The sequence below is a fragment of the Aeromonas sp. 600948 genome, from assembly GCF_049174875.1.
Taxonomy (GTDB): domain Bacteria; phylum Pseudomonadota; class Gammaproteobacteria; order Enterobacterales; family Aeromonadaceae; genus Aeromonas; species Aeromonas veronii_A.
In genome coordinates, this window is the sequence record NZ_JAAKTY010000001.1 from 1 (window position 1) to 57,671 (window position 57,671).

A 57,671-nucleotide genomic window follows, 5' to 3' on the forward strand; every position below is an offset into this window, starting at 1 on the left:
GGAAAAGGCGTAAATATCAAAGTGTGTTTGTATGAGGCCCTGGGGCGCCCCATGCAACACGTAATTGGGACATAGCCAAGAAAAAGCCCGTCACGTTGGTGACGGGCTTTTACTGTTGGTACCCCGAGATGCCGTTGCCGGTTTGGGCCCTTGAACCGTCGGTTCAAGGCGGGGATCGGATCTGACCGCAGGCTTCTCGGTCGTGCCGAGCATGCGCAATAGCCAGAAGGCAGATCCCCTGTTTGGTATGAATATCGGCTCGGGGACTTGAACCGGCTGACAAACATCCCAGGGAATTTTAAAACGGTTTGCGATTAGGGCTGTTGCCCCTCTTCGCTGGCATCACCATATTGTCCGTGCTCGATCAGGGCCGCTTCGATGGTGCGCTGCAGCATCTTGATCCGCTTGTCCATGGTCTCAGAGTATTGGTGGTTCTTCTCTTTTTCAAGGCAGAGCTCATGACAGAAATTGAGCGCCGCCATGATAGCCAATTGCTCGTTGCTGGAGACTTTGGAGCGTTGACGCAGGTCGATCAACTTGTCGGTCAGCTGCTCGGCGGCCTGGCGCAGGGCATCCTGCTGTCCCAAGGGACAGGATACCTTGTAGGGACGTCCCAAAATGACGATTTCTACGGCCTCTGTGCTCATGCCTTCCTCAATACGGCGGAGCTGATTTCCGCCTTTATCCACGTGGACAACTGGGCGGGACTATATAGCGCAGATGCATAAGTTTCAAGGCCTTGCTGGCTCTGCAAGAGGGAGAATGCTAGGATCCTGACCATTAATTCTGCAAATTTGACTGAACTTTGAGCGGATCCTCGATGAGCAAAACGAACCCCCTTAAATATGCGGCAGTGGCCGACATCATGGAACAACATGAGCTGATGGCCAGCGCAGTAGAGGCCCATGGTGTGATCTGCGGTCTGGTGTGCGGCGGTGTGGCACTGGACGACAAGAGTTGGGTGCCCCATTTCAACGATCTGGTGAACGACGGTTTCGGCCTGCCGGCCCCGGTGCGCCAGGTGATGACCGATCTTTATCACAATGTGGTCGAGAGCTTGATGGCCCAGAAGGGCGTCGAGCTGCTGCTGCCAAGTGATGATGCTCCCCTCGACGAGCGCATCGATTCGCTGGTGGACTGGTCACAGGCGTTTCTGGCCGGTTTCGGCGTGGTGCAGCAGGAGTTGTCGCGCGCGTCGGAAGAGTTGCAGGAGATGATCCAGGATATCGCCAGCATCACTCAGGTCTCTGCCGAGTTCGATCAGGAAGATGACGAGAACGAAGCCTCCTTCCTGGTGCTCTACGAACACGTCAAACTGGGGGTCATGATGGCCTTCGAAGAGTTTGGCAAGCGCCCCGATACCCCGAGCGCGCCGCCGACCCTGCATTGAGGTGCGGGTCAACGCGACCCTTACTGAATCTGCAAGAGCGCCTGATGGCGCTCTTTTTTATTCCCTTGTGGTGGCTAACCCTGTGAGGCGCAACCGGTTTTTTGCCGGTGACCTCGCATTCGGCCAGCGGCTTTGTGATAGCATGAGGCAACCTTTTTCACTTCTTCCTCTCTGCTTATGTCTCAATCTGATGTGCGACAGGTCGATGTCACCCTGGTCGGCGGTGGAATGAGCGGTGCCGTGCTGGCCCTCTCGCTGGCAGCCCTGCTTCGATCCGATGGCTCCCCCCTCGAGATCCTGCTGCTGGAGGCAAGCGTCCCCGAACAGCACACCCATTCAGGGTTCGACGCCCGCGCCATTGCGCTCTCGGCCGGTACCTGTGATGCGCTGTTGCGACGCGGACTCTGGCCGCTATTTGCCCCCCATTGCGCTCCCATTACCCAGATTCATGTCTCGGATCGGGGCCACTTCGGTCAGGCTCGCCTGTCGGCCGCTGAATACGGTCTGCCCGCGCTGGGCCAGGTGATCGAGCTGGCAGCTGCCGGTCATGAGCTGCAACGGGCGATGGCGGCCTCTCCCAATATCCGGGTCTGCTGTCCGGCTCGGGTGAGTGAGATTGCGCCCGATGAGGAGAAGGTGACCCTCATCCTCGAGAGCGGTGAACAGATTGAGACCTGCCTGCTGGTGGCGGCAGACGGCGGCAACTCCTTTGTGCGTCAGCACTTCAAGTTGCCGGTGACCCGCCACGACTTTGAGCAGCACGCCATCATCGCCACGGTCAAAACGGCGCAAGACCCTGAGGGACGCGCCTTCGAGCGTTTTACCGAAGGGGGGCCGCTGGCCCTGTTGCCGATGCAGGATGGGCTCTCCTCGCTGGTATGGAGCGTCGGGCAGCATGAGGTGGATGAGCTGATGGCCCTCGATGAGGAGGCGTTTCTTGCCCGTCTGCAGCAGGCCTTTGGCTGGCGGCTCGGTCGCTTCGAGCGATGTGGCGTGCGTAATGTCTATCCGCTCATTCTGACCGCCTGCGACTACCCGCTGGCCCAGCGCACCGTGCTGGTCGGTAATGCCGCCCACGCGCTGCACCCGATTGCCGGACAGGGCTTCAACCTCGGGATGCGGGATCTGGACCTGCTTACCGGCGCCGTAGCCAAGGCGTTGGCAGAGGGGGAGGATATCGGTAGCTTCAAGGTGCTGAGCGGCTACTGGCAGCAGCGTCAGCGCGATCAGGCGCAGACTGTCTGGCTCACCTCCTCGCTGGCCCAGCTCTTCTCCAATGGTCACGACCCGCTGGTGGCGGGGCGCAATCTGGCGCTCACCCTAATGTGGCGATTCCCGTGCCTCAAGGCGCCGCTTGCCTCGCGCACCCTGGGCTTTGTCGCCGATGTGTGCGGCAACTAGCCAGCACTTGTTGAGTGGAACCTGTTGACCGGAAGATGGTGACCGCCATTCGTTGATCAAAACCTATTGAATAAAGAGGTGATGCCTGCGGGCGTCCCCTCGCTGGCCAGCCGGTCAGCCCTGAAAGGATGAGATGATGCAGATGCAAAATGTGGATGTGGTGATTGTCGGTGGCGGCATGGTAGGGCTTGGGCTCGCTGCGGCCTTGAAACATAGCGCCCTCAAGGTGCTGGTGGTGGAGGGACAACTGCCCGATCCGCAGCTGGGGGAGGTGGCCGATAATCGGGTCAGTGCCCTGAGTCTGGCCAGCCAGCAGATCCTGCGCCATGTCGGCGCCTGGGACGGCATTGAAGCGCGCCGCCTGCAGACCTACGACAAGATGGCGGTGTGGGAGCAGGACAGTTTCGGCCATATCGACTTCGATGCCGCCAGCCTGCGTCAGGCCAACCTCGGCCACATCGTCGAGAATCGGGTGATCCAGCTGGCGCTGCTTGAGGCGATTGAAGGTGCCAGCAATATCCAGCTGCTGACCCCCGCCAGAGCCAAGAGCCTGCAGAGCGGCCCGGCGGGCGCCTTGCTGCTCCTTGAAGATGGTCAGGCCATCTCTGCCAAACTGGTAGTTGCCGCCGATGGCGCCCACTCCTGGGTACGCCGTCAGGCTGATATCCCGCTCACCAGTTGGGATTATGGCCACCACGCCCTGGTGGCGACGGTGCGCTGCGCCGAACCCCATGAAGCGGTTGCTCGCCAGATCTTCACCCCGGATGGCCCGCTCGCCTTTTTGCCGCTGTGGAAGGAGAACCTCTGCTCCATCGTCTGGTCGCTGCCTGCGGCTCGTGCCGAGGTGCTCTGCGCCTGTGACGACGAGCAGTTCAACCGCCAGCTCACCACCGCCTTCGATGCCCGGCTCGGTCTGTGCAAGGTGGAGGGGCCGCGCAGCGCGATTCCTCTTACCGCCCGCTATGCCCGCGATTTTGCTCGCGAGCGGTTGGTGCTGGTGGGAGATGCTGCCCACACCATCCACCCGCTGGCGGGGCAGGGGGTCAACCTTGGCCTGCTGGATGCTGCCGCGCTGGCGGAGCAGATCTTGCAAAATCATGCCGCGGGCGAGGATATCGGCCTGCTCGCCAACCTGCGCAGTTACGAGCGCTGGCGCAAGAGCGAGGCGGCTCGCATGCTGGCGGCGATGGAAGGGCTCAAGCGGTTGTTCAGCGGGGCCAACCCGCTCAAGAAGCTGGTGCGGGGCGTGGGATTGCGCGCGGCCAATCTGCTGACGCCCTTCAAGGAGGGGGTGATCCGCGCTGCCATGGGGCTGGAGGGAGAGTTGCCCGCATTGGCCCGTCCTGACTGGGCTGTTGCTGCGACCAAGGGCAGTGCCATGCAGGCCAAGGGTGAAAAAAACTAATATTACTCGCCGTTTTTGACAACAAAAGTAATCCGACAAGGCTGATGACCCGTTTTGGGTGTCAGCCTTTAATTTTGCTCTGGAGCGAAACGTTTTTCTGCAAATTGTGACGAAACGGTAAAAATCAAAATTTAATCTCGCATGAGTCGGCTTATGGCTGTTTTTATCACTGCATTTATCTTAGTGTCTGGAGTCAGTTTTACGGGAGGGGATTAGTTTTTTTTGAGCGGCACGCTCGCCTGCTTGTCATATAATCCGCTCCGTTCAAGGAATCCCTCTTGCCTGGCAAGGGCAGGAGCGAGCACACACTTTTGGATCCGGTCGCTTTTTGTTGCACGCAGTGCAGTCAGAGCGGTGGCGCGGGTCGCAAGGGTGGTCGCCAAAGCGAAAAGGCTTTTTGCTAAGGAAAGAATGCGATGATCCAGACTACTGTACTGCATCCCAAACACCTGGAAGCCGGCGCCAAGATGGTGGACTTCCACGGTTGGGAAATGCCCATCAACTACGGCTCCCAGCTGGAAGAGCACCACGCGGTGCGCAGCGATGCCGGTATGTTCGATGTCTCCCACATGACCATCGTCGATTTGACCGGCGAACGGGTCAAAGCCTTTCTGCAACACCTGCTGGCCAACGACGTGGCCAAACTCACTGTCCCCGGCAAGGCCCTCTACAGCGGCATGCTCAATCCGGAAGGCGGCGTGATCGATGACCTCATCACCTATTACCTGACCGATACCTTCTACCGGCTGGTGGTCAACTCCGCTACCCGCGAGAAGGATCTGGCCTGGATCCGCCATCACGCCATCGATTTCGATATCACAGTGACCGAGCGTCCCGAGCTGGCGATGATTGCGGTGCAGGGCCCCAACGCCAAGGTCAAGGCTGCTGCTGTGCTGAGCGCCGCTCAGCGTACCGCCGTGGTGGGGATGAAACCCTTCTTCGGCGTGCAGGCTGGCGATCTCTTTATCGCCACTACCGGCTACACCGGCGAAGATGGTTATGAAATCGTGGTGCCGCAAGAGAAAGCCTGCGAGCTGTGGCAAGCGCTGCTGGATAACGGCGTGGCCCCGTGTGGTCTCGGTGCTCGCGATACCCTGCGCCTCGAGGCGGGGATGAACCTCTACGGTCAGGATATGGACGAGTCAATCTCTCCACTCGCCGCCAACATGGCCTGGACCATCGCCTGGGAGCCGAGCGATCGCAACTTCATCGGCCGCGACGTGCTGGAAGCGCAGAAAGCGGCGGGCAATCAGCCCAAGCTGGTGGGTCTGGTGATGGAAGAGAAAGGGGTGCTGCGTGCCGGCATGCCGGTTACCTTCACCGCGGCAAACGGTGAGAAGCGGGAAGGTGTGATCACCTCCGGCTCTTTCTCCCCCACCCTGGGCTACAGTATTGCCCTGGCGCGGGTGCCCCGCGATATCGGTGAGCTGGCCGAGGTGGAGATCCGCAAGAAGCTGGTCACCGTGAAGGTCACCAAGCCCGCTTTCGTCCGTAACGGCCAGAAGCTGGTTTAATACCGTTTTGGGGGAGGGCAGTGCCTCCCCCATCCCTTTTCATATTCGTTTTTAAACGCGACTCAAAGATCAAAGGAAGCACAAATGAGCCATATCCCGAGCGAACTGAAATATGCCACTTCCCACGAGTGGATCCGTGTTGAAGCCAACGGCGAGGCCGTGGTCGGTATCACCGAGCACGCCCAGGAGCTGCTGGGTGACATGGTGTTTGTCGAGCTGCCGGAAGTGGGCAAGCAGGTCAGTGCCGGTGACGACTGCGCCGTGGCCGAGTCGGTCAAGGCGGCCTCCGATATCTACAGCCCGGTGAGCGGCGAGATCATCGCCGTCAACGAAGAGCTGGAAGGGAGCCCCGAGCTGGTCAACTCCGACCCCTACAGCGCTGGCTGGCTGTTCCGCATCAAGCTCGATGACGAGAGCGAGCTGGCCAACCTGCTGGATGCCGAAGGCTACCAGAACGTGGTGGACGAAGAGTAATGCCCCCGGGCCCTGCCAACACAGCAGGGCCCCTTTGTATGACCGCCAGCCGGGCAAGCACCGGCCGGTGGAAGGGTGAAGTCGTCCGCGCCTGCCGTTTGCCAGCCTAGGAGCCTAGGGGTAAACAGGCCGGTTCGCAACTAGGCGATCCCCTCTCGATGCTGCCGCAGCATCCGGTGCCGCCCCCTGTCTGCGGGACCCAGAACATGAGTGGAGTCGGTATCAACCGACGATCAGGAACATCAGGTCTTGGTTATCAGGATGTCATGCCAGGACTTATTTATCAGGAAATAGGGAAATGACCCAGTCACTGTTTGAACTCGAGCAAAAAACCGATTTCATCCGCCGTCACATCGGGCCGGGTGAGGAAGATCTGCGCGCCCTGCTGGCCGTGGTGGGCGCCGAGAGCCTGGATGATCTGATTGAGCAGACTGTCCCCGCCGCCATTCGCCGGCCGGGTCCGCTCGGCATTGGCGCCTCCATGACCGAGGTGGAAGCGCTGGCCAAGCTCAAGGGCTATGCGGCTCAGAACAAGGTCGCCAAGAGCTACATCGGCATGGGCTATCACGATACCCACGTGCCCCACGTCATCTTGCGCAACGTGCTGGAAAACCCGGGCTGGTATACCGCCTACACCCCGTACCAGCCCGAGCTGGCGCAGGGCCGTCTCGAAGCCCTACTCAACTTCCAGCAGCTGACCCTGGACTTGACCGGCATGGATCTGGCCAGTGCCTCCCTGCTGGATGAGGCAACCGCCGCCGCCGAGGCGATGGCGCTGGCCAAGCGGATGGCCAAGTCCAAAGCCAACCTCTTCTTCGTGGCCGACGACGTGCACCCGCAGGTGATCGACGTGGTCAAGGAGCGAGCGGTTCACTTCGGTTTTGACGTGGCCGTCGGCCCGGCCGCACAGGCCTGCGCCGAAGAGGTGTTCGGCGCCCTGTTCCAGTACCCCACCACCACGGGTGAAGTGAAAGACTTGCGGGCCCTGATTGCTGCCGTACAAGCCCAGAAAGGGCTGGCCTGTGTCAGCGCCGACCTGCTCTCCCTGCTGCTGCTCAAATCCCCGGGCGAGCTGGGTGCCGACGTGGTGCTGGGCTCGGCCCAGCGCTTCGGCGTACCCATGGGCTACGGTGGCCCGCACGCCGCCTTCTTCGCCACTCGCGATGCCTACAAGCGCTCCATGCCGGGCCGCATCATCGGTGTCTCCAAGGATGCCCGCGGCAAGGCCGCGCTGCGCATGGCGATGCAGACCCGTGAGCAGCATATCCGCCGCGAGAAGGCCAACTCCAACATCTGTACCGCTCAGGTGCTGCTGGCCAACATGGCGAGCTTCTACGCCGTCTACCACGGCCCGGTGGGACTGAAAACCATCGCCTCCCGCGTGCACCGTCTGACCACCATTCTGGCGCTCGGCCTCAAGGCCAAGGGCGTGTCCCTCAAGCATGCCAGTTGGTTCGATACCCTGACCGTGCAGACTGCCGACAAGGCTGCGTTGATCGCCAAGGCCGAGGGGCTCGGCATCAACCTGCGTGCGGATCTGGACGGCGCGGTGGGCGTGTCCCTCTCTGAAACCACCACCCGTGGCGATGTGGCCGAGCTGTTTGAACTGTTCCTGGGCACAGGCCACGGCCTGGACATCGAGGCCCTCGACCAGGCGGCCCAGGCCCATCACGCCATCCCGCAGGATCTGCTGCGCACCGACGCCGTGCTGACCCACGAGGTGTTCAACAAGTACCACTCCGAGACCGAGATGCTGCGCTACATCCACCGTCTCGAAGCCAAGGATCTGGCCCTCAACTACGCCATGATCTCCCTGGGCTCCTGCACCATGAAGCTCAACGCCACCGCCGAGATGATCCCGGTGACCTGGCCCGAGTTTGGCAAGCTGCACCCGTTCGCCCCGCTGGCCCAGGCCAAAGGCTATCAGCTGCTGCTGGCCGACCTTGAAAACTGGCTGGTGAAGGTGACCGGTTACGATGCGGTCTGCATGCAGCCCAACTCCGGTGCCCAGGGCGAATACGCCGGCCTGCTCGCCATCAAGAAGTACCACGAGTCCCGCGGCGAGGGGCATCGCGACATCTGCCTCATTCCGGCGTCCGCGCACGGTACCAACCCGGCCTCCGCCCAGATGGCGGGCCTGCGGGTCATCGTCACCGCCTGTGACAAGTCGGGCAACGTGGATCTGGACGACTTGCGCGCCAAGGCCGCCGAGGCGGGTGATCAGCTCTCCTGTCTGATGGTGACCTACCCCTCCACCCACGGGGTGTACGAGGAGACCATCAAGGAGGTGTGCGACATCGTTCACCAGCACGGTGGTCAGGTCTATCTGGACGGCGCCAACATGAACGCCCAGGTGGGCCTCACTGCTCCGGGCTTTATCGGGGCGGACGTATCCCACCTCAACCTGCACAAGACCTTCGCCATTCCTCACGGCGGTGGCGGCCCGGGCATGGGCCCCATCGGCGTGAAGAAACACCTGGCGCCGTTCGTGGCCGGTCACGCCGTGGTCAAGACCGACAAGGAGAGCCGCAACAACGGCGCCGTGTCGGCGGCACCGTTCGGCTCGGCCAGCATCCTGCCCATCAGCTGGATGTACATCGCCATGCTGGGGGACGAGGGGCTGAAGAAATCCACTCAGGTGGCCATCCTCAACGCCAACTACCTGGCCAAGAAGCTGGGTGAATCCTTCCCCGTGCTCTACTCCGGGCGCAACGGTCGGGTGGCTCACGAGTGCATCCTGGATATCCGCCCGCTCAAAGAAGCCTCTGGCATCAGCGAGATGGACGTGGCCAAGCGGTTGATGGACTACGGCTTCCACGCGCCGACCATGAGCTTCCCGGTAGCGGGTACCCTGATGGTCGAGCCGACCGAGTCAGAGTCCAAGCGCGAGCTGGACCGTTTCGTCGAGGCGATGACTTCCATCCGCGCCGAGATTGCCAAGGTGCAGGACGGGCAGTGGAGTCTCACCGACAACCCGCTGGTCCATGCCCCGCACACCCAGGATGACGTGATGGACGCTGAGTGGTCCCGTGGCTACAGCCGCGCCGAGGCGGTGTTCCCGTCGGAGGCCGTGCGCGCCGCCAAGCTGTGGCCGTCGGTCAACCGTATCGACGACGTCTACGGCGATCGCAACCTGTTCTGCTCCTGCATTCCGACCGAGGATTACGCCAAGTAAGTAGCGTCCAGGAGCAACAGTTAAGCCGTATAAACAACAGGGCCACCCAGACGGGTGGCCCTTCGTTTACATGGACTTTATCTGCATGCTGCTATCCGAATGTCCGGCTTAGGTCCTTGAGCTGGCTCGCTTTGCTCTGCAAGTTGGCACTGGTTTTACTGACCTGATCGATTTTGAGGCTGTTATCGTGAGAAAGTGAGGATATCTGATTGATATTACGACAGATCTCCTCGATCACCGCTTGCTGCTGGGTCGCTGCAGCGGAAACTTGATTGGAAAAATCAGAGACCTTGTCTATTTCGATCACGACCTGATTCAGGTTGCCGGTGCTTGCCCGAGTGGTTGCGAGGCAATCATTGGTTCTGGTCACATTGAGATGCATCATCTCTTTCCATCCCCCGAGGGTTTGCTGGATATGACCAATGCTGCTCTGGATCTGCTCTGTTGCTCTATGGGTTCTGGTCGACAGGCTGCGTACCTCGTCAGCCACCACTGCAAAGCCGCGTCCCTGATCGCCCGCCCGCGCTGCTTCAATGGAGGCATTGAGTGCCAGCAGGTTGGTTTGATCCGCAATCCCGCGAATTTCACTCATGATGCTGCCGATCCGTTCGGACTCGCTCGCCAGCTCGACGGCTGACTGGAAGGCCTGCTCTGCCTGGGTAGCCAGTGCCGACATCTCTTCTCCCGCATCGGAAAGCTGATTGCTGGTGGTGATGCAATGGTTGCGCGCCTCTTCGATCTGCTGGTTGCTGTCCTGAATATTGCGGCTGATCTCTTCGGCAGCTGATGCCATCTGGGTAACTGCGGTGGCGACTTGCTGAATTTGCATATCCTGTGAGGAGATATCCCTGCTGGCCAGTGCGGCCGAACCACTCAAATTGTTGGCCATGGCATTGAGCGAGAGTGTGGTGTCATCGACTCTTCCCAGCACGGTACGGATTCTGGCTTGCCAGAGCTTGATATGGAAATCGGCAATGCTGTGGGGGGCATCCCCCGAGAAGATCAGGCGGCTGATGCTGTCGTAGTCCTGCTCAAGCTGTTGCAAGAATCGCGGTGTGAGGAAGAGCGCATTACGGTTGAACCAGAGGGTGGCCAATAGGGGAATGATGATCCAGAGCGCCTGCAGTGGTGTGAGCAGCCAGAGCGCGCTGATCACGCTGAGCAGCAGCAGGGGTATGGTCATGATGGCCGGAGTGAGCAGGCGCTGCCCCATGTGAATGGCGGAGCCGGTTTCGCGTGCCTTAAGGGTTTTGTACATCTTGTTGGCACGCGCTTTGTGCTCTACGGAGGGTCGGCAACGAACGGATTGGTAACCCACCATCTTGCCATCTTCATAGATCGGGGTGACATAGGCATCAACCCAGTAATAGCTACCATCCTTGCAGCGGTTTTTGACTATGCCCCGCCACGGCTTGCCCGCTTTTAGATGGGCCCAGAGATCGGCGAATGCCGCCTTGGGCATGTCTGGGTGGCGTACCAGGTTGTGATGTTGTCCCAGCATCTCTTCAAGGCTATAGCCTGCCACCTGACAAAACGCCGGATTGGCGTAGGTGATGTCCCCTTTGAGATCGGTGGTCGATACCAACTGGACGTTGTCGGTAAATTCAACTTCGGTATCTCTAGTGTGAGGTGTGTTGGTTACCATGATCAGGCTCCGGTTTTACCATAACGGAATACATCGTCTGAGTATGGCAGAGGCTGCTCATTTTATTGTGTTGTTGCTCATTAACTGTTCTGCGCCTAGCAGGGGCATCTACACATCTTCCATCGCAACGGTTTGGCGGGGGACGCAAGCCAAGTAACATCGCATGACTTATAGCCACGCAGCGATACAGGTAAGGCAATTAAGTTGGGGGCGATTTTATGGAATTATGACGGCACCCTGGTCAATTCGGTGCCGCAGAATATCGATATCGCCAAGCAGATCCTGGCTGAAGTCGCCCCCCATCTGACCGGCGATCAGTTACCTCGTTATCTGCGCAGCGAAGCGGAGTATCACCATGCCAATCACGCCGCCAAGAACTGGCAGGATCTCTATAGGGATTACTACGGTTTGTCGCGGGACGAGATGGTGCTGGCTGGCAGTCTGTGGGCCAAGCATCAGGAGATGAACCGGACCGAGGTGCGGTTTTTTGCGGGGCTGGAGGCGGTGATTGACCATTTCTCTGCCATTTCCCATGGCATTTGTTCGAAAAACGCCTAAAAAACCTTCTCCGGGTGCTTGAACTGCATGGCGTGAACAGCCGGTTCAAGGCTGTGGTCGGCTATGATGACGTGCCCGGAGTGCAGCAAAAACCTCATCCTTTCGGTGACCTCAAATGTCTGGAGTCTATCTTCGGCCCAGCCTGGTGCGAGTCGCTGATCTATATCGGTGACCATGAAGCGGATGTGCAGTTTGCCCGTCATTTGCAAGGGGCGCTTGGCGAGCAGAGCCGCGCGACCCCGGAGCGCTGGGAACACCAACCCGACCATATCGTCCGTGACGTCGAGGGTCTGCTCCCCATCGTCGGGCAATATCTGTAACGCCGGTTGCAGATTGTCATACAGAACATGCAAAACGCCGATCTGTTGATCGGCGTTTTGTCTATGTGAAGCCTGATGGTTTCACACTCAGCTGGCTTAACACTCTGCCTGCTTAAAAATGGGTGGTTTAAAACAGCAGTTGCGTCAGGTAGCCCATCAGGATCGCCATGCCGAGGATCACGGTAAGGAAGGACGCAATCATCGGGGTTCTGAACATGGATTTGAGCAGGATCACCTCGGTCAGGCTGGCACCGGCACTGCCGATGATCAGCGCCATGACGGCGCCCATCCCCATCCCTTTGCCCAGCAGTACCGACGCCAGCGGGATCACGGCCTCGGCGCGGATGTAGAGCGGGATCCCGACGATGGCGCTGAAGGGGATGGCCAGCGGGTTGTCGGCGCCGGCATGGGCGGCGATCCACTCGGCCGGAATAAAACCGTAAATAAACGAGCCGATGAGCACCCCTAGCAGCAGGAAGGGCAATACCGCTTTGAACTGCTGCCAGGCATCGATGCGAGCTTTGACCCAGGCGGTGGGGAGCTGTGGTGCACGGGTAAGGGTTGCCGTGCCATCGCCGCAGCAGGAGAGGGTGGCCTGTTCTGCCATCTCTGGTTGAGGTGCCGGGCAGCACGCTGCCCCGTTGAGGGGTTTGATTGCGCGAATGGCACTGCGTTGGTTGTCACTGCAATGTGCTTGAGTTGTGGCGCGGGTCGCCGGGCTACAGTCGCTACCGCAAGAGGGGGTGGCCTCTTTGGGGTCGATGACATGGCGCTCGAATCCCAATCTGTCGAGCAGCATGCTCGCCATGACGGAGACGCTGGCGGCGATCACGGCGTAGAGCAGGGTCACTTTCCAGCCAAAGGTGGCCCACATCAAGCCGACGATGATGGGGTTCAGCAGTGGCGAAATAAACAGGAAGGTGAGGGTCGGGCCAAAGCCAGCCTTGGCCGAGAGCAATCCTCTCAGCATGGGGATGGTGGAGCAGCTGCAAAAGGGGGTGACGGCACCGAGCAGGGCCGAGAGCAGATAGCCCTTGCCATGTCTCGCCCCCAGCATCCGCTGGATCTTCTCGTCGGGGATCTTCTGACGGATCAGGCTGACCCCGGCGCTAATGACCAGAAACAGTACCGACAGCTCGACAGCCAGAAACAGGAACATCTGGGCTGCATCGGTCAGCATGGTTAACCACTCATTCATTGTCGTATCCTCACTTGGTTTCTATATTTCCAAAATAATCGAAATAAATGTTCGGTCAAGATATTTCTGGTATTATCGAAATATCAAATTCGTGGAGGGCGCAGAGATGCAACTGGAAGAGGTCGCCAAGGCATTGAAAGAGCTGGGTCATCCGACCCGGCTGTTTATCTTCAAGCATCTGGTCAAGGCGGGAGAGCTGGGGCTGCCGGTGGGTGAGCTGCAAAAGCAGCTGGCGATCCCCGCATCCACCCTCAGCCACCATATCGGGGCGCTGGTCTCGGTGGGGCTGGTGAAGCAAAACCGGGAGAGTCGCACCCTGCTTTGCGTCTCTCAATACGCGGTGTTGGAGGAGATCATCGCCTTTTTCCGCGATGAGTGTTGCGTCAACAGCCCAGAGCATCGGCAAGATCAAAGGCAAGAGCTGCCTTCCTGAGGGCTACGGCTGCTAGTAGTACTGCGCGCAATAAAAAAACGCCGATCATCCGATCGGCGTTTTGCATTGTTTTTCTCAGCTGCGGGCATTAACCCAGATTGGCTGCAACCTTGCTTTGAGCTTGTCCTTTGCGCTTGATGACAAAGCCAATGCCCAGTACCACCAGCCAGGCGGGGATCAGTTCGACCGAGATGCGGAAATCGGGGGTCATATACATGATCACCAGAATACCGGCCATGAACGCGAGGCAGAGGTAGTTGCCGAAGGGATACCAGAACGCCTTGAACTTGGGCTGGACACCCTCTGCGACCTTGGCCTTGCGGAACTTGAGGTGCGCGAGGCTGATCATCGCCCAGTTGATCACCAGTGCGGAGACCACCAGTGCCATCAGCAGACCAAACGCCTTGCCCGGCATCAGGTAGTTGATCAGCACGCAGAGCAGAGTGGCGATGGCCGAGACCGAGAGGGCAACCAGCGGCACGCCGCTCTTGTTGGTCTTGAGCAGGGCTTTCGGGCCGTTGCCCTGTTTGGCCAGACCGAACAGCATCCGGCTGTTGCAGTAGACGCAGCTGTTGTAGACCGACAGTGCCGCCGTCAGCACCACGATGTTGAGCACGGTGGCGACCAGATTGCTGTCCAGAGCGTGGAAAATCATCACGAACGGGCTGCCGCCTTCCACCACTTTACCCCAGGGGTAGAGGGACATCAGGATAGCCAGGGCACCGATGTAGAAGATGAGGATACGGTAGATCACCTGATTGGTGGCCTTGGGAATGCTCTTCTCGGGATTGTCCGCTTCGGCGGCGGTAATACCGACCAGCTCCAGACCGCCAAAGGAGAACATGATCACCGCCATCGCCATCACCAGACCGCTGATGCCGTTGGGGAAGAAGCCCCCTTGTGCCCACAGGTTGGTGACGCTTGCCTCGGGTCCGCCGGCACCGGAGAGGAGCAGATAGCCGCCAAAGCCAATCATGCCGATGATGGCGACCACCTTGATGATGGCGAACCAGAACTCCATTTCGCCAAACGCTTTGACGTTGGAGAGGTTGATGGCGTTGATCAGCACGAAGAAGAAGGCTGCCGACATCCAGGTCGGGATCTCGGGCCACCAGTACTGGACATAGATGCCCACCGCGGTCAGCTCGGCCATGCTCACCAGCACGTAGAGCACCCAGTAGTTCCAGCCGGACGCAAAACCGGCAAACTCGCCCCAGTATTTGTAGGCAAAGTGGCTGAATGAACCGGCTACCGGCTCTTCCACCACCATTTCACCGAGCTGGCGCATGATCAGGAAGGCGATAAAGCCGCCGATGGCATAACCCAGCAGGACTGAGGGGCCTGCCATCTTGATGGTTTGGGCAATGCCCAGAAAGAGGCCGGTGCCGATGGCGCCGCCCAAAGCAATCAACTGAATGTGGCGGTTTTTAAGGCCGCGCTTCAGCTCCTCACCGTCTTGTTTCAAATCCATGGGTCTGTCCTTACGTCTCTGTTGTCTCTTGTCGGTGTTGGGCTCATCCTGAGCAGGCCGCAGTGCGTAGCCAAAACCTGACGAAAGCTGTATTTATTTCGTTACACCATGCCATTTGCAATTTTTAGTGTTGGCTGGCAACCGAAGCAGAATAGTGATAATCCGCCATGAATGCACCTGTTTTCCATCTCTAATGGCCGTGTTTTGTACCAAAGGCAGCTTTTTCATGATCTGAAGAGGCTTCTTGGTAGTTTTTGGTTAATGTTTGTGCAATCGAATTCTGTTTGATTGACATTTTGTCTTGTTGGTGTGCTTTTGTGTGCCAAGCCACAAATGGATGCAAATGATGCCAAACAAGCGAGAGTACAGGGAAGAGTGCAGGGAGTTGGAGTACAGAAAGTGCGAAAGCGTGCTGCAACAAGGGGTTGCCCGGAGTGTGCTGGTGGCGCTCTGGTTAGGGATTGCCGCCAGTCCGCTGTTGTTGCTGGTGGCCGCGATTATGTTGCTGGGTTGGCTGTTACTCGGTGATCAGGAGTTGCTGCACTACTGGCAGCCGCTGTTGCTGGTTGGTGGGGTAACGGGGGCGCTCGTTGGCGGCTGGTTGGCGGAGCGGGTTCGCCTGCGCCACGGTTTGCTGGCCTTCTATGCCCGGTTGATGAACAACCCTGAGCTCAATCGTTAGTGAACGCTGGCTGTTTGCCGAGCGCAGCAGAACGGAATCGAATAGCGGCTAACTGGCAGCGGGTGACAAGGGCACAACGCCAAGGTCGACAAGAAGAGGGATAAGCATTTGTGGTGCTTATCCCTTTTTTATCCACGCTTTTCACTGTCATCGATGTGAATTGCAGTTCGCCACAGCTGACTTTCGCCGCGACACTGTAATTTTTATCTTTTGTTGATGCCGATAGCTGTCAAGCTGGCTTAACAGAGCTGGCGGCGCAGACCGGTCGCCTCGAGGACCTTGGCGCTGATCTCCTCCACCGAGTGGGAGCTGGTATCGAGGAAGCGGATCGCCTCCTGGCGAAACAGTCGCTCCACGCAGGCCAGCTCCTGCTCGCACTGTTCGATGGAGGAGTAGCGGCTGTTGGCACGGCGCTGGTTACGGATCTCGTGCAGCCGCTGCGGCGCTATGGTGAGGCCAAACAGCTTGTGACGGTTGGCCTTGAGGGGGGCGGGCAGCTCCAGCATGCCCATGTCCTGCTCGATAAAGGGGTAGTTGGCGGCGCGAATGCCAAACTGCAGCGCCAGATAGAGGCTGGTGGGGGTCTTGCCGCAGCGGGAGACCCCGATCAGGATGATGTCCGCCTCATCGTACTCTTTGGTGGTGATGCCATCGTCGTTGGCCAGTGCGAAGTTGACCGCCTCGATGCGATCGTCATAGAGCTTGCGGTTCTCCATGCCGTGGGTGCGGTGGAGGCGGGGCTCGGCTTTTACCCCCAGCTCCTGCTCCAGCGGGCTGACGAAGGTGTTGAGAAAGTCGTGGCCGCACGCCTCCGATTTCAGTACCTCTTCCCGTACCAGCGGGTCGACGATTGTGTGAAACAGAATGGGGCGTACCCCGGTTTGGCGAAACTGCTCGTCGATCCGCATCCGTACCTGACGGGCTTTCTCCAGTGTCTCCACAAAGGGGATAGTGATCTGCTCGAAGGCCAGCGGAAACTGGCTCAATACCGCATGGCCGAACACTTCGGCGGTGATGGCGGTGCCGTCTGAAACATAAAATACGGTGTGCACGTAGGGCTCCTGTGATACCGCGGGTGGGGTCGCATGGGGTAAGGGGTGAGAAGTATCTCCCGAAACCATACCAGTTTTGTCAACCGGTCTGCTGTGCCCAAGTTGTGAAGTGGCTTGCAAACCTGAATCGTTATCTTTTTGTGTCGCCATTGTAGAATGTTCCGGTCATTCGACCATCCCCAACTCTTGCTCGGGGATTTTTTTGAAAATCAGTAGAAAACGTTTTCATTGTCGTTGGCAACAAAAGAAACAGACAATAACGCACCTGACTTACCCATAACCTCATCGATTAAATCGGGCGCACGAGGTGCTATGGCACCGGTGCCCACCAACCTGGAGACATCCAAGTGCAACAGTACGTGCTCTGGTACGAACAACTCGGAATGCAGGACGTAGAACGAGTTGGCGGCAAGAACGCATCCCTTGGCGAGATGATCAGCAACCTCTCTGGCGCCGGTGTATCCGTGCCGGGGGGCTTTGCCACCACCGCCTTTGCGTTTAACGAGTTTCTGGAGTCAAGCGGCCTCAACGGCAAGATCCACCATCTGCTCGACAATCTCGACGTGGACGATATCGCCGCCCTCAACCGGGCCGGTCAGCAGATCCGCGATTGGGTGATCGAAGCCCCGTTCCAGCCCGAGCTGGAGCAGGCTATCCGGGTTGCCTATGAAAAGTTGAGTGCCGGTGTCGAGGCCTCGTTTGCGGTGCGCTCCTCCGCCACCGCCGAGGATATGCCGGACGCCTCCTTTGCCGGTCAGCAGGAGACCTTCCTCAACGTACGTGGCATCGATGCCGTCATGACGGCGGTCAAGCATGTGTTTGCTTCCCTGTTCAACGATCGCGCCATCTCCTATCGGGTGCATCAGGGCTACGACCACAAGGGTGTTGCCCTCTCGGCAGGGGTGCAGCGGATGGTGCGCTCGGATCTCGCCGCCTCCGGCGTCATGTTTACTCTGGATACCGAGTCCGGCTTCAACGACGTGGTCTTTATCACCGGCGCCCATGGTCTTGGCGAGATGGTGGTGCAGGGGGCGGTCAACCCGGATGAATTCTATGTGCACAAGCCGACTCTCAAGGGGGGCCGCCCGGCGGTGGTGCGCAAGACCCTCGGCTCCAAGCTTATCAAGATGACCTACTCTGACGATGCCGGTCACGGCCGTCAGGTGAAGATTGTCGACACCAATGAGGCCGAGCGCAGCCGCTTCTGCATCAGCGATGAGGAGGTGATGGCGCTGGCGAAACAGGCCCTTATCATCGAGCAGCACTATGGCCGCCCGATGGACATCGAGTGGGCCAAGGATGGGCAGGATGGCCAGCTCTACATCGTGCAGGCACGCCCGGAAACCGTGCGCAGCCGCCAGGAGGCCAACACCCTCGAGCGTTTTGCCCTCAAGCAAGCGGGCAAGGTGCTGATCGAGGGGCGGGCCATCGGTCACAAGATTGGCGCGGGCCCGGCGCGGGTCATCTCCTCCATCAGTCAGATGGACGAAGTACAGCCCGGCGACGTGCTGGTCACCGACATGACCGACCCGGACTGGGAGCCCATCATGAAGCGGGCCTCCGCCATCGTCACCAACCGGGGCGGCCGTACCTGTCACGCCGCCATCATCGCCCGCGAGCTGGGCATTCCGGCGGTAGTGGGCTGTGGCAATGCCACCGATAGCATCGAGGCTGGCCAGCTTATCACCGTCTCCTGCGCGGAAGGGGATACCGGTTTTATCTATGACGGCGAGCTGGACTTCGATGTGGCGGTGACCGAGGTGGGCAATATGCCGCGCCTGCCCATCAAGATCATGATGAACGTCGGCAACCCGGACCGCGCTTTCGACTTTGCCCAGTTGCCCAACGCCGGGGTGGGGCTGGCACGCCTTGAATTCATCATCAACCGGATGATCGGGGTGCACCCCAAGGCACTGCTGGAGTTTGACCAGCAAACCCCAGAGCTCAAGGCCACCATCGGCAAGATGATCGCCGGTTACGACAGCCCGCGTGAGTTCTACGTGGCCAAGTTGACCGAGGGGATCGCCACTCTGGGCGCTGCGTTCTGGCCGGAGCGGGTGATCGTGCGGATGTCGGACTTCAAGTCCAACGAGTACGCCAATCTGGTGGGCGGTCGTGGCTACGAGCCCCACGAGGAGAACCCGATGATCGGTTTTCGTGGCGCATCCCGCTACATCGCCGATAGCTTCCGCCCCTGCTTTGCCCTCGAGTGCGAGGCGATCAAGCGGGTGCGCGATGTGATGGGGTTGACCAACGTCGAGGTGATGATCCCCTTCGTGCGCACCGTGGGCGAGGCGGAGCAGGTGATCGACATCCTGGCCGAGAACGGTCTGCGCCGCGGCGAGCGGGGGCTCAAGGTGATCATGATGTGCGAGATCCCGAGCAATGCCCTCTTGGCAAACAAGTTCCTCGAGCACGTGGATGGCTTCTCCATCGGCTCCAATGACATGACCCAGCTCACCCTTGGGCTGGATCGGGACTCGGGGCTGATTGCCCACCTGTTCGACGAGCGCAACGAGGCGGTCAAGGCACTGCTGTCGATGGCGATTCAGGCCGCGCGCAAGGCGGGCAAGTACGTGGGGATCTGCGGTCAGGGGCCATCCGATCACCCTGACTTTGCCGCCTGGCTGGTGGAGCAGGGGATTGACTCGGTGTCGCTCAACCCCGATACAGTGGTCGATACCTGGCTCTATCTGGCGGAGCAGCATGGCGCCAAGTAAGTCACTATCGACATGAGTGATTAGAAAGGGGGGCCTAATGGCCCCCTTTTGATCGCTATTATCTTATGTTTTGCCCTTGGGCTTATTCCACCAGGCTCATACCGGGGATCTGGCGCCAGTAGCCGTTGCAATCGCTTCCTTGCTGCAAGGAGAGGGGAGCCTGGCCCTGCCGGTTGGCTTTGAAGCGGGCCAGCATCTCCAGCGTCTCCATCCCTTGCGGCGAAAGCCTGACCACATCTACCAGACCTTCCATACCAGCCAGCTCGTTACCCAGGTTGTAGCAGTAGCCGGACTGGGTCTGGATCCCGTTGAGATTGAACACCCGCTCCCCCTCGCGGCTGTTGGCCAGTCGTCCGGTGGGGTAGTTGATGCAGGCGAGCTCGCAGTTGTCCTTGGGCTTGTCGAGGGAGCGGGCGGTGAAGCAGCGCGCCGAATAGGCGAGCGGCAGATGGCCGTAGGCAAACACCTCCACCTCAAATTGGTCGCGCAGGGGACCCAGATCCTGATTGAGCTGGATCAGCCAGTCACGGGAGAGCTCCACCGGCATGACCCAGCGTTTCATCCCCTGTTTGAGCAACATGCGCAGCACATCGGCGTTATAGGCGTTGATGGCGGGACCACAGACGAAGGGGATCCCTGCCTCCCTGGCGAGTTGCACCGTACCGAGATCGTTGGCTTCGACCATAAGATCGCCATTGTCGACCAGCCGCTTCACCTCCTTGAGCTCGGAAGGGGCGGAGATAAGGGCGAGGGTCGAGAGCACCACCTGCTTGCCGGAGTTGGCCACCTGACGGGCCAGTGCAATCCAGTCATCGACTTTGAGTTCGCGCCGCTTGCTGCAAACGGTCTCCCCCAGATAGATGATGTCGGCCTGACTGTCGGCGGCGGCATGGTAAAAGGCTTCGGTATCGGCCTTGGGCCAGTAGAAGAGCAGGGGCCCGAGAGAAAATTGCATGGGTGGACTCCTTATTGCCACTGACGATGGTAGGCGCCGAGGGTAGTCTGGCTACCTTCGGAGACGCGTGCGAGCTGGGCATCCCACTCGGCTTTGACCTGATAGGCTTCGGGATTGGCCTGATAGGCATCGATGGCCGCACGCCAGACCCGGGTCACTTGCTCCACATAAGCAGGGCTGCGTTGGCGCCCTTCAATCTTGACCGACTGGATCCCGGTCTTGAACAGCTCGGGCAAGAGACCCAGAGTGTTGAGACTGGTGGGCTCTTCCAGCGCGTGGTAGGTCTGGCCATCCACGTCGAAACGCCCCTTGCACAGGGTCGGGTAACCAGCATTTTCGCCCGGGCCATAGCGGTCGATCAGCACTTCGTTGAGTCGCGACTCGAGGCCATTCGGGGTCTCTTCCCAACGGACGAACTTGGCCGGTGAGCAGGCGCCGACGGTGTTGGGGCTCTCGCCAGTCATGTAGGAAGAGAGATAGCAGCGCCCCTCGGCCATGATGCAGAGGCTGCCAAAGGCGAATACCTCAAGGCCAACATCGGTCTCGCGGGCCAGCTGCTTGACCTGATGCATGGAGAGCACCCGGGGCAGCACCACCCGTGTGACATTGAATTGCTGCTGATAGAAGCGAATGGCGGCGGCATTGGTGGCGCTGGCCTGCACCGAGACATGGAGTTCCATCTTGGGGTAGTGGCGGCTGGCATATTCCAGCACGGCGAGATCGGCGATGATTAACGCATCGGCGCCGAGGGCCACCCCGCGATCAACCGCCTGTTTCCATCGAGTATCGGCCCCGGGATGGGCAAAGGTATTGATGGCAATATGCAGCTTGCGACCATGTTGATGCACATAATCTACCGCCTTCTCCAGTTTGCTGTCGGTAAAGTTGAGACCGGCAAAGTGGCGTGCATTGGTGTCATCCTTGAAACCGATATAAACGGCATCGGCCCCGTTATCCACGGCGGTTTTCAGTGCCGGCAAACTGCCTGCCGGACAGAGTAATTCCATTGGTACGCTCCGAGAGTGCATATGAAGGGCAAACGAGCCCTGATTGTATGCAGCCATGCACTCCCGCTTTTTGACCTGAGGCAGCTTTATGTGGCTTTACCCTTCTTGAGGTAACCCTGCACAAGTTTGATTTCCAACAGGATCTTGCCACTCTCCCTGTGTTTGAATGCGCAAAAAAAGGGAGTCTATCGTGTTTCAACAACTGCAACGCCGCCTGGTCGAACAGGCTCCGCGCTTCTTGCGCCATCCCCTCAAGCTGGTTCCCTTCAATCTGCAAAAGCAGCTGATGGAGAGTTTGCTGGCCCGGGTATTCAAAGAGGCTATCGAAGATGGCGATTTCGAGTTTCTGGCAGACAAGTGGCTGAAAGTCGAAGTCTCTGATCTGGAGCTGTGCTGGTTTATCAGTGAGCAGAATGGCCAGCTGGTGGTAGCTCGCGAGTGTGACAAGGCCGATGTCTGCTTCAGCGGTACCGCCAACGACCTGATCCTCATCGCTGGTCGCAAAGAGGATCCGGATTCGCTTTTTTTCCAGCGCAAGCTGAAGATAGAAGGGGATACCGAACTGGGTCTTGAGGTGAAAAACTTGATGGACAGTCTGGATCTCGATGGCTTGCCAAGCCTGATGAAGTATCCCCTGATGGATCTGGCGACGTTTATCGAACGCGCCCGTACCGAGTCAGCGCAGGCTCCGGTGCGGACGGCGCCGGGCGGGATCCCGTCTTAAGTGGACAATCACCCCATGGGCATGGCGACGATAATGGTGCCGTGCCCAGAGGCAACGACAGGCCCACAGACAGGGCACCAAGGCGATGAGTGCCGCAGGGGCGGGCAGCTGTGACATGGCCAGCCCCGCAGCCAGCCAGATAAAGGGTTGCGCTTCATACAGCCACTCCGGCTGTAGCCAGCGTTTGCTCGGAAAGATAATCAGATCGGTACGTCGGTAGCTGGAGCGCATCATCCAGGTCACCGCTCCGGCGATAAACAGCAAGGCGCCAGCAAACCAGAGCAGGGGCTGTTCACTCAACGTAATAATGGCAATGGCTGCCAGCAGGTAGAGGCTGGGCAATCTCTCATAGATAAAGGGAGGAAGCATGGCGTTGTGTCTCCTGTGCCGTTTATCGGATATCCATCAAGTTTAGTCCCCCCCTCTCGCTTCCCTCATGCTGGTTTGTTATACAAACAGGTGGTTTTGTTCTGAAATGGCTCGGCTTTTACGGTGCCAACATGGTGTTCTCTTATGTTACAATTGCGCGCCATTTTTGACTGAAGAATGACTGGGCATGTTGGATCAGATTCGTATCGTTTTGGTAAACACCTCTCATACCGGCAACATGGGGTCTGCGGCACGCGCCATGAAGACCATGGGGTTGGCCCAGCTGGTATTGGTTGATCCGCAAGCCTTGCCGGATGACAATGCCTTCGCCCTGGCGGCTGGTGCCAGCGATGTGCTTGCCAATGCCCGTATCGTCCCGACTCTGGATGACGCGATCGCCGATTGTGGTCTGGTGATTGGCACCAGCGCCCGTTCTCGAACCCTGAGCTGGCCCATGCTCGATCCCCGTGAGGCCGGCGAAAAGTCGGTGGTTGAGGGGATGCAGCACCCGGTCGCGCTGGTGTTTGGCCGTGAACGCACCGGTCTCACCAACGACGAATTGCAAAAGTGCCACTACCACGTGGCCATTCCGGCCAATCCTGATTACAGCTCTCTCAATCTGGCCATGGCGGTGCAGACCCTCTGTTACGAAGTGCGGATGCGCTGGCTGCAGGGGCAGGCCGCCGAGCCTGAAGATGAGATGGCCTATCCGAGTGCCGCCCAGCTGGAAGGGTTCTATCAGCACCTGGAACAAACCCTGATGAAGACCGGTTTTATTGCCGATGACCATCCGGGTCATGTAATGAGCAAGCTGCGTCGCCTGTTCAATCGGGCTCGGCCGGAAGCGGCGGAGCTCAACATTCTGCGCGGTATTCTGACCTCGGTGCAGAAAGCGCGCGTACCGGATTAATCCGACTGATTTACTCAACCATATACTTGACTGATTTGGTCGGGTATGTGACCATGTGCCCCATTAAATTGCTTCGCAAGACGGTAAGGCACATGAGACTGACTTCAAAAGGACGTTACGCTGTAACCGCCATGCTCGACGTGGCGCTGCATGCAGAGCAGGGGCCCGTCCCCCTTGCCGATATTTCCGAGCGCCAGGGCATCTCGTTGTCCTATCTCGAGCAGCTCTTTGCCCGCCTGCGCAAACATGGTCTGGTGAGCAGCGTGCGTGGCCCGGGTGGTGGTTATCGCCTCGGGTTGGCCCCAGGCGAGATTTCGGTTGGTCAGGTGATCACCGCGGTCGATGAGTCGGTCGATGCCACCAAGTGTCTCGGCAAGGGCGGCTGCCACGGCGGTACCCAGTGTCTGACGCACTCCCTGTGGCGTGATCTGAGTGAGCGGATCTCCAGTTTCCTTGGGGATATCACGCTGGCCGAGCTGGTACGCCAGGCCGATGTGCGCCGCATTGCCGGCAAGCAAGATGAACAAATGAAGACCGTGTTGTCCCTGGTTGATCGGGCAGAACACGGCGATGTGAGCTTGAAAGTCCAACTATAAACGTGCTTTCCACAGCGGGACTCTGTATGACCCGGACTGTGACGGAGAAAAACATGAAACTGCCTATTTACCTTGATTATTCGGCAACCTGTCCGGTGGACCCGCGTGTCGCAGAAAAAATGATGCAGTGTCTCACCATGGATGGCCTGTTCGGCAATCCGGCTTCCCGTTCTCACCGCTTTGGCTGGCAAGCCGAAGAGGCGGTGGATCTGGCCCGTAATCAAGTGGCAGATCTGATCGGTGCCGATCCCCGCGAGATCGTCTTCACTTCCGGTGCGACCGAATCCAATAACCTGGCCATCAAGGGTGTTGCCCACTTCTATGCCAGCAAGGGCAAGCACATCATCACCTCCAAGACCGAACACAAGGCGGTGCTCGATACCTGTCGCCAGCTGGAGCGTGAAGGGTTCGAGGTGACCTATCTTGAGCCGATGCCCAACGGCCTGTTCACTATCGAGATGATCGAGAATGCCATGCGTGATGACACCATCCTGGTCAGCATCATGCATGTGAACAACGAAATCGGCGTGGTTCAGAACATTGCCGCCATCGGCGAGTTGTGCCGTTCCCGCAAGATCCTGCTACACGTGGATGCTGTTCAGAGTGTGGGCAAGATCCCGGTCGATGTGGAAGCGCTGAAAGTGGATCTGCTCTCCGTCTCTGCGCACAAGGTGTATGGTCCGAAAGGGATCGGTGCGCTGTTTGTTCGCCGCAAACCCCGCGTTCGTCTGGAAGCTCAGATGCATGGCGGTGGCCACGAGCGCGGCATGCGTTCCGGTACTCTGCCGACCCACCAGATCGTCGGGATGGGCGAAGCTTTCCGCATCGCCAAAGAAGAGATGGTGAGTGAAGGCGAGCGTATCTTGGCACTGCGCCAGCGTCTGTGGAATGGCATCAAGGATATTGAAGCCGTCTACATCAATGGCGATCTTGAGCAGCGTGTTCCGGGCAACCTCAACGTCAGCTTTGCCTATGTGGAAGGGGAATCCCTCATCATGGCGCTGAAAGATTTGGCGGTCTCTTCCGGTTCGGCCTGTACCTCCGCCAGCCTGGAACCTTCCTATGTGCTGCGCGCACTGGGCCTGAACGACGAGCTGGCACACAGCTCCATCCGTTTCAGCATGGGTCGCTTCACCACCGAGGAAGAGATTGACTACGCGGTCAAGCTTATTCGTGACTCCATCGGTCGTCTGCGCGAGATGTCCCCCCTGTGGGAGATGTACAAAGACGGCGTCGATCTGAACACGGTCGAATGGGCTCATCACTGATCTATCTGGTCAGTGAGCAACAGAATTAGCAGGAGTGAGATATGGCTTACAGTGAAAAAGTAATCGACCACTACGAGAATCCTCGCAACGTCGGTGGTTTTGACAAGAATGATCCCAGTGTTGCAACCGGCATGGTCGGTGCGCCCGCCTGTGGCGACGTGATGAAGCTGCAATTGAAGATCAGCGACGAAGGCATCATCGAAGATGCCAAGTTCAAGACCTACGGCTGCGGTTCTGCTATCGCCTCCAGCTCCCTGGTGACCGAATGGGTCAAGGGCAAGACCTTGGACGAAGCGGCTGGCATCAAGAACACCGATATCGCTGAAGAGCTGGCCCTGCCACCGGTGAAGATCCACTGCTCCATTCTGGCTGAGGACGCCATCAAGGCCGCCATCGCCGATTACAAGCAGAAGAAAGGTCTCTAAGCGCCGGAGAGCAGTATGGCTATTACCATGACAGATGCCGCCGCGGCACGGGTTTCCTCTTTTCTGGCTAACCGGGGCAAGGGCATTGGCCTGCGCCTCGGCGTCAAAACCACCGGCTGCTCCGGTCTGGCCTACGTGCTTGAGTTCGTTGATGAACTGACCGATGAGGATCAGGTGTTCGAGCAGCAGGGCGTCAAGATTATTGTCGATGCCAAGAGCCTGATCCATCTGGATGGCACCGAGCTGGATTTCGTCAAGGAGGGCCTCAACGAGGGCTTCCAATTCAACAATCCCAATGCCAAAGGCGAGTGTGGTTGTGGCGAAAGCTTCAGTGTCTGAGATGTTTGACGTGAATGATCTTTCGTCTGTTGTTGAACGGGTCAGATATGCGTAGTTCAACAATACCTTCTCATGCGCCAAAGGCGAGTGTGGTTGCGGCGAAAGCTTCAGTGTCTGAGTCGTTTGACGTCAATGATCCTTCGTCTGTGGTTGAGCGGGTTGTCCATGACCCGTTCAACCACATCTCATTTGCCAGGGGCGAGTGAGGTTGTGACGAACGTTTCCAAGAGGTTTGCATGAATCATTTCGAGCTGTTTGGGCTGGTTGAAGGCTTCGAGCTCGATACCCGTCAGTTGGCTGATACCTACCGCCAGCTGCAAACCCAATTCCATCCTGATCGTTTTGCCACCGCCCCCGAACGGGAGCAGCTGGCTGCGGTGCAACGTGCCGCCCAGATCAACGAAGCATTCACCACCCTCAAGGCGCCGCTGCGCCGTGCCGAATATCTGCTCTCCCTGCGTGGCACCGATATCCGTGGTGAACAGCAGACTCTGCAAGATAGCGCGTTTCTGATGCAGCAGCTGGAGTGGCGCGAGCGTCTGGCCGATCTGAAAGATGACGCCGACCCTGAGTGCGCCATCAAGGATTTTCGCAGCGAGATCAGGCATGATCACCAGATGTTGATGCAGCAGCTGACCGAGTCTCTTGCCGCCGGCAGAGATCTCGTTGCCGCTGATTGCGTTCGCAAACTCAAGTTTGTCGACAAGCTCCTCGAAGAGCTGGAACGATTCGAAGACTCGCTTCTCGAGTCTTGATCCTTTAACGCTGGAAGTTTCATTACCCATGGCATTACTGCAAATCGCCGAACCCGGCCAGAGCGCTGTTCCTCATCAGCACAAACGTGCCGTCGGCATCGATCTCGGCACCACCAACTCTCTCGTCGCTGCGGTTCGCAGCGGTCACGCCGATACCCTTTGCGATGAGCAAGGGCGCGACCTGCTCCCGTCGGTGGTGCACTATCAAAGCGACGCCATTCGAGTGGGGATTGATGCCAAGCGCGAAGCGGCGCTAGATCCTCACAACACCATCGTCTCGGTCAAACGGATGATGGGCAAGGCGCTGGCCGATATCGATACCCGCCAGCAGCCTTACCAGTTTGTTGCCGCCGACAATGGCATGCCGCAACTGCAAACCCGTCAGGGGCTGGTCAATCCGGTGCAGGTCTCGGCCGAAATCCTCAAAAAGCTGGCCGAGCGTGGCGCCCAGACTCTCGGGGGCGATCTCGATGGCGTGGTCATTACCGTGCCCGCCTATTTCGATGATGCCCAGCGTCAGGGGACCAAGGATGCGGCCCGTCTGGCCGGTCTGCACGTACTGCGTCTGCTCAACGAGCCGACCGCGGCCGCGATTGCCTATGGCCTTGACTCCGGTCAGGAAGGGGTGATCGCGGTTTACGATCTGGGGGGCGGCACCTTCGATATCTCCATCCTGCGTCTGCACCGCGGTGTGTTTGAAGTGATGGCGACCGGCGGCGATTCCGCCCTCGGCGGTGATGATTTTGATCACCTGCTGGCGGACTGGATCAAGGAGCAAGCGGGCCTCTCCGGTGAGCTGGATGCCCATCTGCAGCGCGAGCTGCTGGATGTGGCCGCTGCCGTCAAACACGGCCTGACCGATGCCGAGCAGGTGGCGTGCACCTTTGCTGGCTGGCAGGGTTCAGTGAGCCGTAGCCAGTTTGATGAACTCATCACCCCGCTGGTGAAACGGACCTTGCTGGCTTGTCGCCGCGCCCTGCGCGATGCCGGTCTCGAGCAGGTGGAAGTGCTGGAAGTGGTGATGGTCGGTGGCTCCACCCGGGTGCCGCTGGTGCGTGAACTGGTGGGCGAGTTCTTCCAGCGTACGCCGCTGACCAGCATCGATCCGGACAAGGTTGTCGCCATCGGCGCCGCCATCCAGGCCGATATTCTGGTGGGCAACAAGCCCGATGCCGAGATGCTGCTGCTGGACGTTATCCCGCTATCGCTGGGTCTGGAGACCATGGGTGGCCTCGCCGAGAAAGTGATCCCGCGCAACACTACCATTCCGGTTGCCCGCGCCCAAGAGTTCACCACCTTCAAGGATGGTCAGACCGCCATGGCGATACATGTGGTACAGGGCGAGCGCGAGCTGGTGGCCGATTGCCGCTCCCTGGCCCGCTTTACCCTGACCGGTATTCCGCCGATGGCTGCCGGCGCCGCCCATATTCGCGTCACCTTCCAGGTGGATGCGGATGGGCTGCTCTCGGTCAGCGCCATGGAGAAATCCTCCGGCGTGCAGGCCGAGATCCAGGTCAAGCCCTCTTACGGGTTGGCGGAGCAGGATATCCTCAACATGCTGAGTGCCTCCATCGAGAACGCCCAGCAGGATATGGATGCCCGCATGCTGGCCGAGCAGCAGGTTGAAGCCGACCGGGTGGTCGAGAGTCTCAATGCGGCGCTGGCCGCCGATGGCGATGCCCTGCTCAATGCTGCCGAGCGTGCCGAGATTGATGCCGCCATCGCCCATCTGCTGACCATGCGCAACAGCGGTGCAACCCATCAAATCAAAGAAGCCATTGAGGCAGCCGATGCTGTCAGTGGCGAGTTTGCAGCCCGCCGGATGGACGCCTCCATCCGCAAGGTGCTGACCGGACAAAACGTCAACAAGGTGTAATATGCCAAAACTGATCATTCTTCCTCATCCCGTACTCTGTCCGGATGGCGCCGCCCTCGAGGGGCAAAGCGGCGAGACTATTCTGGATGTGGCGCTGCGCAACGGTATCGAAATCGAGCACGCCTGCGAGAAATCCTGTGCCTGCACTACCTGCCACTGCGTGGTGCGCGAGGGCTTTGACTCGCTCGAGCCAAGTGACGAGCTGGAAGACGACATGCTGGACAAGGCGTGGGGGCTGGAGCCGGAATCTCGTCTCAGTTGCCAGGCAAAACTGGCGGACGAGGATCTGGTGGTGGAACTGCCCAAGTACACCCTGAACCTTGCCTCTGAACGCCATTAATTACACATGAGTGAATTGCACGTGCAGCATCCTGTGGTGCTTCAGTGATATGGTGGAAGGCCGTGACCCTCGGGGGCACGGCCTTTTTTGTATTCGTTATTCTCTCTTTGCCAATAAGCTCTTTCCCATAAAGAGTGCTTATACATAGTGCCAGTAAAAAGGAAGCAAACACGATGGCTGACATGATGAAGGTAGCGTTATCCACCCAGGCTGCGGCCGCCTATTGGGGCGAGGGCGCCCAGCTCAGTTTCAATGGCGACGAGGCACTGATCCATCTTGGTGCCGCCGGTCAGGAGAAGGATGTTCTGCGCACCGTTCAGCGCGCCGCCCGTCGCCTCGAATCGAGCGGGAGCAAGCGGGTGACGCTGGTCGGTGAAGGCTGGGATCTGGAGCGTCGCTACGCGTTCGCCCAGGGGTTCTACGCCGCCAAGGGAGCCCGTGAACTGGATTTCGGCCAGCAGAGCGACGCGGAAGCACGTGAACTGGAGGCGCTGCTCAAGGCGGCTCGCTGGGTACGTGACATCACCAATGGCTGTCCGGAAGAGATCTACCCCATGAGTCTGGCGGAATCGGCCCTGTTGCTCATTCGTGGTCTGGCCGGGGATCAGGTTACAGCTCGCATCACCGCCGGTGAAGCGCTGCGCGAGTCCGGCCATATCGGGATCTGGTCGGTTGGCCGTGGCAGCGAGCGCGAGCCTGTGCTGCTGGAGCTTGACTACAACCCGACCGGTGATCGCAATGCGCCCGTGGTGGCGGCGCTGGTGGGCAAGGGGATCACTTTTGATTCCGGTGGCTACTCCATGAAGTCCTCTGACAACATGCTGCCGATGAAGTCCGACATGGGCGGCGCGGCCATGGTGACCGGTGCGCTGGCGCTGGCTATCAGCCGCGGTCTGAACCAGCGGGTGAAGCTCATTCTCTGCTGCGCCGAGAACCTGGTCTCCGGCCACGCCTTCAAGCTGGGCGACATCCTTACCTACAAAAACGGCATTTCGGTCGAGATCCAGAACACCGATGCGGAAGGGCGTCTGGTGCTAGCCGATGGCCTGATGGCGGCCTCCGACAGCGGTGCAGCTTATATCCTTGACGCAGCCACCCTGACCGGCGCCGCCAAGATGGCGCTGGGGCGCGACTACAATGCGGTGTTTGCCCTCGATGAGACCGAACAGCAGCGTGCGCTGGCCGCCGCCAAGGTGGAAAACGAACAGGCGTGGGCGCTGCCGCTGGAACCCTGGCATGCCAGCCAGCTCACCTCGGCCTTTGCCGATCTGGGCAACGTCGCCTCGGCAGAGGGTACGGCCGGTGCCACCACGGCTGCTGCGTTCCTTTCCCGCTTCGTGCGTGATGAGGGCAAGGGTTGGGTGCATCTGGATCTGGCAGCCTCCTATCAGAAATCGGGCAACGATCTCTGGGCGACCGGCGCCAAGGGGCACGGTCTGCGTACCATCGCCCGCTGGCTGCAGGAGGTGACCGCATGAATGTCTGGTTAAGTCGTGAATTTGCACCGGCCGAGTGGGGGGAGGGGGCGCTGCTCTCTCACCGTGCCGACGGCATGGTGATCCATCTGGTGACGGCCAATCCGCTGCTCGATATCCAGCAAGCGGCCCGTCGCCTCTGCCAGCAGGGGATCCAGAAAGTGACCCTGGCTGGTCATTGGGAGCGTGAACAGCAGTGGGCTTTTGCCCAAGGGCTGCAAACCCCCAAGGCGGAGGTGCAACTGCAGTGGGCCATGTCCTCGGAAGAGGACAGAGAGGAGCTGGAAGCGCGTTGGCTCTGCGGCCGCTGGGTGCGCGAGATGACCAATGCCACCCCGGAGCAGTTGGGCCCGCTGGAGCTGGCGGTGGAAGCTGCCTCTTTTATTACCGAGCTGGCGCCGGACAAGGTGAGTCATCGCATTTTGAAAGGCGAAGCGCTGCAACAGGCGGGCTGGGTCGGCCTCTATCAGGTGGGCCGCGGCAGTGCGCGCGAACCGGTATTGCTGGAGCTCGACTTCAACCCGGGGCGTGACCCCAAGGCGCCGGTGGCAGCAGCGCTGGTGGGCAAGGGGATCACCTTTGACTCCGGCGGCTACTCCATGAAGAGCTCCGAGGGGATGCTCACCATGAAGTGCGACATGGGGGGCGCGGCGATTGTCACCGGTGCGCTGGCGCTGGCCATGCTGCGCGGGCTCGACAAGCGGGTGAAGCTGATCCTCTGCTGCGCCGAGAACCTGGTCTCCGGCCACGCCTACAAGCTGGGCGACATCCTCACCTACAAGAACGGTACCACAGTCGAGATTGTGAATACCGATGCCGAAGGGCGGCTGGTGCTGGCCGATGGCTTGCAACTGGCGAGCGAGTCCGGCGCACCGCTGATCATCGATGCCGCGACCCTGACCGGCGCTGCTGTGATGGCGCTGGGTGGGCGCTACAATGCTCTGTTCGGCCTCGACAAAGGGTTGGTAAGTCGGGCCATGACCTATGCCGATGCCGAGCATGAGCCAGCCTGGCCGTTGCCGCTGGAGCCCTGGCACCGCCAGCAGTGCCCTTCCCATTACGCCGACACGGCCAACAGCCGTCCGGTGAAGGGGGGCGGGCCGGGTGGCGCCTCCAACGCGGCGGGTTTCCTCTCCCGTTTCGTTGCCAACGAAGGGATGGGCTGGCTGCATATCGATCTGGCCGCCTGCTTCAGTGACAACGGCGATGCCCTCTGGGCGCCGGGAGCTAATACTCTGGGGATGCGCACCATAGCGCGGGCCTTGCTGGCGGAAGCCAAATAGGCGAGACAAGGCACCTTCGGGTGCCTTTTTCATGCTGTTCGAATTGTGAACAAAAGATGGGGTTTTGGCGGCTTAAGGTAACTATCGTGCGCAAGCGCACATATTTTCCGGCTCTGCTCGGTCAAGATGAGTGTGGATGTTGATTGCAAGGGAGTGATGTTTAATAAAAAGTTGCTTGTTTGTGTGTTTTTCCGGTTTTTGTTTACGTATAATCGCCAGCGAACATGGATTCTAACAATAAAACTCTGTAGTTAAGGAAAGATATCAATGGCCATCGAACGTACCTTCTCTATCGTTAAACCGGATGCTGTCAGCAAGAACCTGATCGGTGCCATCTATAGCCGTTTCGAAAGCGCAGGCTTGAAAGTGGTGGCATCCAAAATGCTGCACATGAGCAGTGAACAGGCTGCCGGTTTCTATGCCGAGCATCAGGGCAAGCCTTTTTATGACAATCTGGTCAGCTTCATGACCTCTGGCCCTGTCATGGTACAGGTGCTGGAAGGGGAAGACGCCATCCGTCGCAATCGCGAGATCATGGGTGCTACCAACCCGAAAGAGGCGCTGGCTGGTACCTTGCGTGCCTGTTATGCCGAGAGCATCGATCGCAACGCAGTACATGGCTCCGATGCACCGGCATCCGCTGCCCGCGAAATTGCCTACTTCTTCTCTGACAACGAGATCTGCCCGCGCGGCTGATTTTTGTGGATGATGACCCAAGGGAGCCTCGGCTCCCTTTGTTGTTTTCGCCGTTTACGCAATATCCCTCTATTCTCCAGGTGGAAAGCCAGACCCATTATTTGTACAATGCCGCCCCCTGACGTCGTCAGCCAATAATTGATGAAGTGTTTGAACTGAGGCCATTGATGAGCGAAACAAAAATCAACCTGCTGGATCTTGATCGGGATGCCATGCGTGCCTTTTTCGTCGAACTGGGCGAGAAGCCATTCCGGGCAGATCAGGTCATGAAGTGGATCTATCACTTTGGGTGTGATGATTTCGATCAGATGACCAACGTCAACAAGGTGCTCAAAGAGCGCCTCAAGGCGATCGCCGAGATCAAGGCGCCCGAGATCAGCCGCGAGCAGCGCTCTGCCGATGGCACCATCAAGTGGGCCTTGCAGGTGGGCGATCAGGAGGTCGAGACCGTCTACATCCCGGAAGATGACCGCGCGACCCTCTGCGTCTCCTCTCAAGTTGGCTGTGCGCTGGAGTGCAAGTTCTGCTCCACGGCTCAACAAGGCTTCAACCGCAATCTGAAAGTCTCCGAGATCATCGGTCAGGTGTGGCGTGCTGCCCGTGTGGTCGGTGGCAAGCGTCCCATCACCAACGTGGTGATGATGGGGATGGGCGAGCCGCTGCTCAACCTCGCCAACGTGGTGCCCGCCATGCGTCTGATGATGGATGACTACGGCTTTGGCATCTCCAAGCGCCGGGTGACCATCTCCACCTCTGGCGTGGTACCTGCGCTGGACAAGCTGGGCGACCAGATCGACGTGGCGCTGGCTATCTCCCTGCACGCCCCGAACGACAAGCTGCGTTCAGAGATCATGCCGATCAACGACAAATACAACATCGAGGAGTTCCTCGCCGGTGTCCGTCGCTACCTGGCCAAATCCAACGCCAACGGTGGTCGGGTAACCGTCGAGTATGTGCTGCTCGATCATATCAATGACGATATGCAGCATGCGCACGAGCTGGCCAAGGTGCTCAAGGACACTCCGAGCAAGATCAACCTGATCCCGTTCAACCCCTTCCCGGGCAACCCTTACGGCAAGCCGAGCAACAGCCGTATCGATCGCTTCTCCAAGGTGCTGATGGAGTACGGTTTCACCGTGATTGTCCGTAAGACCCGTGGTGATGACATCGATGCCGCCTGTGGTCAGCTGGTGGGTGACGTGATTGACCGTACCAAGCGAACTATCAAAAATCGGATGCAACAGGATGGGATTTCCGTCAAAATGGTTTAAATGCTAAGCCATTGTATAGACAGGGAATGGATACACGTACATTGATCGTAGTGGCAGCGCTCTGCGCGCTGCCAGGCTGTGTGACCGAGACCACTTACGCTGGCCAGAACTCGACCCAGCGTGAAGTGGGTCCTGACCTCAAGGCGGCTGCCCAAACCCGCCTCGACCTGGGTATCCAGTACCTACGTCAGGGCAATGCCGAGCAGGCCAAGTTCAATCTTGATCGCGCCCTCCAGTATGACCCCTCCAATCCTCAAGTGCAGATCGGTTTTGCCTACTTCTACCAGAGGGTGGGGGATTTCAAGGCGGCTGAAGAGCATTACAAGAACGCCCTTGCCATGGATCCGTCCAATGCTGACGCAATGAACAACTATGGCGCCTTCCTCTGTGATCGTGGCCGTTATGATGAGGCAGACAAGGCATTCAACCAGGCTGTTATTCAACCAGGCTATGTGAAGATTGCCGATACCTATGAAAATGCGGCACTTTGTGCCCTGCAAAATCGCAGAAATGATAAAGCAACCGAGTACTATCTCCTGGCCTTGGGGTATAATCCGGGCAATCCAAGGTTATTGCTGGACTTGGCCGAGCTTTCCATGAAAGATGGCAAGCTGCCTGATGTGCAGTCCTACCTCGCCCGTTTTGCCGATGTGTCAGACGAGAATGAGGAGAGTCTCTGGTTGAGACTCAGATTGGCACAGGCAATGGACAAGCCGGCATTACTTCACCAATTCGGGACTGAGCTGGTAAGGCAATATCCCACTTCGCAACAAGCCAAGCGTTATTTAGCCAATGACTATTGAACAGCCACACGATTTCCAACAAGACGATTCCCAGGCAGCAGGTCCAGGCCAGCTGCTGCGCAATGCCCGTGAACAGCTTGGCTGGACACGAGAACAGGTTGCGTCCCGCATTCACCTTCGTCTGACCCTGATCGCCGCCATCGAATCGGATACCTACGACAAACATACGTCCCATACCTTTATTCGGGGCTATCTGCGTACCTATGCCAAGTTGGTCGGGATCCCGGAAGAGACCATTCTGGCCGCTTACGACAAGCTGGGTCTGACTCCTCCCGACAATATCGACATGCAGAGCTTCTCCCGTCGCTCTCGCCAGCAAGCCAACGACAATCGGCTCAAGGTAGCCACCTGGCTGGTTATTCTGGTGTTGATTGCGCTCTCGGTCGCCTGGTGGTGGCAGAGTACTTCACGCCGCTCCGCCGGTGATGAAGCCCTGGCAGCCACCGAGATGAGTGCAACCGGTTCGACTCCGGCTGAACCGGCTATCACGCAGCCCGATGCGATCAACACCGCCCCGGTGGAAGGCGCTGCCATCGCACCTGCCGCCACTGACGTGACTGCCCCCGCGGTGGTCTCCGATGCGACTGCTACCCTGGCGCCTGCTTCTGCGGCTGTTGCCCCGACCGATGTCAGCGCGGCTGTCGGCACTGCGACCGATGCTGCGGTATCCGGCGCCAATGGCACCGAATCTGAAGAGGCTGTCGTTGATCCGGCGACTGCGCCGCAACTGAAGATGAGCTTCACCGCCGATTGCTGGCTGGATGTGAAGGATGCCAACGGCAAGACCCTGTTCAGTGGTCTGAAGAAGGCCAACGACGAGCTGGTGCTGGAAGGCGCCGAGCCCCTGAAGTTCATCATTGGCGCGCCCATGGCCGTCAAGCTTGACTACAAGGGTCAGTCGTTTGATATGAGCCGTTACAACAACGGTCGTACAGCCCGCTTCTCACTGCCGCAGGAGTAATCTGTTTCCCATGTCTTCTCACGAATCACCCATCATTCGTCGTAAATCCAGACAGATCATGGTTGGTAATGTACCGGTTGGGGGCGATGCCCCCATTACCGTGCAGACCATGACCAACACCAAGACCACAGATGTCGCCGCCACCATCGAGCAGATCCAGCGGATCGAGCGGGTCGGCGCCGATATCGTCCGTGTCTCCGTGCCCACCATGGAAGCGGCGGAAGCCTTCCGGCTGATCAAGCAGCAGACCCGCATCCCCATCGTTGCCGATATCCACTTCGACTATCGCATCGCCCTGAAAGTGGCCGAGTACGGTGCCGACTGCCTGCGTATCAACCCGGGCAACATCGGCAATGAGCAGCGGGTGCGCTCGGTGGTCGATTGCGCGCGCGACCTCAATATCCCGATCCGTATCGGGGTCAATGGCGGGTCGCTGGAGAAAGATATCCAGGAGAAGTACGGCGAGCCGACCCCAGAAGCGCTGGTAGAGTCCGCCATGCGTCACGTGGACTATCTCGATCGCCTCGATTTCCAGGATTTCAAGGTGAGCGTCAAGGCTTCCGATGTGTTCCTGGCAGTCGGTGCCTATCGCCTGCTGGCCAAGCAGATTGAACAGCCGCTGCACCTTGGCATCACCGAAGCGGGCGGTTTCCGTGCCGGTGCGGTGAAGTCTGCCATCGGTCTGGGCATGCTGCTCACCGACGGCATCGGCGATACCCTGCGTATCTCGCTGGCGGCGGATCCGGTGGAGGAGGTAAAGGTCGGTTTCGATATCCTCAAATCTCTGCGTATTCGCTCCCGTGGCATCAACTTTATCGCTTGCCCATCCTGCTCACGGCAGGAGTTCGATGTGATCGCTACCGTCAATGCGCTGGAAGAGCGGCTCGAAGACATCATCACCCCGATGGATGTTTCCATCATCGGCTGTGTGGTGAATGGCCCGGGCGAAGCACTGGTCTCCGACCTTGGTCTGGCGGGTGCCGCCAACAAGAGTGCCTTCTATGAAGGGGGCCTGCGGGTCGATCGGCTCGACAACAAGGATCTCATTCCAACTCTGGAGCGCCGCATTCGCGCCCGCGCCGCCATGCTGGATCCCGCCAACCGGATCCCGATGGACAAGGAGTAAGCGAAACAGGGCCACATTGGGTGGCCCTTTTTCCAGGTGACTGATTTTAAATCCCGCATCCGGATTCCCTGATTTTACCTTGGGGGGGAAAATCCCTATAATGCGGCCAAATTTTACCTCTTTTTCTCGAGTATCAACGTGGCAAAACAGATCCAAGCTATTCGCGGTATGAATGATTGCCTGCCGGAGCAGAGCCCGGTATGGCAGAAGGTTGAACAGATCCTGCGCCAGGTCGTTGCCAGCTATGGCTACAGCGAAGTGCGCATGCCGATTGTCGAGCAGACTCATCTGTTCAAGCGCGCCATCGGTGAAGTGACCGACGTGGTCGAAAAAGAGATGTACACCTTTGAAGACCGTAACGGCGACAGCTTGAGCCTGCGTCCGGAAGGGACCGCCAGCTGCGTCCGTGCCGGTATCGAGCACGGTCTGCTCTATAACCAGGAACGCCGGATGTGGTACATGGGCCCCATGTTCCGTCACGAGCGTCCCCAGAAGGGCCGTTACCGCCAGTTCCATCAGTTCGGTGTCGAGCTGTTTGGCATCAACGGGCCGGACATTGACGCCGAGCTGATCATGCTGACCCACCGCCTGTGGCGTCTGTTTGGCATCAGCGAGCATGTCACCCTGCAGCTCAACACCCTGGGCCAGAGCGCTGAGCGTGCCGCTTACCGCGATGCGCTGGTGGCCTATCTGGAGCAGTACAAGGATCAGCTGGACGAAGAGAGCCAGCGCCGCATGTACAGCAACCCGCTGCGGGTGCTCGACTCCAAGGATGAAAAGGTACAGGCCATTCTGGCGGGGGCCCCGCGTCTGTTCGACCATCTGGGCGAAGAGAGCCTGGCCCACTTCGAGGGGCTCAAGCGCCTGCTCGAGTCTGCCGGTATCAAATACGAAGTGAACGAGCGTCTGGTACGTGGTCTTGACTACTACAACCTGACCGTGTTCGAGTGGGTCACCAGCAGTCTGGGTGCCCAGGGTACCGTCTGTGCCGGTGGCCGCTACGATGGTCTGGTGGAGCAGCTGGGCGGTCAACCGACCCCGGCCGTGGGCTTTGCCATGGGCATGGAGCGTCTGGTGCTGATGCTGGAAACCCTCGAGCTCAACGCCGATATCCGCCCGGCGGTGGATGTCTATCTGGCGATGGTGGGCGAGGGGACCGAGCAGGCTGGCTTCCAGCTGGCCGAGCGTCTGCGTGATGCTCTGCCGGACCTGCGCCTCATGAGCCACTGCGGTGGTGGCAACTTCAAGAAACAACTCAAACGTGCCGACAAGAGCGGCGCGGCAATCGCCCTGATCCTTGGTGAAACCGAGGTGCAAAACGGGGAGATCACTATCAAATATCTGCGTGGTCAGGCCGAGCAACAGACCGTCAAGGTTGACGCCGCCATTGCCCTGCTGGCAGCCAAAGGAGAGTAAGCTGTGGAAGTCTATACCACCGAAGAACAACAGGTTGAGGTTATCAAGGAGTGGTGGAAAGAGAACGGAACCTCGGTGATTGCCGGTACCGTGATCGGTCTGGTCGGTCTGTTCGGCTGGCGCTATTACAACCAGCACCAGCAAGAGACCATGGAGGCCTCCTCCCACTCTTACAACCAGGTGATTGAGCAGCTGGCCAAGGGCGATGCCGCCGGTTTCGAGCAGGCACAGCAGTTTGTCACCGCCAACAAGGGTGACTCCTACGGTGAACTGGCCGCGTTGCAACTGGCTGCCGCTGCCGTCAAGGCGGGCAAGCTGGATCTGGCTGCCGAGCAGCTGGAGCTGGTGGCGACCACGGGTGACGAGAGCATTCGTCCCATCGCGGCGCTGCGTCTGGCCCGTGTGCTGAATGATCAGGGCAAGGCAGATGAAGCACTGGCCAAGCTGGCGACCATCCAGAATGAGGCCTTCAAGGCGCAGGTAGCCGAAGCCCGTGGTGATGTGCTGCAGAAGCAGGGCAAGACCGAAGAGGCTCGTGATGCCTATCAGGCGGCGGCGGATGCCGGCGGCCTGCAGGGTAGCGCCGAGCTCAAGCTAAAAATGGACGATCTGGCCCTGCCGGCCGTTGCGACTGGTGAGGCACCGGATGCGTAATCTATTCAAGATGGTGGCGCTGGGGGCTGCGGTCTCCTTCGCTCTGCAGGGGTGCTCCCTGTTCAGTTCCGAAGAGGATCTCAACCCGATGGCGCCGCTGCCCAAGGTTGAATCTGCCTTCACAGCCGACACCGCATGGTCATCTAATGTGGGTGATGGCATCGGTGACTTCTACTCCCAGCTCAAGCCGGTGGTGGAAGAGGATCGCATCTACGCGGCGGCCCGCGACGGCGATGTCAGCGCCTTTGACCGTGCCAGTGGTGATCGCCTCTGGACCGTCGATCTGGCCGACCTGCCGGTCAACGCCGACAAGCGCAGCGCCCGCCTCTCCGGCGGCCTGGTTTCCCGTTACGGCAAGCTGTTCCTCGGCTCCGAGAACGGGGTGGTCTACGCCCTGAACGAAGAGAATGGCGAAGTGCTGTGGCAGACCAATGTGCCCGGCGAAGTGGTGGCAAGCCCCGCAGTGGAAGATGGCCGCGTGGTGGTGTTGACCACCTCCGGTCGCCTGATCGCCCTCGACACTGATGAAGGCAAGATGCAGTGGTCGCTCTCCGAAGAGCAGCCGCCGCTGACCCTGCGCAGTGCCGGTGCACCGGTGATCACCAACGGCGCCGTGATTTACGGTCGTGCCGATGGCAAGGTGGGCATCGCCCTGCTGAGCAACGGCCAGCCGGTGCGCCAGTCCAAGGTGGCTGATCCGCGCGGTGCCACCGAGCTGGACCGCATGGTTGACGTCGATGCCAGCCCGCTGATTGCCGGTGATGAGCTCTATGCCATCGCCTACAACGGTCAGCTGATGGCGCGCAAACTGATGACCGGCGATGAAGTGTGGAAGCGCAAGTATTCCGGCTATCGCGATCTGGCGATGACCGGTAATGCCATCGTGCTGACCGACAGCCGCAGCCATCTGTTTGCCATCGACCGTCGCAACGGTCTGGAGCTGTGGTCCAACACCCAGCTGGAAAATCGTACCGTCACTGCACCCGTCATCTTCGGTGACTATGTGGTGGTGGGTGATGTGGAAGGATACCTGTATTGGCTTGATCGTACCGACGGTACCATCAAGGCGATGCAGCAGCTCGATAGCAGTGGTCTCTACGCCGCCCCGCTGGTGGATGGCGAGACCCTGTATGTGCAGAGCCGTGACGGCAAGTTGTACGCCCTCAAGCGTCCTTGATCGTCCGATAATGTGAATATCCGGCTCCTGGTCTTCGGACCCGGAGCCTTTGTCGTCTTGAGAATGAGGCTTTTATGACTCCTGTAGTAGCCCTGGTGGGCCGCCCCAACGTGGGGAAATCCACCCTGTTTAACCGCTTGACCCGTACTCGGGATGCCCTGGTTGCCGATTTTCCCGGTCTGACCCGGGATCGTAAATACGGTCAGGCGAAGTTGGGCGAGCTGGAATTTATCGTGGTCGATACCGGTGGTATCGATGGCACCGAAGAGGGGATCGAGCTGAAGATGGCCGAGCAGTCCCTGCTGGCCATCGAAGAAGCAGATGTGGTGCTGTTCATGGTGGATGCCCGTGCCGGTTTGACCGCGGCGGATCAGGCCATTGCCGAACACCTGCGCAAGGCCCACAAGAAGGTATTTCTGGTGGCCAACAAGACCGATGGTATCGACGGTGATTCCGCGGTCTCCGAGTTCTACGGTCTGGCGCTGGGCGAGGTTTACCAGATCGCGGCCGCCCACGGTCGTGGCGTGCTGAGCCTGCTGGAACTGGCGCTGGCCCCCCATCTGGAGACCCTGGTCGACTCCGCTACCGATGAAGATGCGCAGGATGAGGAAGAGGAGGACTTCGACGAAGAAGCCCTGCTGCGCATGGTGGCTGCCGGTGAACTCGATACCAAAGAGGACACCAAGGAGACCCCGTTCGCCGACCTGCCCATCAAGTTCGCCATCGTTGGTCGTCCCAACGTCGGTAAATCAACCCTGACCAACCGTATGCTGGGTGAAGATCGGGTCATCGTCTATGACATGCCCGGCACCACCCGTGACTCCGTTTACATTCCGATGGAGCGTGACGAGCAGAAGTATGTAGTCATCGACACCGCCGGTGTGCGTCGTCGTGGCAAGGTGCACGAGACGGTGGAGAAGTTCTCCGTTATCAAGACCCTGAAAGCTATCGAAGATGCCAACGTTTGCCTGCTGGTGATCGACGCCCAGGAGACCATCACCGATCAGGACTTGAGCATCCTTGGCTATGTGCTCCACGCCGGTCGCTCCGTGGTGCTGGTGGTGAACAAGTGGGATGGTCTGGATCAGAAGGTGAAAGAGGATGTGAAGAACGAGCTGGATCGTCGCTTGGGCTTCATCGACTTCGCTCGCGTCCACTTCATCTCCGCCCTGCACGGCAGCGGCGTCGGCCACCTGTTTGAATCCATTCAGGAGGCTTACCAGTCCGCCACCCGTCGTACCAGCACGGCGATGCTGACCCGCATTATGCAGATGGCGCAGGAAGATCACCAGCCGCCGATGGTCAATGGTCGCCGCGTCAAACTCAAGTATGCTCACGCCGGTGGCTACAACCCGCCACGCATCGTGATCCACGGCAACCAGCTGAACGACTTGCCGGACTCCTACAAGCGGTATCTGATCAACTACTTCCGCAAGTCCCTCAAGATCATGGGCTCGCCGATCCGGGTCGAGTTCCAGGAGTCGGTCAACCCGTTTGAAGGGAAGAAGAACACCATGACCCTGAGTCAGGAACGTCAGCGCAAACGGCTGCTGAAAATGAAGAAGAAATAAGCCCTGGCGGCTGCCCTCACCGGCAGCCGCTCTGTTATTCCCCCTGCAGTGGCGTAATGTCTGGCGGGGAGGGGAACCCGCCATGGGCAAGCCTATCGCAGGTTCACTTTATGAGGAGTCGACTATGGAAGCTCTGCTTTGTCCATCATGCCAGGCTGAACTGGATACCCGCAGCAAGGAGCAAACCTGTGGTCAGTGCCAGGCCATTGTGCGGGTCACCGCGCTCTGTCCCACCTGCCATATGGAGCTGGAGCGGCTCAAGGCGTGTGGTGCGGTGGATTACTTCTGCAACCACTGCAACTCGCTGATCTCCAAGCGGACGGTACAGTTCAAGGCTGAGCTGGTTTAAGACGATATTTAGGTGAGAAAGAAGATAAAAAACCCGGCGAATGCCGGGTTTATGCTGTGTGCTCTGCAATAAGCAGGGTATAGGATCGATTTCTGCGCCACAGGTTGCGCTTTATGTCATTAAGCTTGAGTTTGCGTCTGGGGCTCCAGCTGCACTTCGCTTTTCTGACCAGACTGATTTTTCTACGTTTTTGCATCTTGGTCTCCTCCCAACTCAGGTGGCCGTCCCGGCCTTGGGTCATTGATGGAGCCCATCCGAAATTGCTGTTATTTAATCTCTCAACATAATGAAAACAATGCGATTTCGGATAGGCTCCGATGTGAATCGATGGTAACAGAGAAGTTTGTGTGAAGACAGCCGAATAATGGCTGGTTAGCGCATGGTGATCTGATTGACCACTTCGGCGATGATAGTCGGGCGCTCGGCGATCTCCGGCTCGCTGTCGTTGTCGAGACTCTCCCGCTGGTGGGCCTTCTGTTGCTCGTTATCGAGCCAGAGCAGGCTCTGGTAGTACTGACGCACGTTGTTGACATAGTTGCGCGCTTCGCTGCCGCGGGCATAACCGTAGCGCACCTTGCGATGCCAGCGTGCTTGCTGCAGCAGAGGCAGCACATCCTTGACGTCGCTCCAGGCGTCGGGATTCTTTCCCAGATCCTTGGTCAGGCGGCGGGCATCCATCATGTGGCCGTAACCGATGTTGTAGGCGGTGAGGGCAAACCACACCTTCTCGTCATCGGGCACCGAATCCGGCACCTTCTCCATCATCTGTTGCAGATAGAGGGAGCCACCCTTAATGCTCTCTTCCGGATGAAGCCGGTTGTTGACCCCCATCGCCTTAGCGGTGGGCTCGGTCAGCATCATCATGCCGCGCACGCCGGTGTAGGAGCGGGCCTGAGGGTCCCAGTGGGACTCCTGATAGCTGATGGCGGCCAGCAGACGCCAGTCGATATTCTTAGCATGGGTCTGGAACAGCGGCTGGTACTTGGGCAGCAGACTCTTGGCGCGCTTGAGGAAGGTACGGGTATCGACAAAGTCGAAGTTCTGCACGTGGCCGAAGTACTTCTCGTCCAGCTTTGCGATGGCACCATCCATAAAGCGCTGACCGAAAAAGTCGATGACGCTGGCGTAGAGGCTGTCATCGGGCCGCTTGCTCATGGCCCAGGCAACAGTCTGCTTCTGGGCCAGGGTCAGCCCTTCGGTGAGCTCGGGGTAGTAGCGCTGACTGCGTGCCAGTACGGTATCCTGCACCACCGTGTAGTCAATCTTGCCATCCACCACCTGCTTGAGCAGCTCCTCAACATCGGCGTTATGGCTGGTGCTCCACGTCAGTTTGGGATTCTCTTTGCTCATCTCTTTGAGCAGGTCTTCCCCGGTGGAGCCGGCTGCCACCATCAGCTTGCCTTTTATGTCGTTCAATGAGGCCGGCTTGGGCTTGCCGTTACGGTAGACCAGTTTGGGAGAGACCTGGTAGAAGCCTGGGCCGAAGCGAAACAGCTCGCGACGTTCCGGTGTGACCATGATGGCGGCTGCCGCCAGATCGACTTTGCCCTTTTTCAGCAGTGTAACCAGTTCGTCAGTGGTGTTGACCGGGATGATGGTGAGTGTCACCCCCAGCCAGTCGGCATAATTTTGTGCCAGCTCGTAATCGAACCCCTGGGCGAGGTCGTCACGCTGGTAATAAGAGGTGGGACCATAGATGGTGCCAACCCGGATCTCGCCTCGCTGGCGGATCTGCTCCAGCTGGCTGGAGGGGCTATAGAAGTCGCAGCCAACCAGCGTCAGCGTCAACAACAGCCCGATAAACAGTCGAAAAATGCAGCGCAAGTAGGTGAGTACCTTTGTTGAAAAAATCGGCATTTGTCAAAAAAGAGGCACCTTTATACCAGAGAGTGTGCGCAGAGTCACACTGCTCGAAGTGAGAAAAACGTTTGTCCGCTGTGAGCCAGATCCCTATAATACGCGCGTCTCAATTCCCCCCCACTTTAAAACTTGGTGAGAAAGGTCATATGGATATCTTGCGTGGTGCCCCAGCACTGTCTGATTTTCGTGTCCAAAAACTGCTGCAACGCTTCGCACAGATGAGAAACGAGAGTGGAGTAGAGAGCGGAGTAGAGATAGAGGATGTCTATGCCGAGTATGTGCACTTTGCCGAGCTGACAAGCCCCCTCTCTCCCCCCGAGCGAGCGACCTTGGGCCAGCTCTTGCGCTACGGCCCGACCATCCCCGAACACACCCCCAGCGGTCAGCTGTTTCTTGTTACCCCCCGCCCCGGCACTATCTCCCCCTGGTCTTCCAAAGCAACCGACATCGCCCACAACTGCGGCCTGAAACAGGTCAAGCGGCTGGAGCGTGGTATTGCCTATTACCTGACCATCAAGGGGCAGGGTGAGCTGAGTGCCGCCCAGCGTAGCGCCATTGCCGCTGTGCTCCATGATCGGATGATGGAAGTGGTGTTTGCCGAGATGAGCGAAGCTGCCGCCCTGTTTGCTCACCACGAGCCGCGCCCCTTCACCCAGGTGGATGTGCTGGGCGGTGGTCGCGCAGCCCTGGCCGAAGCCAACGTGGCGCTCGGTCTGGCGCTGGCCGACGACGAAATCGACTATCTGGTGGAGAACTTCACCAAGTTGGGTCGCAACCCCAACGACATCGAGCTCTACATGTTCGCCCAGGCGAACTCCGAGCACTGCCGTCACAAGATCTTCAATGCCGACTGGACCATCGATGGCGAGCAGCAGCCCAAGTCGCTATTCAAAATGATCAAGAACACCTTCGAGCAGACGCCGGATCATGTCCTCTCTGCCTATAAAGACAACGCCGCCGTGATGGAAGGGAGCCAGGGTGGCCGCTTCTTCCCGAGCCCGGCCAACGGCGAATACCAGTATCACCAGGAACAGGTTGACATCCTGATGAAGGTGGAGACCCACAACCACCCGACCGCCATCTCCCCGTTCCCGGGCGCAGCTACCGGCTCCGGCGGCGAGATCCGCGACGAGGGTGCCACCGGTCGCGGTGCCAAGCCCAAGGCGGGTCTGGTCGGTTTCTCCGTCTCCAACCTGCGCATTCCCGGCTTCGAGCAGCCCTGGGAGCAGGATTTCGGCAAGCCGAGCCGCATCGTCAGCGCCTTCGACATCATGCAGGAGGGGCCGCTCGGCGGCGCCGCGTTTAACAACGAGTTCGGCCGTCCGGCCATTCTGGGTTACTTCCGTACCTTCGAAGAGGAGGTGCCGAGCCACAACGGCGTCGAGGTGCGTGGCTACCACAAACCCATCATGCTGGCAGGCGGCATCGGCAACATCCGCACCGAACATGTCCAGAAAGGAGAGATCCCGGTCGGCGCGGCATTGATCGTGCTGGGCGGCCCGGCGATGAACATCGGTCTGGGCGGTGGTGCCGCATCCTCCATGGCCTCCGGCCAGTCAGCCGAAGATCTCGACTTTGCCTCGGTGCAGCGTGACAACCCCGAGATGGAGCGCCGTTGCCAGGAGGTGATCGATCGCTGCTGGCAGCTGGGTGACGACAACCCTATCGTCTTTATCCACGACGTGGGGGCGGGTGGTCTCTCCAACGCCATGCCGGAGCTGGTCAACGACGGTGAGCGTGGCGGTCGTTTCGATCTGCGCGCCATCCAGAGCGACGAGCCGGGCATGAGCCCGCTGGAGATCTGGTGCAACGAATCCCAGGAGCGTTACGTGCTGGCGGTAGCGCAGGACAAGCTGCCGCTGTTCAAGGCGCTGTGCGAGCGCGAGCGCGCACCCTATGCCGTCATCGGCACCGCGACCGAAGAGAAGCATCTGACCCTCTCTGACAGCCACTTTGACAACCAGCCCATCGATCTGCCGCTGGATGTGCTGCTCGGCAAGGCGCCCAAGATGCACCGCGACGTGGTGACTCTGCCTGCACAAGGCAAAGCGCTCCAGCTCGATGGCATCACTTTGAGTGACGCGGCCGAACGGGTTCTGCGTCTGCCGACCGTGGCGGAGAAGTCCTTCCTTATCACCATCGGCGATCGCAGCGTGACCGGTCTGGTCAATCGCGACCAGATGGTTGGCCCCTGGCAGATCCCGGTGGCCGATTGCGCCGTCACCGCTGCGACCTACGACAGCTATCACGGCGAAGCCATGTCGATGGGCGAGCGTACCCCGGTGGCGCTGCTCTCCCACGCCGCCTCTGCCCGCATGGCGGTGGCGGAAGCGCTCACCAACCTGGCGCCGGCTCATATCGGGTCGCTGAAGCGGGTCAAGCTCTCCGCCAACTGGATGGCCGCTGCCGGTCACCCGGGGGAAGATGCCGGTCTCTATGAGGCGGTCAAAGCGGTAGGTGAGGAGCTCTGTCCGGCCCTTGGCATCACCATTCCTGTGGGCAAGGACTCCATGTCCATGAAGACCCGCTGGCAGCAGGATGGCAAGGAGCACAGCGTCACCTCGCCGCTCTCCCTGCTCATCTCCGCCTTTGCCCGGGTCGAGGATGTGCGCAACACCGTCACGCCACAGCTGCGTACCGATCTCGGTGAAACCGACCTTATCCTCGTCGACCTTGGCAATGGCAAGCAGCGCCTCGGCGCCTCGGCACTGGCGCAGGTCTATCGCCAGCTGGGTGACAAGGCGCCGGATCTCGACAATCCGGTCCAGCTCAAAGGCTTCTTCAACGCCATTCAGGCACTGGTGGCTGATCGCAAACTGATCGCCTATCACGACCGCTCCGACGGCGGCCTGTTCGTCACCCTGACCGAGATGGCGTTTGCCGGTCACTGCGGCCTCGACATCCAGCTTGATCGCATCGGTGGCGAGCTGCTGCAGGCGCTGTTCAATGAAGAGCTGGGCGCCGTCATCCAGGTGCGTCGTGAAGACAAAGAGACTGTGATGACCCTGCTGGCCGGTCACGGCCTGGCGGCTTGCTCCCATGTGCTCGGTACCGTGCGCGAAGGGGATCTCATCACCCTGCAGCGGAGCGGTCAGGAGGTCTATCGCGCCAGCCGCACCGCCCTTCGCACCATCTGGGGCGAGACCAGCTGGCAGATGCAGCGCCTGCGCGACAACCCCGAGTGCGCAGATCAGGAGCACGCGGCCCGTCAGGACGCCACCGATCCGGGCTTGCAGGCCAAGCTCAGCTTCAACCCGGCCGAAGATGTGGCCGCACCTTACATTGCCCGTGGGGTCTCCCCCCGTCTGGCCGTGCTGCGCGAGCAGGGTGTCAACTCCCATGTGGAGATGGCGGCGGCGTTCGATCGTGCCGGTTTCGCGGCGGTCGATGTCCATATGAGCGACATTCTTTCCGGTCGCATCAAGCTGGAGGAGTTCCAGACCCTGGTGGCCTGTGGCGGCTTCTCCTACGGTGACGTGCTGGGGGCGGGCGAAGGCTGGGCCAAGTCCATCCTGTTCAACGACAACGCCCGCGAGCAGTTCCAGCGCTTCTTCGAACGCGGCGATACCTTGTCGCTGGGCGTCTGCAACGGTTGCCAGATGATGTCCAACCTGCGGGATCTCATCCCGGGTGCCAATCTCTGGCCGCGCTTTGTGCGCAACCGCTCCGAGCGCTTCGAGGCGCGCTTCAGCCTGGTGGAAGTGCAGGAGTCCCCGTCCGCCTTCTTCGCCGGCATGGCAGGCTCGGTGATGCCCATTGCCGTCTCCCACGGGGAAGGGCGTGTCGAGGTGCGCGATGCCGCTCACCTGAGCGCACTGCAGCAGAGCGGTCTGGTAGGGCTGCGTTTTGTCGACAACCGTGGTAGCGTGACCGAGCAGTACCCGGCCAACCCGAATGGCTCGCCGGATGGTATCACCGCCGTGACCACCACCGATGGACGCGCCACCATCATGATGCCGCACCCGGAGCGGGTGTTCCGCACCGTGGCCAACTCCTGGCACCCCGACAACTGGGGCGAGGACGGCGCCTGGATGCGGATGTTCCGCAACGCCCGGGTTCGTCTGGGTTAATCGCGACTGCGCCAGCGCATAAAAACAGAAACCGGCCAAATTTGGCCGGTTTTTCAATATGGGCTCTGTCGATCAGGTTTGGCCGTGGCCAAGTTCATGAGGGGTAAACTCTCCCCGATCCAGAATACGCAGACAGGCATCGACCACGGCTTCATCCAGCTGGACTCCCCGCATGGCCATGATATGGGTTCGGGCCTGCGCAATCCCCAGGGCAGCACGGTAGGGACGATCCGATGACATGGACTCCACTATATCGGCGACCGTGAGAATGCGCGCTTCCAGCAGGATCTGCTCGCCTTTTAACCCTGATGGATAGCCGGAACCGTCGAGATACTCGTGGTGCTGGTGGATCATCCGGGCTATGGGCCAGGGCAGGGCGATATCCTTGAGCACCAGATAACCCGCTGTCGGATGCTCCTTGACCAGATTGAACTCCTGGGGGGTCAGTTTGCCCGGTTTGGTGAGGATCTCGACAGGGACCTGGATTTTGCCGATATCGTGCACCATGGCGCCCAGATAGAGACCGCGTAGCGGTTTATCACCCAACCCCAGTTCTCGGCCGATGGCCAGCGCCAGGGTAGCGACATGCTTCTGGTGTCCGGCGGTGTAGGGATCGCGTTGTTCCAGCACGGCAGCGATGGCTCCCAGCGCATCCTCTAGGGCCAGCTCCAGTTGGCGGGCATGCATGGCTTTTTCACGCTGGGCGGCAAGATAGGCCTGCTGGGTTCGACGTGCCTGCAGGCCATAGGTCAGGTAGTCGGCCAGTCCGTTGAAGAGATGCACCTCCTCATCGGTGAAGGCTCTGGCCTGCGTGCTGTGAATAAGCAGTCCGCCTGGCACAGTGGCTTGCCACTGCAATGGCAGCAGCAGCCGTCCCCTCAAGGTGGCGGAGTGGTGGACCAGTTCGGTGCCAAGTGCTTCGTTGCGCATCTCTCCTGAACTGATTGCACTGATCAGGGCTGCGTCCCGGGTGAGCCAGTTATCGCTGGCAAACCAGACGGCCTGACCTGCCTGCGCCAGGATCTGTACTCTGTTCTGATCAGCGGTCTGCAGTACGGTCACCAGGGGAAAACGGCCATCGAAAGTGATGGCATCACAGATCTCCTGCAGTAGTGTCTGTTCATCCCCCTGCTTGAGCATGGCATGGTGGGCGCGGGTTATTGCTTCCAGCGTCCAGGTATATTGCTGGAGACGCTCCTGCTGCTGTTTCTGGTCGGTGATATCTTCGAAAAAGACAGCGACACCGATCACCTTGCCCAGCTCATCGTACAGGGGAAACTTGGTGGTACTGAGCCAGCGGTCTTCACCCCCTTTCAGATAGGGTTCTTCGTGATGCCGGGTTGTGCCGCTGGCCATGACCTGGAGATCGTCATCCCGGTAGCGTTGGGCCAGCTCGGCCGGGAAAAAATCGGCATCGCACTTGCCAACCAGTTCGGCCGGGGTGAGGGCCAGATCGTCGGCCAGCAGTCGGTTGCAGGCGATGAAGTGTGAACGGGTATCTTTCAACAGGACGCGATAGGGCAGCTGTTCCATCACCTGATGGAGCAGGGCTGCGGTGGGGTGAGAGCTGACGCCCGGTGGCTGAATGGATGGCGGTAGATCTTTTAACATCATCTTGGTGCAACCAGAGTCAGGTGGTAGTAAAGCGGTAGCCCGCTTGCCAGACGGCGAAACAGGCATCGACCACCTGTTCGTCGTAATGCACACCGGCATAGCGCGTCAGCTCGGCGAACGCATCGGTGAGAGAGAGGGCGCGCCGGAACGGACGGTGGGCCGTCATGGCGGCCAGGGAGTCGGCGACCCGTATAATCCTCGCCTCCAGCGAGATCGCATCCCCCTGTAGCCCTTGTGGGTAGCCGCTACCATCGAGATTTTCATGGTGCTGCATCACTATGGTGGTGATGGGCCAGGGGAAGTCAATCTGTTGCAGGATCTCGCGGCCAGTGTCCGGATGCTGTTTGATCAGTTCGAACTCAACCGGCCTCAGTTCCCGCGGGCGTGTGAGGATCTCCGCCGGGATCTGCAGCAGGCCGATGTTATGCACCATGGCCGCAAGACCCAATCCATCCAGCTGCTCTTGCGGCAGTTGCAGCTGTTGACCTATAGCCAGCGCGAGATCATGCACGCGCCGTTCGTGTCCTGCCGTGACCGGATCTTTGTGGGCAATCGCGGAGGAGAGGGCCGCGATGGTCTGAAACAGCAGGGTGCGCTGGCGCTGCTCGCTTTCCTTGATATGGGTGATGTCGACCAGTGCCCCTATGATTCCGGCCACCTCGCCCTGATGGTCATAGAAGAGATCCTTGAAGTTGAGCACCTGGTAGCGGTGGCCGCTGCGATCAAACAGCGTGTGTTCAAAATATTGCGGCTGCCTGCTGCGCAGCACCTCCATGTCCCTTTGGGTATATTCGTCCGCCATCTCCGGGGGCAGGATTTCGTCCACCCGCTTCCCCTGCAGCTCGGCCTTGCTGATCCCGGTGACCTGGGTAAAGGCCGGGTTGCAGCTGAGAAAGCGCCCTTCGACATCCTTGTAGAACACCGGGATGGGAATGGCCTTGAGCAGGGATTCGTTGAGGCGCTGCATGTCGACCAGCTCGGCCTGCTGGCGCCTGGCGAGCTGTTCGCTGTCCTTGCACAACTGGATGGCGCGCGCCAGATTACCGAGCACCGGGCTGAACAGATGGCAGACCGGCACTGTGTGCTGCTGGGGTTGGGGGGCCAGCAGCAAGATGAGATATCCCCCGTCAACCCTGAGCCGATAGGCAAAGTGGTACGGTCGGCCACCGGGGAGAGGCAAGGTCGTTTGCAGCGCACATTGGTCACCTTCAACAATCCAGGCAGGCAAGGAGAGCAGCGAGCCACTGTGCCGGGATAGCTGATCATCACCAATGACCTTGAGCAGCTCATATCCTTCCCGTTGCTGCTGCAATACCACACCAACCGGTGTGGCACAGTGAAACATAAAGCGCTGCAACACTTTGGTGAGCAGGGCATCGAGTGTGACCTCCCGACCGATGCAGAGGGCGAGATCGCAGACAATGGCCATGGCGTGATCGTTATTCATTGCTAACCCTCGCTGAGACAGAGGATGGCACCGTTGTGAAAGAGCGGGTAATCCCCCGGCCTTACACTTCCTATCTCGCCAAGAGAGAGGGCCCCGACCAGCTCGTGGGCTCCGCTGTGGCTAAAGAGGGTCTCCAGCTCCAGGGTGCTCTGTTCGCCGAAGTGCTGCTGACGGCCGGCGCAGTAATAGATCTCGAGGCGCTCGGGTGTACCGTGCCGGCCGAGCTTTTCGGCCAGTTCGACAGCGTGCTCTGTGGGGCTTTCCGGGGCTTTCAGCAGTGTGAGAATACTGTGGTCAGGCACCTCTCCGACGCAGAGCAGGGCACCGTCGTCGGTAACGGCGACCGGGATCCGCACGATCACATCGCCATTGGCTCGCAGCAACCCCAAGGGCAAATGTACACCGTACCGATAGAACTGCTCTGGTGTGAGGTTTTGCTGGAACTGTTGCCGGATCAGGGATTGATAGCGGCTAAAAGCCGGCTCCCAGTCGATAAAGGAGATCTTGTTGCCTTCACTGCTGGTGGCGAGCATGGGCTGGGCAGTGAGTTGATAGCCGTGCTCCAGCAAGGGGGGACTGTGGGGGGAGAGCAGTGCACAGCTGACCCCATGCCCCAGCAATCTCTGGGTGTCAAACAGGCAGGGCATGGCTGTGAACTGGCCGCTACCTGCATTGACACCCGCATAGTTGACCCTGTCCGCCAGCCTTAGATAGATCCCCTCGAGCAGGGTTGCAATATTGGGGAGCATGGCGTCAAAGGTGAGAAAGAGGGTGGGAACCTTCTCGGTGTCCGGCCATTCTGCCAGTCGGGACGCCAACTGCTCGCAGATGATATCGGCCAGTGTATCGGCACTGGCTGTAGGGGAGAGCGAGAGCAGCAGAGGATTGTGGGATGCTGGTCGGGGCAACAGCCAAGCCCCCCTTTCGTGGAAACCGTGCCGACTGACAAGGCGTGGAAAGATGGCGCCGCAGAGTTGAATGTTGAGGCGCTGACACTGCTGCTGCAGATCGGCAACGCGTGCGGCATCCCGCTCGGCTAGCAACACATCGAGTCGTTGCCCCTCATAGGGAAGCAATGCATCGGCCAGTGGATGCGCATCAAATTGATGAAAAGTAGGCTGCATCATCGCTCGGAACTCCATTCCTGCCAGTCATCAATATATCAGCAAGGGGGTTGGATGAATACCGGACGAGACCAACGGCTGCACGGGGTGTGAGATGCCAACACAAAAGGGTCTCTGCCAGCAGGCAATCCACATAAAAACGAAACCGGCCACATGGGCCGGTTTTGAAGGGAAATGAGCCGGGTTACTGCAACACCACCTGCTGGAACCCTTGTACCAGACTGATGACCGGCTGGGGATAGAGCCCCAGCAACACCACCAGCGCTGCAGAGAGCAGCACCACCACACCACCGGAGGAGAGCGCCCAGTCGGCGCTGGCATCGCGCTGCTGCATGCCCGGTTCGCGCAGATAGAGGGTCACCATCACCTTGAGGTAGTAGTAGAGACCCAGTGCGCTGCCGAGCACGATGGCACCGGAGAGCCACCAGAGCTGCGCCTCGACGGTGACGCCGATGAGGTAGAACTTGCCGATAAAGCCGAGGGTCATCGGGATGCCCGCGAGTGACAACATCATCACCGTCAGCACTGCTGTGAGGTAAGGACGCTTCCAGAACAGACCGCGATAGCTGTGCAGGGAGTCGGCATCCTTGCCGCGATAGGGGCTCGACATCATGCTGACGACGCCAAAGGCGCCGAGGCTGGTGAACAGATACATCAGCAGGTAGACCCCGGCTGCTTCCACCGGCATCTGGCCGAATCGGCTCGCCACGATTACCGCCAGCAGGTAACCGAAGTGGGAGATGGAGGAGTAACCCAGCATCCGTTTGACGTTGGTCTGCACCAGGGCCAGCAGGTTGCCGACCAGGATGGAGATGACCGCCATGGCTGCCAGCAGCCAGTGGATCATGGGATCGCTCGCCGCCGGTACCGCCAGATAGAAGCGCAGCAGCACGGCAAAGACCGCCACCTTGCTGACGGTGGCGAGGAAGGTGGCGACCGGTGCCGGGGCACCTTCGTAGACATCCGGGGTCCAGAGGTGGAAGGGGGCCAGGGAGAGTTTAAAGGCAAAGCCGACCAGCATTAACCCCAAACCGCCCATCAGCAGCGGGTGGTGAGCCGGGCTCTCGGCCAGGGTCTGCCCCAGGGCGGCAAAGCTCAGGCTGCCAGCCTGCGCGTAGAGCAGCGCCATGCCAAACAACAGGAAGGCGGTGGCGGCGGCAGAGAGCACCATGTATTTCACCGCGGCTTCCAGCGAGTGGCGCTCGCGGTAGGCGTAACCCACCAGACCGAACATCGGCAGGGTCAGCATCTCGATCCCGATAAAGAGAGAGGCGAGGTGACGGGAGCAGGCCAGCACCAGACCACCGGCAGTGGCGATCAGCAGCAGCAGGAAGAACTCCTCCCGGTTGTCCGGGTAGGCTTTCAGCCACGATTGACCGAAGGTGCAGGTGGCCAGGGCGCCGATGAGCACCAGTCCCATGTAGAAGACGGCGTAACTGTCCACTTGCAGCAGCGGGGTGACCCCCTGATCCCCTTGCGCCATCACGATGGGCAGCGAGAACAGAGCAAGGTTGAGGCCAACAATGGTCACGGTAAAGGCGGTGGTGACACAGCGGCGCCAGGCGATGGCCAGCATCAGGGCCGCCATGGCCCCGGTGGTCAACAGCAGGGGAAGCAGTGCCAGCAGTTGGGAAGCGGAGAAAGTCATTGCAGGGCTCCAGCAGTCGGCAGCAGATACCAGTGCAGCACGTTGATAAGGCTGCTGCTGGCGGTGTCAATCACGGGTTGGGGATAGAGGCCAAGCAGAACCAGCAGGCCCGCGATCACCATCATCATGGTCAGCTCGCGGCGATCCAGCCCCTTGAGCATGCTCTCATCCTTGGCGGGGCCAAAGCAGGCGCGCTGCAACATGATGAGGGAGTAGACCGAGGCCAGTACCAGACCGAAGGTGGCGACCGCCGTGATGACAGGGGCAACCTGGAAGCTGCCGACCAGGATCAGGAACTCGCCGACAAAGTTGCCGGTGCCCGGCATGCCGAGCGACGCTACCGAGAAGAAGAGCATCACACCGGGCAGATAGCGCAGACGCCCCCACAGGCCGCCCATCTGGCGCAGATCCCGGGTGTGCAACCGCTCGTAGAGCTGACCGCAGAGGATAAAGAGGCCGGCAGCGGAGAGACCGTGGGCGATCATCTGCACCACCGCACCCTGCAGGGCCAGCTCGCTACCCGAGTAGATAGCGATCATCACAAAGCCCATGTGGGAGATGCTGGTGTAGGCTACCAGCCGTTTGATGTCGGTCTGGGCAAAGGCCACGATGGCACCGTAGACGATCCCGATCAGGCCAAGCACCATGGCGTAGGGAGCAAATTCTGCGGACGCTTCGGGGAAGAGCGGCAAGGCAAAGCGCAGCAGACCGTAGGCGGCGGTTTTGAGCAAAATACCGGCGAGATCCACCGAACCTGCGGTCGGCGCCTGACTGTGGGCATCCGGCAGCCAGCCGTGCAGCGGTACCAGCGGCATCTTGACCGCGAAGGCGATAAAGAATCCCAGCATCAGCAGCCACTGAACGCCCTTGCTCATCGGGGTATTGAGCAGCTCCAGATAGTTGAAGGTGAAGACTCCGGTGGCATGCTGGTGGGTCAGCACCAGCCCGATGATGGCCACCAGCATGATAAGGCCGCTCACCTGGGTGTAGATGAAGAACTTGGTTGCTGCGTTGATCCGTGATTTGCCGTCAGTGACCGAATGGCCCCAGAGCGCAATCAGGAAGTACATGGGGACCAGCATCATCTCCCAGAAGAAGAAGAAGAGGAACAGGTCCAGCGCCATAAAGACCCCGAGCACGCCGCCCAGGATCCAGAGCAGGTTGAGGTGGAAGAAGCCGATGCGTTGCACGATCTCTTTCCACGAACAGAGGATGGCCAGCACCCCGATAAAGCAGGTGAGGATCACCATCAAGAGCGACAGGCCATCCACCGCCAGATGCAAAGAGATGCCAAAGCGGGGGATCCACGGCAGGCGCCACTCGGCGGCCCAGGCGGAGGCAGCACCGGTGACGCCCGCGCTGTCGAGACCCGTGGTGGCAAGGGAGAAGTCACCACTTAGCCAGATGGCACAGGAGAGCAGCAGGCTGGCGCTCATGGAGAGCAGGGCTACCCAGCGGACAAACTGCCCGCCGAGACGCTCCATCTGCCAGCAGAGCAAGCCACCGATAAAAGGAATTAGCAAGATCCAGAGTAAAGTCACGGTATCAGCTCTCGTTCAAGTTCATATGAGATTGCGCTCCCTGTTCCATCAGGGAGAGCAAACAGCCTGGCTGTATGATTGTCCGGTTGTTCATCGCGTTACCCCAGCAGCAACAGCGCCAGCACCAGCACGGCGCCGATCCCCATGGAGGCGGCATACCAGCGCAACTTGCCGGTCACGGTCCAGGCCAGCAGCTGGTTGCCACGCAGGGCAAGCCAGGCGGGCAGGCCCATCATCCAGTCCAGCGGATCCTGCCCGACCAGACGGGTCGCCAGCAGATAGGGCTTGACCCACAGCTGGTCATAGAGCCAGTCAAAGCCCCAGGCGTTGAACCAGAGGGTGCTGAGCAGGCGGCCCGGCGCGCTGTTGGCAATGGAGGTGGCCAGACGGCGCTCACCGAGGAACAGAAACGCGGCCAGTGCAATGCCTGCGATGGCGATGATGCCAGAGGCTACCTCCAGTGCATGGCGACCCTCTTCGATATGGTCTCCCGGGCCTGCGGGCAGTACACCTGCCAGTGGCGGGGTGATCAGCGCGCCTATGCCGGTGGAGAGCACCAGCAATACCAGCAGCGGCAGATGGTGAGCCAGACCGTGGCCCGCATGGGCTTTGGTCTGCTCTTTGCCATGGAAGGCGATAAAGATCAGCCGGAAGGTATAAAGCGACGTGAGGAATGCCCCCGCCAGACCTGCCCACAGCAGCGTGCTTTGGCCAGAGGCTTCTACTTGCCACAGGATGGCGTCCTTACTGTAGAAACCGGAAGTGACCAGCGGCAACGCCGCCAGCGCCGAGCCCCCAACCAGGAAGCAGGCATAGACCAGCGGCAAACTCTTGCGCAGGCCACCCATCTTGAAGATGTTCTGCTCATGGTGGCAGGCAACGATAACGGCACCGGCGGAGAGGAACAGCAGCGCCTTGAAGAAGGCGTGGGTCATCAGGTGGAAGATGGCCCCTTCCCATGCGCCGACACCCAGTGCCAGAAACATGTAGCCAATCTGGCTCATGGTGGAGTAGGCGAGGATCCGCTTGATATCGGTCTGAACCAGCGCGGCAAAGCCTGCCAGCACTAGGGTGATGGCGCCAACCAGCCCGACCAGATGGAGGATCTCTGGCGCCAGCAGGAACAGGCCGTGGGTACGGGCAATCAGGTAGACACCGGCGGTCACCATGGTGGCGGCGTGGATCAGCGCGGAGACGGGCGTCGGGCCTGCCATCGCATCCGCCAGCCAGGTTTGCAGCGGCAGCTGTGCCGATTTGCCGACCGCGCCGCCCAGGAGCATCAGGCAGGCCAGCGACAGGGCAGGGGAGCCCTCGGCAAACAGGGTCGGGGCACGAACCAGCAGCTCGTGGATATTGAGGGTGCCCAGCTCCCGATAGAGGATAAACAGGCCGATGGCGAGGAAGACATCACCCACCCGGGTCACGACAAATGCCTTGAGGGCCGCTGCGCCGTTCTTGCGATCCTTGTAGTAGAAGCCGATCAGCAGATAGCTGCACAGCCCTACCCCTTCCCAGCCGAGGTAGACAAACAGCAGGTCATCGGCCAGCACCAGAAACAGCATGCTGGCGATAAAGAGGTTGGTGTAAGTGAAGAAACGGGAGTAACCCTCTTCACCGCGCATATACCAGGAGGCGAACAGGTGGATAAAGAATCCCACCCCGGTCACCACCCCCAGCATGGTCAGCGACAGGCCATCAAGTGCCAGCGAGAAGCTCGGTGTAAAGTTGCCCACCGCCATCCATTGCCACAGGCGCTGGACATAGACGCCCCCCTCGGGCGGGTTGCCCAGAAAGTCGATGCCCACCCACAGGGTAGTGAGGGCCGACAGGCCAATGGAGCCTACCCCGATCAGCGCCGAGGTACGCTCACCGAACCGGCCGAGGGAGAAGGCCAACACCAGCCATCCCAGCAGCGGAAATAGAAAAGTCAGATATAAGAGGCTCATCCGCGCATCTCGCTCACAGTGTCCACGTTCAGGGTGTGGTAACGACGATAGAGCAGCAGTAACAGGGCGAGGCCGATACTGGCCTCCGCTGCCGCCAGAGAAATCACCAGGATATACATGATCTGGCCATCGGCCTGCGCCCAGCGGCTACCCGCTACCACAAACGCCAGTGCCGAGGCATTCATCATGATCTCGATACTCATCAGGATGTAGAGCAGGTTGCGGCGGATCAGCAGACCGCACAAGCCGATGCAGAAGAGCACCGCGGCCAGCAGGAGGCCGTGCTCCATAGGGATTCCATTCATTGCTGACCTCCTTCTTGTGCAGAGCGGGATGCTGTGCGGGGGACGGAGAGCACTTCACCGCTCTTCTCTTCCCGACCCAGGTGATAGGCGGTTACCAGACCCGCCAGCAGCAGGATGGAGGCAAGCTCCACCGCCAGCACATAGGGGCCAAAGAGCTCGACACCCACCTGCTTGGCGGTCACCTCGGTCACTCCGATCAGGCCCCCGGTCACCCCGAGAATGCCGTGGGCCAGAAAGCCCAGCAGGATCAGCGAGAGCAGGGCGGGGCCCCCCCAGGTCATGGGGGTGAGCCACTTTTTCTCCTGTGCCTGGGCACTCCCCAGGTTCAGCAT

51 protein-coding genes and 1 other RNA gene (1 of these 52 running past the window's edge) are annotated in these 57,671 nt (G+C 59.6%); 33 read left to right on the plus strand and 19 right to left on the minus strand.

The annotated features are described in order from the left end of the window. Positions 1-116: 116 nt before the first annotated feature. Together ssrS and zapA are read right to left on the minus strand one after the other, a co-directional pair. A non-coding RNA gene (ssrS, locus tag G5182_RS00005) (6S RNA) lies at positions 117-298 on the minus strand. Positions 299-314: 16 nt separating this feature from the next. Continuing rightward, positions 315-647 carry a cell division protein ZapA gene (gene zapA, locus G5182_RS00010; protein WP_167558254.1) on the minus strand — a complete coding sequence of 111 codons (333 nt, stop codon included), beginning with the start codon at positions 645-647 and terminating at the stop codon, positions 315-317. Between the two features lie 173 nt (positions 648-820). On the opposite strand from zapA, the gene G5182_RS00015 reads away from it, so the two are divergent. The 3 genes from G5182_RS00015 (at position 821) to G5182_RS00025 (ending at position 4,196) form a co-directional block, all read left to right on the plus strand. Further along, a complete protein-coding gene (locus G5182_RS00015; RefSeq protein ID WP_005346580.1) occupies positions 821-1,390 on the plus strand; it encodes a UPF0149 family protein in 570 nt (189 codons plus the stop codon). A 177-nt stretch (positions 1,391-1,567) separates the two neighbouring features. Next, complete coding sequence (gene ubiH / locus G5182_RS00020; RefSeq protein WP_421254047.1) at positions 1,568-2,791, plus strand: 2-octaprenyl-6-methoxyphenyl hydroxylase; 1,224 nt, start codon at positions 1,568-1,570, stop codon at positions 2,789-2,791. A 136-nt stretch (positions 2,792-2,927) separates the two neighbouring features. Then, positions 2,928-4,196, plus strand: a complete 1,269-nt coding sequence (locus G5182_RS00025) for an FAD-dependent 2-octaprenylphenol hydroxylase (protein ID WP_227343070.1) — start codon at positions 2,928-2,930, stop codon at positions 4,194-4,196. A gap of 212 nt (positions 4,197-4,408) precedes the next feature. Here the strand turns inward: G5182_RS00025 and G5182_RS00030 are convergent, their stop codons facing one another. Further along, positions 4,409-4,636: a hypothetical protein gene (locus G5182_RS00030; RefSeq protein WP_041915404.1), complete on the minus strand. Its 228-nt coding sequence runs from the start codon at positions 4,634-4,636 to the stop codon at positions 4,409-4,411. On the opposite strand from G5182_RS00030, the gene gcvT reads away from it, so the two are divergent. The 3 genes from gcvT (at position 4,613) to gcvP (ending at position 9,359) form a co-directional block, all read left to right on the plus strand. Then, entirely contained in the window at positions 4,613-5,710 is a 1,098-nt protein-coding gene (gene gcvT, locus G5182_RS00035; RefSeq protein ID WP_075115155.1) for a glycine cleavage system aminomethyltransferase GcvT, read from the plus strand. The genes G5182_RS00030 and gcvT overlap by 24 nt on opposite strands. Positions 5,711-5,794: 84 nt before the next feature. Next, the gene (gene gcvH, locus G5182_RS00040; protein ID WP_005333898.1) at positions 5,795-6,184 is read left to right on the plus strand and encodes a glycine cleavage system protein GcvH; all 390 of its coding nucleotides are present in this window, start codon (positions 5,795-5,797) and stop codon (positions 6,182-6,184) included. Positions 6,185-6,482: 298 nt separating this feature from the next. Beyond that, complete coding sequence (gene gcvP, locus G5182_RS00045) at positions 6,483-9,359, plus strand: aminomethyl-transferring glycine dehydrogenase (protein ID WP_227340766.1); 2,877 nt, start codon at positions 6,483-6,485, stop codon at positions 9,357-9,359. 91 nt (positions 9,360-9,450) lie between these two features. On the opposite strand, the gene G5182_RS00050 is transcribed toward gcvP, so the two are convergent. Beyond that, positions 9,451-11,004: a methyl-accepting chemotaxis protein gene (locus tag G5182_RS00050; protein ID WP_227340765.1), complete on the minus strand. Its 1,554-nt coding sequence runs from the start codon at positions 11,002-11,004 to the stop codon at positions 9,451-9,453. A 204-nt stretch (positions 11,005-11,208) separates the two neighbouring features. On the opposite strand from G5182_RS00050, the gene G5182_RS00055 reads away from it, so the two are divergent. Next, positions 11,209-11,562 (plus strand): HAD family hydrolase, encoded by a 354-nt coding sequence (locus G5182_RS00055; RefSeq protein WP_227340764.1) that lies wholly within the window; start codon positions 11,209-11,211, stop codon positions 11,560-11,562. Positions 11,563-11,594: 32 nt separating this feature from the next. Next, positions 11,595-11,882 carry an HAD family hydrolase gene (locus tag G5182_RS00060; RefSeq protein WP_421231444.1) on the plus strand — a complete coding sequence of 96 codons (288 nt, stop codon included), beginning with the start codon at positions 11,595-11,597 and terminating at the stop codon, positions 11,880-11,882. Between the two features lie 127 nt (positions 11,883-12,009). Here G5182_RS00060 and G5182_RS00065 read toward each other — a convergent pair whose 3' ends face one another. Next, positions 12,010-13,080 carry a permease gene (locus G5182_RS00065; protein ID WP_227340762.1) on the minus strand — a complete coding sequence of 357 codons (1,071 nt, stop codon included), beginning with the start codon at positions 13,078-13,080 and terminating at the stop codon, positions 12,010-12,012. A 106-nt stretch (positions 13,081-13,186) separates the two neighbouring features. On the opposite strand from G5182_RS00065, the gene G5182_RS00070 reads away from it, so the two are divergent. Continuing rightward, entirely contained in the window at positions 13,187-13,513 is a 327-nt protein-coding gene (locus tag G5182_RS00070) for an ArsR/SmtB family transcription factor (RefSeq protein ID WP_227340761.1), read from the plus strand. An 88-nt stretch (positions 13,514-13,601) separates the two neighbouring features. On the opposite strand, the gene G5182_RS00075 is transcribed toward G5182_RS00070, so the two are convergent. Then, on the minus strand, positions 13,602-14,984 hold the full coding sequence (locus G5182_RS00075; RefSeq protein WP_005352966.1) for an amino acid permease: 1,383 nt from the start codon (positions 14,982-14,984) through the stop codon (positions 13,602-13,604). A gap of 385 nt (positions 14,985-15,369) precedes the next feature. Here G5182_RS00075 and G5182_RS00080 point away from each other — a divergent pair, with 385 nt between their 5' ends. Continuing rightward, positions 15,370-15,666, plus strand: coding sequence for a hypothetical protein (locus tag G5182_RS00080; RefSeq protein ID WP_227340760.1), 297 nt, complete (start codon positions 15,370-15,372; stop codon positions 15,664-15,666). 239 nt (positions 15,667-15,905) lie between these two features. Here the strand turns inward: G5182_RS00080 and ppsR are convergent, their stop codons facing one another. Then, complete coding sequence (gene ppsR, locus G5182_RS00085; protein WP_005344832.1) at positions 15,906-16,718, minus strand: posphoenolpyruvate synthetase regulatory kinase/phosphorylase PpsR; 813 nt, start codon at positions 16,716-16,718, stop codon at positions 15,906-15,908. Positions 16,719-17,065: 347 nt separating this feature from the next. Here ppsR and ppsA point away from each other — a divergent pair, with 347 nt between their 5' ends. Further along, positions 17,066-19,438, plus strand: a complete 2,373-nt coding sequence (gene ppsA, locus G5182_RS00090; RefSeq protein WP_227340759.1) for a phosphoenolpyruvate synthase — start codon at positions 17,066-17,068, stop codon at positions 19,436-19,438. Positions 19,439-19,520: 82 nt separating this feature from the next. On the opposite strand, the gene G5182_RS00095 is transcribed toward ppsA, so the two are convergent. Together G5182_RS00095 and ubiU are read right to left on the minus strand one after the other, a co-directional pair. Beyond that, positions 19,521-20,393 (minus strand): U32 family peptidase, encoded by an 873-nt coding sequence (locus tag G5182_RS00095; protein ID WP_216978555.1) that lies wholly within the window; start codon positions 20,391-20,393, stop codon positions 19,521-19,523. Positions 20,394-20,404: 11 nt separating this feature from the next. Continuing rightward, positions 20,405-21,400 (minus strand): ubiquinone anaerobic biosynthesis protein UbiU, encoded by a 996-nt coding sequence (gene ubiU, locus G5182_RS00100; protein WP_216978556.1) that lies wholly within the window; start codon positions 21,398-21,400, stop codon positions 20,405-20,407. 190 nt (positions 21,401-21,590) lie between these two features. Between ubiU and ubiT the strand changes: the two genes are divergently transcribed. Further along, on the plus strand, positions 21,591-22,124 hold the full coding sequence (gene ubiT, locus G5182_RS00105) for a ubiquinone anaerobic biosynthesis accessory factor UbiT (protein WP_076491774.1): 534 nt from the start codon (positions 21,591-21,593) through the stop codon (positions 22,122-22,124). Here the strand turns inward: ubiT and G5182_RS00110 are convergent. Continuing rightward, positions 22,077-22,493 carry a hypothetical protein gene (locus G5182_RS00110; protein WP_167569481.1) on the minus strand — a complete coding sequence of 139 codons (417 nt, stop codon included), beginning with the start codon at positions 22,491-22,493 and terminating at the stop codon, positions 22,077-22,079. The two genes, ubiT and G5182_RS00110, sit on opposite strands and share 48 nt — an antisense overlap. Before the next feature lie 187 nt (positions 22,494-22,680). Between G5182_RS00110 and trmJ the strand changes: the two genes are divergently transcribed. The 20 genes from trmJ to G5182_RS00210 all read left to right on the plus strand — a co-directional run bounded on the left by trmJ (position 22,681) and on the right by G5182_RS00210 (position 41,784). Further along, a complete protein-coding gene (trmJ, locus tag G5182_RS00115) occupies positions 22,681-23,403 on the plus strand; it encodes a tRNA (cytosine(32)/uridine(32)-2'-O)-methyltransferase TrmJ (RefSeq protein WP_216978557.1) in 723 nt (240 codons plus the stop codon). 92 nt (positions 23,404-23,495) lie between these two features. Further along, complete coding sequence (gene iscR / locus G5182_RS00120) at positions 23,496-23,999, plus strand: Fe-S cluster assembly transcriptional regulator IscR (protein WP_026035025.1); 504 nt, start codon at positions 23,496-23,498, stop codon at positions 23,997-23,999. 53 nt (positions 24,000-24,052) lie between these two features. Next, complete coding sequence (locus tag G5182_RS00125; protein ID WP_013723838.1) at positions 24,053-25,267, plus strand: IscS subfamily cysteine desulfurase; 1,215 nt, start codon at positions 24,053-24,055, stop codon at positions 25,265-25,267. 41 nt (positions 25,268-25,308) lie between these two features. Then, the gene (gene iscU / locus G5182_RS00130) at positions 25,309-25,692 is read left to right on the plus strand and encodes a Fe-S cluster assembly scaffold IscU (protein ID WP_005333813.1); all 384 of its coding nucleotides are present in this window, start codon (positions 25,309-25,311) and stop codon (positions 25,690-25,692) included. 15 nt (positions 25,693-25,707) lie between these two features. Further along, positions 25,708-26,031, plus strand: a complete 324-nt coding sequence (iscA, locus tag G5182_RS00135) for an iron-sulfur cluster assembly protein IscA (protein ID WP_005333812.1) — start codon at positions 25,708-25,710, stop codon at positions 26,029-26,031. Between the two features lie 236 nt (positions 26,032-26,267). Then, on the plus strand, positions 26,268-26,786 hold the full coding sequence (gene hscB / locus G5182_RS00140) for a co-chaperone HscB (protein WP_227340758.1): 519 nt from the start codon (positions 26,268-26,270) through the stop codon (positions 26,784-26,786). Between the two features lie 28 nt (positions 26,787-26,814). Beyond that, positions 26,815-28,662, plus strand: coding sequence for a Fe-S protein assembly chaperone HscA (hscA, locus tag G5182_RS00145; RefSeq protein ID WP_005351033.1), 1,848 nt, complete (start codon positions 26,815-26,817; stop codon positions 28,660-28,662). A 1-nt stretch (position 28,663) separates the two neighbouring features. After that, positions 28,664-29,002, plus strand: coding sequence for an ISC system 2Fe-2S type ferredoxin (fdx, locus tag G5182_RS00150; RefSeq protein ID WP_005333808.1), 339 nt, complete (start codon positions 28,664-28,666; stop codon positions 29,000-29,002). A gap of 173 nt (positions 29,003-29,175) precedes the next feature. Next, positions 29,176-30,480 carry an aminopeptidase PepB gene (gene pepB / locus G5182_RS00155; protein WP_421254048.1) on the plus strand — a complete coding sequence of 435 codons (1,305 nt, stop codon included), beginning with the start codon at positions 29,176-29,178 and terminating at the stop codon, positions 30,478-30,480. Then, entirely contained in the window at positions 30,477-31,760 is a 1,284-nt protein-coding gene (gene pepB / locus G5182_RS00160) for an aminopeptidase PepB (protein WP_005359802.1), read from the plus strand. Before pepB (G5182_RS00155) ends, pepB (G5182_RS00160) begins: the two co-directional genes overlap by 4 nt. Before the next feature lie 267 nt (positions 31,761-32,027). Beyond that, positions 32,028-32,456 (plus strand): nucleoside-diphosphate kinase, encoded by a 429-nt coding sequence (ndk, locus tag G5182_RS00165; protein ID WP_005333805.1) that lies wholly within the window; start codon positions 32,028-32,030, stop codon positions 32,454-32,456. Positions 32,457-32,623: 167 nt separating this feature from the next. Then, the gene (locus G5182_RS00170; protein WP_005344856.1) at positions 32,624-33,727 is read left to right on the plus strand and encodes a bifunctional tRNA (adenosine(37)-C2)-methyltransferase TrmG/ribosomal RNA large subunit methyltransferase RlmN; all 1,104 of its coding nucleotides are present in this window, start codon (positions 32,624-32,626) and stop codon (positions 33,725-33,727) included. A gap of 11 nt (positions 33,728-33,738) precedes the next feature. Beyond that, positions 33,739-34,530, plus strand: coding sequence for a type IV pilus biogenesis/stability protein PilW (gene tapF / locus G5182_RS00175; protein WP_216953941.1), 792 nt, complete (start codon positions 33,739-33,741; stop codon positions 34,528-34,530). After that, complete coding sequence (rodZ, locus tag G5182_RS00180) at positions 34,520-35,491, plus strand: cytoskeleton protein RodZ (RefSeq protein ID WP_227340755.1); 972 nt, start codon at positions 34,520-34,522, stop codon at positions 35,489-35,491. Before tapF ends, rodZ begins: the two co-directional genes overlap by 11 nt. 10 nt (positions 35,492-35,501) lie before the next feature. After that, positions 35,502-36,617 carry a flavodoxin-dependent (E)-4-hydroxy-3-methylbut-2-enyl-diphosphate synthase gene (ispG, locus tag G5182_RS00185; protein ID WP_227340754.1) on the plus strand — a complete coding sequence of 372 codons (1,116 nt, stop codon included), beginning with the start codon at positions 35,502-35,504 and terminating at the stop codon, positions 36,615-36,617. A 138-nt stretch (positions 36,618-36,755) separates the two neighbouring features. Beyond that, positions 36,756-38,033, plus strand: coding sequence for a histidine--tRNA ligase (gene hisS, locus G5182_RS00190; RefSeq protein WP_005344864.1), 1,278 nt, complete (start codon positions 36,756-36,758; stop codon positions 38,031-38,033). Positions 38,034-38,036: 3 nt separating this feature from the next. Continuing rightward, entirely contained in the window at positions 38,037-38,687 is a 651-nt protein-coding gene (locus tag G5182_RS00195; protein WP_021229680.1) for a YfgM family protein, read from the plus strand. After that, positions 38,680-39,864 (plus strand): outer membrane protein assembly factor BamB, encoded by a 1,185-nt coding sequence (gene bamB, locus G5182_RS00200; protein WP_088869218.1) that lies wholly within the window; start codon positions 38,680-38,682, stop codon positions 39,862-39,864. The genes G5182_RS00195 and bamB overlap by 8 nt, the downstream gene beginning before the upstream one ends. 74 nt (positions 39,865-39,938) lie before the next feature. Next, a complete protein-coding gene (gene der, locus G5182_RS00205; RefSeq protein ID WP_005333794.1) occupies positions 39,939-41,435 on the plus strand; it encodes a ribosome biogenesis GTPase Der in 1,497 nt (498 codons plus the stop codon). A gap of 124 nt (positions 41,436-41,559) precedes the next feature. Further along, a complete protein-coding gene (locus G5182_RS00210) occupies positions 41,560-41,784 on the plus strand; it encodes a zinc ribbon domain-containing protein (RefSeq protein WP_227340752.1) in 225 nt (74 codons plus the stop codon). A gap of 372 nt (positions 41,785-42,156) precedes the next feature. Here G5182_RS00210 and mltF read toward each other — a convergent pair whose 3' ends face one another. Continuing rightward, on the minus strand, positions 42,157-43,641 hold the full coding sequence (mltF, locus tag G5182_RS00215; RefSeq protein WP_421254049.1) for a membrane-bound lytic murein transglycosylase MltF: 1,485 nt from the start codon (positions 43,639-43,641) through the stop codon (positions 42,157-42,159). 149 nt (positions 43,642-43,790) lie between these two features. Here mltF and purL point away from each other — a divergent pair, with 149 nt between their 5' ends. Further along, complete coding sequence (gene purL, locus G5182_RS00220; protein WP_421254050.1) at positions 43,791-47,714, plus strand: phosphoribosylformylglycinamidine synthase; 3,924 nt, start codon at positions 43,791-43,793, stop codon at positions 47,712-47,714. A 72-nt stretch (positions 47,715-47,786) separates the two neighbouring features. On the opposite strand, the gene G5182_RS00225 is transcribed toward purL, so the two are convergent. From G5182_RS00225 to nuoJ, 8 genes are all read right to left on the minus strand, one after another. Beyond that, positions 47,787-49,328, minus strand: a complete 1,542-nt coding sequence (locus G5182_RS00225; RefSeq protein WP_254203392.1) for an HD domain-containing phosphohydrolase — start codon at positions 49,326-49,328, stop codon at positions 47,787-47,789. 16 nt (positions 49,329-49,344) lie between these two features. After that, on the minus strand, positions 49,345-50,775 hold the full coding sequence (locus G5182_RS00230; protein ID WP_227340748.1) for an HD domain-containing phosphohydrolase: 1,431 nt from the start codon (positions 50,773-50,775) through the stop codon (positions 49,345-49,347). Between the two features lie 2 nt (positions 50,776-50,777). Continuing rightward, positions 50,778-51,902, minus strand: coding sequence for an FIST signal transduction protein (locus G5182_RS00235; RefSeq protein WP_216962189.1), 1,125 nt, complete (start codon positions 51,900-51,902; stop codon positions 50,778-50,780). A gap of 181 nt (positions 51,903-52,083) precedes the next feature. After that, a complete protein-coding gene (nuoN, locus tag G5182_RS00240) occupies positions 52,084-53,547 on the minus strand; it encodes an NADH-quinone oxidoreductase subunit NuoN (protein WP_227340747.1) in 1,464 nt (487 codons plus the stop codon). Then, positions 53,544-55,088 carry an NADH-quinone oxidoreductase subunit M gene (nuoM, locus tag G5182_RS00245; RefSeq protein WP_139747386.1) on the minus strand — a complete coding sequence of 515 codons (1,545 nt, stop codon included), beginning with the start codon at positions 55,086-55,088 and terminating at the stop codon, positions 53,544-53,546. The genes nuoN and nuoM overlap by 4 nt, the downstream gene beginning before the upstream one ends. A gap of 98 nt (positions 55,089-55,186) precedes the next feature. After that, the gene (gene nuoL, locus G5182_RS00250; RefSeq protein WP_421251780.1) at positions 55,187-57,034 is read right to left on the minus strand and encodes an NADH-quinone oxidoreductase subunit L; all 1,848 of its coding nucleotides are present in this window, start codon (positions 57,032-57,034) and stop codon (positions 55,187-55,189) included. Beyond that, complete coding sequence (nuoK, locus tag G5182_RS00255) at positions 57,031-57,339, minus strand: NADH-quinone oxidoreductase subunit NuoK (protein ID WP_005337247.1); 309 nt, start codon at positions 57,337-57,339, stop codon at positions 57,031-57,033. The genes nuoL and nuoK overlap by 4 nt, the downstream gene beginning before the upstream one ends. Continuing rightward, a protein-coding gene (nuoJ, locus tag G5182_RS00260) for an NADH-quinone oxidoreductase subunit J (protein WP_005359828.1) crosses the window boundary here: on the minus strand, positions 57,336-57,671 show its 3' portion. The gene runs 216 nt beyond the window's last position; the window shows 336 of its 552 coding nt (coding positions 217-552); its start codon lies off the right edge, out of view; the stop codon is at positions 57,336-57,338. The genes nuoK and nuoJ overlap by 4 nt, the downstream gene beginning before the upstream one ends.

What these genes read in the sequence shown, in the direction of transcription:
- zapA (WP_167558254.1), bottom strand. Translation starts at nt 647, where the DNA reads ATGAGCACAGAGGCCGTAGAAATCGTCATTTTGGGACGTCCCTACAAG.
- G5182_RS00015 (WP_005346580.1), top strand. Translation starts at nt 821, where the DNA reads ATGAGCAAAACGAACCCCCTTAAATATGCGGCAGTGGCCGACATCATG.
- ubiH (WP_421254047.1), top strand. Translation starts at nt 1,568, where the DNA reads ATGTCTCAATCTGATGTGCGACAGGTCGATGTCACCCTGGTCGGCGGT.
- G5182_RS00025 (WP_227343070.1), top strand. Translation starts at nt 2,928, where the DNA reads ATGCAGATGCAAAATGTGGATGTGGTGATTGTCGGTGGCGGCATGGTA.
- gcvT (WP_075115155.1), top strand. Translation starts at nt 4,613, where the DNA reads ATGATCCAGACTACTGTACTGCATCCCAAACACCTGGAAGCCGGCGCC.
- G5182_RS00030 (WP_041915404.1), bottom strand. Translation starts at nt 4,636, where the DNA reads ATGCAGTACAGTAGTCTGGATCATCGCATTCTTTCCTTAGCAAAAAGC.
- gcvH (WP_005333898.1), top strand. Translation starts at nt 5,795, where the DNA reads ATGAGCCATATCCCGAGCGAACTGAAATATGCCACTTCCCACGAGTGG.
- gcvP (WP_227340766.1), top strand. Translation starts at nt 6,483, where the DNA reads ATGACCCAGTCACTGTTTGAACTCGAGCAAAAAACCGATTTCATCCGC.
- G5182_RS00050 (WP_227340765.1), bottom strand. Translation starts at nt 11,004, where the DNA reads ATGGTAACCAACACACCTCACACTAGAGATACCGAAGTTGAATTTACC.
- G5182_RS00065 (WP_227340762.1), bottom strand. Translation starts at nt 13,080, where the DNA reads ATGAATGAGTGGTTAACCATGCTGACCGATGCAGCCCAGATGTTCCTG.
- G5182_RS00070 (WP_227340761.1), top strand. Translation starts at nt 13,187, where the DNA reads ATGCAACTGGAAGAGGTCGCCAAGGCATTGAAAGAGCTGGGTCATCCG.
- G5182_RS00075 (WP_005352966.1), bottom strand. Translation starts at nt 14,984, where the DNA reads ATGGATTTGAAACAAGACGGTGAGGAGCTGAAGCGCGGCCTTAAAAAC.
- G5182_RS00095 (WP_216978555.1), bottom strand. Translation starts at nt 20,393, where the DNA reads ATGCAATTTTCTCTCGGGCCCCTGCTCTTCTACTGGCCCAAGGCCGAT.
- ubiU (WP_216978556.1), bottom strand. Translation starts at nt 21,400, where the DNA reads ATGGAATTACTCTGTCCGGCAGGCAGTTTGCCGGCACTGAAAACCGCC.
- G5182_RS00110 (WP_167569481.1), bottom strand. Translation starts at nt 22,493, where the DNA reads ATGCTTCCTCCCTTTATCTATGAGAGATTGCCCAGCCTCTACCTGCTG.
- trmJ (WP_216978557.1), top strand. Translation starts at nt 22,681, where the DNA reads ATGTTGGATCAGATTCGTATCGTTTTGGTAAACACCTCTCATACCGGC.
- iscR (WP_026035025.1), top strand. Translation starts at nt 23,496, where the DNA reads ATGAGACTGACTTCAAAAGGACGTTACGCTGTAACCGCCATGCTCGAC.
- G5182_RS00125 (WP_013723838.1), top strand. Translation starts at nt 24,053, where the DNA reads ATGAAACTGCCTATTTACCTTGATTATTCGGCAACCTGTCCGGTGGAC.
- iscU (WP_005333813.1), top strand. Translation starts at nt 25,309, where the DNA reads ATGGCTTACAGTGAAAAAGTAATCGACCACTACGAGAATCCTCGCAAC.
- iscA (WP_005333812.1), top strand. Translation starts at nt 25,708, where the DNA reads ATGGCTATTACCATGACAGATGCCGCCGCGGCACGGGTTTCCTCTTTT.
- hscB (WP_227340758.1), top strand. Translation starts at nt 26,268, where the DNA reads ATGAATCATTTCGAGCTGTTTGGGCTGGTTGAAGGCTTCGAGCTCGAT.
- hscA (WP_005351033.1), top strand. Translation starts at nt 26,815, where the DNA reads ATGGCATTACTGCAAATCGCCGAACCCGGCCAGAGCGCTGTTCCTCAT.
- fdx (WP_005333808.1), top strand. Translation starts at nt 28,664, where the DNA reads ATGCCAAAACTGATCATTCTTCCTCATCCCGTACTCTGTCCGGATGGC.
- pepB (WP_421254048.1), top strand. Translation starts at nt 29,176, where the DNA reads ATGGCTGACATGATGAAGGTAGCGTTATCCACCCAGGCTGCGGCCGCC.
- pepB (WP_005359802.1), top strand. Translation starts at nt 30,477, where the DNA reads ATGAATGTCTGGTTAAGTCGTGAATTTGCACCGGCCGAGTGGGGGGAG.
- ndk (WP_005333805.1), top strand. Translation starts at nt 32,028, where the DNA reads ATGGCCATCGAACGTACCTTCTCTATCGTTAAACCGGATGCTGTCAGC.
- G5182_RS00170 (WP_005344856.1), top strand. Translation starts at nt 32,624, where the DNA reads ATGAGCGAAACAAAAATCAACCTGCTGGATCTTGATCGGGATGCCATG.
- rodZ (WP_227340755.1), top strand. Translation starts at nt 34,520, where the DNA reads ATGACTATTGAACAGCCACACGATTTCCAACAAGACGATTCCCAGGCA.
- ispG (WP_227340754.1), top strand. Translation starts at nt 35,502, where the DNA reads ATGTCTTCTCACGAATCACCCATCATTCGTCGTAAATCCAGACAGATC.
- bamB (WP_088869218.1), top strand. Translation starts at nt 38,680, where the DNA reads ATGCGTAATCTATTCAAGATGGTGGCGCTGGGGGCTGCGGTCTCCTTC.
- der (WP_005333794.1), top strand. Translation starts at nt 39,939, where the DNA reads ATGACTCCTGTAGTAGCCCTGGTGGGCCGCCCCAACGTGGGGAAATCC.
- G5182_RS00210 (WP_227340752.1), top strand. Translation starts at nt 41,560, where the DNA reads ATGGAAGCTCTGCTTTGTCCATCATGCCAGGCTGAACTGGATACCCGC.
- mltF (WP_421254049.1), bottom strand. Translation starts at nt 43,641, where the DNA reads ATGCCGATTTTTTCAACAAAGGTACTCACCTACTTGCGCTGCATTTTT.
- purL (WP_421254050.1), top strand. Translation starts at nt 43,791, where the DNA reads ATGGATATCTTGCGTGGTGCCCCAGCACTGTCTGATTTTCGTGTCCAA.
- G5182_RS00225 (WP_254203392.1), bottom strand. Translation starts at nt 49,328, where the DNA reads ATGATGTTAAAAGATCTACCGCCATCCATTCAGCCACCGGGCGTCAGC.
- G5182_RS00230 (WP_227340748.1), bottom strand. Translation starts at nt 50,775, where the DNA reads ATGAATAACGATCACGCCATGGCCATTGTCTGCGATCTCGCCCTCTGC.
- G5182_RS00235 (WP_216962189.1), bottom strand. Translation starts at nt 51,902, where the DNA reads ATGATGCAGCCTACTTTTCATCAATTTGATGCGCATCCACTGGCCGAT.
- nuoN (WP_227340747.1), bottom strand. Translation starts at nt 53,547, where the DNA reads ATGACTTTCTCCGCTTCCCAACTGCTGGCACTGCTTCCCCTGCTGTTG.
- nuoL (WP_421251780.1), bottom strand. Translation starts at nt 57,034, where the DNA reads ATGAGCCTCTTATATCTGACTTTTCTATTTCCGCTGCTGGGATGGCTG.
- nuoK (WP_005337247.1), bottom strand. Translation starts at nt 57,339, where the DNA reads ATGAATGGAATCCCTATGGAGCACGGCCTCCTGCTGGCCGCGGTGCTC.